Consider the following 57671-nt stretch of genomic DNA (forward strand, 5'->3'; position numbering starts at 1 on the left):
CCAGAATGTCCAGGCACTGCGCTGCCGCACGCGGGCTGCCCGGCAGCGCGAACACCAGCATGTCATCCAGCTGCACCACCTCGGCACGGCTCAACCAGGCCATCGGCGTGTGCTGCGCACTCAACGCACGCACCATCTGCGCCAGCCCGTGCACCGGCCGCGCGTTTAACGAACGCAGCGCCTCCGGGGTCAGGTCGCGCGGGCCCAGCCCGGTGCCACCGGTACACAGGCACAGGCGTACGCCCTCGCCCGCCAGCGCACGCAGGCGGCCCGCCAGCGGCTCGATGCCATCGGGCAGTACCTCGGCAGCCACCACCTCGCCACCGAGCGACTGCAGTCCGCTCACCAGCTTCGGGCCGGACTCGTCGGCATAGCTACCCTCGCTGGCGCGATCGCTCAGGGTGATCACCGCACAGGCCGCACCGTTCAGGCCCTTCGGCGGGCGCGGCCTGAAGCGCGCGTGCTCGCCCTCGTCCATGCCATCAGGATGCAGCCACAGGCCGCGCTTGCCGCCTTCCTTGAACAGCAGACGGATCCCCTCGATGCGCAGCGCCGGCTCCACCGGCTTGCTCAGGTCGTACAGGGTCAGCAGTGCGGCGTTCACCCCGGCCAGTGCTTCCATCTCCACACCGGTGCGGGCCTCGCTGGCGCACTCGCACCACACGCGGATCGACTGCCGTTCCGGCACCGGCGCGCAGTACACCTGCACCAGTTCCAGCGGCAGCGGGTGGCACAGCGGCATCAGCATCGAGGCCATCTTCGCCCCCTGCAACCCGGCAATCTCGGCCATCACCAGCGCATCGCCCTTGGGCAGGCGGCGCTCGACGATCAGCGGATAGGCCACTGGACCCGCGTGCAGCTCGCCCACCGCCACCGCGCGGCGGCGGGTAACGCGCTTGTCGCGCACATCGGCCATGTGGAAGGCCGCAGTCAATTCACCCCTCATCGCGCTCCTCATCCTCCGATCGAGGCCAGATGCGGGGTCAACCCGGTCTGGCCCTGGTGCAATCCGTGCCCGGCTGCTTTCAGGCCAAGCTGTGTGGTGATGCGTGCCAGCAGCGCGTCCTGGTCATCGTCGCTCTGCAGCAGCGGGCGCAGCGGCACGCCGAATTCGCCGAACAGGCACAGCCGCAGATCGCCCTTGGCGGTCACCCGCAGGCGATTGCAGCCCTTGCAGAAGTCACGCGAGTACGGCGCGATGATGCCCACCGTGCCGCGATGCTGCGGGTGGCTGAATTCACGCGCCGGGCCGGCATCGGCCGCGCTCGGGCGCTCGTGCCAACCGGCGGCCAGCAGCTGCTCGATCATCACGTCGGCACGCAGGTGGTGCCGCTGGAAATAGGCTTCGTTGTCGCCGGTGCGCATCAGTTCGATGAAGCGCACGCTGAAAGGACGGTCGCGCAGGAAGTCCATCCACTGCGGCAGCTCGTCGTCGTTCAGGCCGCGCAGCAGCACCGCGTTGAGCTTGATGGCCGGCAGACCCAGTGCCTGCGCCATCGCCAGCCCCTGCTGGATTTCCGGCAGGCGGTCGTGGCCGGTGATGGTGCTGAAGCGCTCGCGCTGCAGGCTGTCCATGCTCACGTTAAGCGCGGTCAGGCCGGCCCGGTGCCAGCCCGGCAGGCGCCGCGGCAGCAACGTGCCATTGGTGGTGATGGCCACCTTGCGGATGCCCGGCACGGCCGCCACCGTGGCGATGATCTCATCCAGGTCCTTGCGCAGGCTGGGCTCGCCACCGGTAAGGCGGATCTTGGTCATCCCCAACATGGCAAACGCGCGCACCAGGCGCGCGATCTCGTCCACCGCCAGGAAGCGCGGGCGGCCATCGGCCTGATAACCGTTGGGCAGGCAGTAACTGCAACGGAAGTTGCAGGCCTCGGTCAACGACAGGCGCAGATAGGGAAAGCTGCGCCCGAATCCGTCGGTGAGTTGGCTCATGGCTGTTTCACCTCCTGACTCCACCGTGCCGCTGGGCGCCTGAACGGGTTGTCGACCCGAGCACTCAGAGTGCGCCGGGGCGCTGAAAGCGTCAACCCGCGGCCCCGACTGCGAATGCACCGATTGGTAGGGCCGCCAGCCCTGTCGTTTTCGAACCGCCTGCCGTCCCCCACTCCTTCACCCAACCACGACGCCTGTCGCAGATTGCCTGGTCGCAGTGGACCAACGCGGCAGCCAGCGCTGCCAGTACTTAACAGCGTGGTTCAATGCCGAAAGCGTCTCCAATCGTGAGCTATTTGCAACTCTTCTGATTGGCATTGCACAGCGACGCGGGCTCAGATGGCGTGCCACCGAAAACGGGTGGCCGGGTTTCGAATCCCGTGTTGGCGTTGAGTGATTGCGCTTGCCAGCCGGCGTCCACATTCCGTGGCGCCGGCTGGCAATCCGTCTGCCGGCTATGGCGGGCGGTGCGTGGGGGCGTTCGCGCCCACCGGCTTGACGTCAACCCGGATTCGAACCACGTACCGTCCGCCACCTCTGTGTGGCGGCTACCGATTGCCTTGCACGGAGCCTCGCCATGAACGGATCTGACCTTCCCCACCTGCACGCCTACCGTGACCCGGCCAATGACGATGACCTGGCAGAGGCTGTGCCCTGCGCGGATGCGAATACCCTGATTGCCAACCTGAAGCGCATCGGCAAAGGCGCTGCGGCCGACGGGCGGCCCTGGCCGGAGCGGCATCAATTGCCCGGGCGCTGCATGGCGCTTGCCGATGCCGATTGCGCACTGGCCGGGTTGCGGGTGGTACAGGAGGTGCTGCTGGCGGCAGAGCGAACCCGGCAGAACGGCGAGCCCGAGGACTATGTGGGCGACCGGGTGATGGAAGGGCTGATGCTGGCGTGCCTGGCGTTGAGTGCGCAGGCTGTGGGGCGGTTGCAGGTGGAGGGGTGAACGCGGCCCGTGTGGAATGCATTCTTCTCGCGCTGCCAGCGCAGGCCAGCAGGCCCAAGCTGGAATGCCGGGACAGCAAAGCTAGCGCTCCACTGCACCTCGGGAGGCGAACAACCAGGAAGAAGCAAAACTTCCCAGCAGGCATCCTGCGGCAATGGCAGCAAACAATCGCCACCCTTGGCCTCCACCTGTAACCAAGGTGTAACCGATCGCGCCCAATGCCATTGCACAGAGAATCAAGCCTGACATGAAGCACTGCTGGACAAATTAGCCAAATTCAAACAAAGGGGCATCAATCGTCGACCTATGCATTGGCTGCCGCATCAGTATCGATAGAAATCCTGAAACAAATACAATAAGCGCGACGAAAACCAGCGTGAGGATCAGCCCATCCGCGAACGACCCGGCCACCTCGTGCTCCCCGACCATCGGGCCGGCAGCCAAGCCAGCGACGATCAATCCGACGTTCGCGATTCTCGGTGCATTAAATTTTTTCATCGGCCAGTCATCGGCGTTACCAGTTGCGCCCTTGTTACACGTGATGAAACGATTCACTACTGCTCGCAAACTCCAGAACTGTCACCGATTAATCGAGCCGTCTGAGCAGACCAGCTCTCCAGAAGATGCTGTGCGCCTGATCCGCCACCGCTCTTCAGTACAGAAAGAATTGCATCCAATCTACGTTGAACCGCATTGGACATTGGCAAATTCAAAAGCCTCTTCAGCGTGGCATCTGCCGCAACGAAATCGCCAAGCCGGATGGCGGATATGTATTTTATCCACTCCGAGTACTCGCTAGTGAAGTCAAGGCCGTCGACATAGATCAACAGATCTGCCGCCGTCTTCACCGCCTCAAGTTTTTTGGCGTGCGTCTTATGCATCCCACAGAAAAAATCTTTATCCACTTCCGCGCTTGCAATCCTCTGACCTAGAGACATGTGCAGGAAGGACAAATCATCATAGGTCGGAACTACGAAGGTCCATATATAGGTAGAGGATGGAGCAGGATCCAACGTGAAGCCTGAGATAACATCCCGCGTATGAAATGCAATCAAAAAGTTGCCAACGGCGCGCAGACCACTACTCTTGGCCCGGCGCTTCATTCTCCAAAGTGCTATGGATTTCATGCCAGGGCACTCACCTTTCCAGAACGCCGCAAAGTATAGTACCTCTAGGGAGATGCTTGTGGTAATTGCTAATTTCCGCTGCAGCCAGACCAGCGACTCCCGACTTCAAGCCCATTACATAATCAAGTCAAGCCGTTGGATGTCGGTCACGCTTATCGATATCGGCAACGACCCTGCCCTGGTGATCAAAGTACTCCCCCCCAAACTGCTTCCAGTCTTCATTAGTGCTAGCGTGCACCGTCAAGCCAGTGATGCAAGGATGCGCTGCAGGATCGTCTATGACCCCGACATTACCTCCATTTTCAGACCGCATGAGGCTGCCCCTCCTCTTCGCACTCTGCTTGATACTCACCTCCTGCGATCTGGTGATGGACAGTTCCTACGCCACGAAGCAGGAAGCCGTCGACGCCGAGATGATTGCCAAGGGCTGGATTCCCGCGTGGGTGCCCGATGAGGCTACCGACCTGCGCGAGGTGCACGACCTCGATTCAAACGTGAGCGCGCTTGCCTTCAGCAAACCACGCAGCAAGCAGTTGTTGTTGCCGCCCGGTTGCCGGCCCGTCGACCACAGCGCTACGCAGCCGGCGCTGTTCAATCGAAGCTGGTGGCCGAGTGAGACCGCTCTGAAGCGCTCCTATACCTTCTTTCGTTGCGAGCCCGAATTCGGCAAGTCGATCTTCGTCGCAACAAGCGGCACGGGCAATCGCGTGCTCTTCTGGCGCACGTACGCTCGCTGATGCGCATGCCCGCCCTCCTCTTCAACCCGAAATTACAGATGCGCATTCCAGGAACGGTCCTTACCACCCTCGCCCTGTGCCTGTTGCCCAGCCTTCCAGCTTGGGCAGAGCAAAGCACGCCTGCCGATGTGGAAGCGATTAAACAGGTGATCGAGTCCTTCCGCACCTCGCTGATCAACAAGGACAAACCGACCTACATGAGCTTGTTCTTCTCGGATAGACCGGAAGACATCGGCTGGCAGTTCGTGTCCGAAGACCGGCGATTGGCGGACATCCGCACGGCCAAGCCCGATGCGGTCAAGGCACGAAAGATCCCATCGAACAACTTCATTTCGCTCATCGATGAGGCCGTGGCCACTGCAGAGCGACGAGAGGAGAAGTTCTTCAACACGAAGATCGACACAGACGTCGATGCGGCATCTGTGTCGTTCGATTACAGCTTCCACGCCAACGGTGCGAAACAAAACTGGGGCCGGGAAATGTGGCAGCTGATCCGCACCGAACGGGGCTGGAAGATCTTTTCAGTGATCTATTCGATACGCGACAAACGCAGTCCTGGGGAGAGCTGATACTCCGTTTCAGCCAGTCAACGTCAACCGCCACGAGCAGCAGAATCCTGATTCCGCAGCCGCTTCGCAAAATACCGCGTAGGCGACTGCCCCAGCGCTTTCTTGAACATCGTGATGAACGCTGTCACCGACTCGTAGCCCAGGGTTTCAGAAACCCGCTGCACCGCCGCGCCGCCGGCAAGCTCCCGAATCGCAACCAGCAGGTGCAGTTGCTGCCGCCAGCGCCCGAACGACAGACCGGTTTCCCGATCAATCAGGCGCGTCAACGTGCGCTCGCCCAGTGCCAGGCGTTTGGCCCATTCACTGATGGTGCTGCGGTCGGCCGGATCGGCCGACAGCGCCGCAGCCAGCGCACGGATCTTGGGGTGATCGCTCACCGGCAGGTACAACCGCTCGGCCGGCATCTGCACCAGTTCGTCCAGCAGCACCCGCGCCAGCCGCTCGACATGCCCGCCGCGCGGGTAGTCCTGCGGCACATCGGCCAGGTGCAGGATCATCTCGCGCACCATCGGTGAGAGCGCTGAACGAGACTCGCTTGGAATGCACCTTGCGCCTCCAGGCTCACCAGCGAACGGGAAAAGGCCCACCGGTACTGCAGCCCCCCCCCTTTGTCTCGCGTTTTACTCCGTCTCATCAACAGCATTGCCCCTCGCTCACTCGCCTGCCGCCCTCTTTCCGGATAGAGCAACCAGGAAGATCAGAACAAGGGCGATGCACACTGCCACGTTGAACAAGAGGATGGGGCGTATGGCGAGGTAGAGCTCCCCGACTCCCAAGGAATAAGAACCATGATTGGACTGCGAGCCCAGCGCTCTGGCAATGATCTGAATCCACACAAGCGAAGCTATCTGGACCGCAATGATTCCAATCGCGGAGAAGAGCCTTCTGGTGGGAGTTCTACCAACCATTGCGAAATACGCGAGCACCAAGAGGGCCGCATAGAAAACAACCAACATCCAAGTCATCCATCCTCCCCTGCGGAAACTTCAGCGCTCACGCACCCCGTGCTCGCCGACTTTGATCAGACCTTCCCTGGCGCGATGAAACCGTTTGCTGTGCCTTGGCAAGCCACGGTCAACACCCCTTCCATCTCCGGCATGAATCCATGCACGCCGCCTCGCAGCTGGGAACGCCCAATCCGTCAGCCTTGGGGGGCTTGGTCATCTCCGGGATCGACAGCTGAGCCGGCCGCATGATGAGCAGTGCTGCTCGTACTCCTTGATGCACGATGGCTTGCAGCACTACGCCGGCGTCCGTGGAACTGAAAAGTCTTCATCGTTGACGCCGTTTCTTTCCTGAATGGGCTGATGGACTGTCGCGCAGCCCTTGTCGGATCGCGATATCCAACGCTACTGCCGCCGCGACGAAGCACATCGCCGCGACGGCCCTCTCATAGGCCAATTGGCCAAAGTACTGCTGAATCGCAAATCCAAAACCACAAAGTCGACCGCACAGCGTGCCGCTATTGTTGATTCCAAACTTCAGAACCAAGACGCCCATGAAGGCAGCCAGACTGCAGAATACCAAGCCCGGAAAGAAAACGAGGGGGCGCCAAGCTCGCTTGGGTTTCGACATCAACGGCTCCAATACTGATGGAATATCTCAAAACAGACACTACTTGCGGGAACGCCATACCTTGAAAATTTCGATCCCCCAGCCATAAGGCTTCGGATCCACCGGTCCAAATGGGGGCGAGCCCTCATTGCAGTACGGTTCCAGGCACTGATATCCGCGCGAATTGACCTGTGCAACCGTCGGGTTCGAGGGCATCCAATTCGTCTGAACGTCATCATTGAGAGAACAGGCGAGGAGGCTGGCACGCTTTATAGCTTTCCTGCAGTACTGAGTGTAATCGAACTCTGACATAAGACTCGCCATATTCTCGGCTGAAGCCACGGACTCAGGTGAGAGACCGTTCGTGTAGATGGGTGTCGTGTGGCTGTTACTTTTGATCTCTCTTCTGATTGCCGAGTTCCACATCGCACGTTGGCGCGAATTCCCACCACCGGGTCGACCACGCTGCTGGCCTTCAGAGTCGATAAATGAGATTGGATCGGAGTCCACATAAGCGAAAGTGGTGATTCCTCCAAGAAGACCAATCCGATCGCTCTGTGAATATCGACCAATCGCCGGCTCATACTCGCGCTGGTAGTTGTAGAACAACCCACTCGCATCCGTCGCCTGCTGCCCAGGGAATCGCAACGCCAGCTCAAACGCCACTCCATCCCCATCGGGGTCGTCGTCCGGTGCTTGATCACCGAACACTTCGCTCTTGTTGCTCCACTCCCAGATCGCAACATCGCGCACGGAGTCGATCACCACGCGCGGCGTACCCAGGTGGTCCGGCTGGATGTAGGCCAGCTCCGGCACGCCGGTGCCCGGCACATTGATCAGTGCCACCGGATAGTTGTCCAGCCAGATCGCCTGTTGCTGCGCCTGCCCCGTGGCCGAATAGTTGCCCAGCCACTGCCCTGCCTCGCCATACAGCGTGAGCTGTGCTGCACCACCGGCTGGGGTGCGCAGCACGCGCTCGCCGCGATGGTTGTACGCATAGCTCTCCAGCACGGCGCTACCCTGCTTCACCGCGTTCATCCGGTTGGCATCGTTATAGGTGAACACCTTGCTGCCAATGCTGGTGGTGTTGCCCGATGCGTCGTGATTCCGCACCTCGCCATCCACCGCAGTCAGCCGGTGGCTGGTTGCCGGATAGGTATAGGCGGCCGTTCCAGCCGACGTAGTCAGCGAGGTCCGGTTGCCGGTGGCGTCGTAGCCGTAGGTTTCAATCGGCGTGCCGGTCGTACCGTCCTGGGTCTGGGTCAGGCGGCCGAGCGCGTCATAAGCGTACTTGGCCAGCACTTCGGACCCTGCGCCGTTCTTCAGCTCGGTGATCGAACCCACCGGATCATAGCCATAGCTCAGCGACAGGCCCCCTGCCGCCGGGTCATGCACGGCCTGCGGGCGGTAGTCCAGGTCCAGCGGCCGCTGCAATTGACGGCCGTTGCCATAGGTCCAACCGGTCGCCGGGCCGAAGGCTGCATAGCTCACGTTGTTCACCACGATCTGGCGCGCTTGGCCAGGCCGGGTCAGTCCGATCTGGCTAATGCGCCCTTGGGTATCGCGCAAGTAGTCAGCCACGCTGCCGTCCGGGTAGGTCAACGCCGTCAGGCGGCCCGAGTTGCTGTAGGCATATCGCAACGTGCTGACGACACCGTTGACGGTCTGCACCTTGCGGGTGATCTCGCCGAAGCGGTTGTGGCAGTACTGCGTGCTGCCACTGGCGTGCAGCACCTGCCCCAGGCGCCCCTTGGCGAATCGCTCATCAGCCACGCAGACGGCCGGCGCCACATCATAGCTGTAGCCCACGTCCAGATTGGGGTCCGGATAGGCAATACCAGTCAGGCGGTTGAGTGCATCGTACTGATAGGTGGCAGTGACACCGCGCGCGTCGGTGGCGGTCTTGCGGTTGCCAGCCACATCAACAGTGAAGCTGCTGGCGCCACTGTCCGGACTGATCTGGCCGGTCAGGTCACCAAAGCCGTTGTACGCGTAGGTGGTGTGCAGGCCCTTCGGGTCGGTCACCTGGGTGACCTGGTCCAGCGCGTTGTACTGGCTGCGGATTTCCGCCGCAACACCGCCGACGTCCTGCAGGGTCCGCGCCAGCCGGTTCAGCGGATCGTACTGCTGGCTGGTGACGCGCTGCAGGGCGTCGGTCACCGTCTGCGGGTTGCCGTTTGCATCGTAGGTGAAGCTGGTGGCGTGGTTGCCGGCGTCCTTCAGCGCCGTAAGCTGGCCAATCGTGTTGAAGGTGCGTGCCAGGGTGCGGCGCAGGGTGCCGCTCGCATCCAGGGTATCCTCCTTCAGGCGATTGCCGGCATTGTCCAGCGTGTAGTGGACGGTGTTGCCGGCGTTGTCCTCGATGTCGGTCAGTCGTTGTGCCGCGTCATACACGTAGGTCACGCTGCTGCCATCGGGCTCGGTGACCTGTTGAACCTGGCCGGTGGGCCAGTAGCTGATCTGGGTGGATCGATCCTCGGCGGTGGTGGCGCCGCGTACGGTCACCGAGTTGGGCCAGCCACGAGCATGGTAGGCGTAGTCGGTGACCACGCCATTGGCATCCTTCACCGACAACGGTCGCCCGTAGGCGTCGCCTGCCGGGAGTCCCAAGGACGCACTTGCATCGGGCGTGCAGCGCGGCGACGATGCGGTTCGGTTTAGGGGAACCCTGCATGGAATTGCTGACGCTCGACCATTTCGCCCGCCACGTTGACCAGACCTTCTTGGCAGTCATCAACGACGGCGAGGTTCCGTTCGTGCTGGTGGAGGCGCGCGCGCTGAATCCATCGCAACTGCCGCCAGGCGCGGCGCGTGTGCCGTTCTCGCTGTTGTTCCGCAACGGCTCGGCCTTCCTGTTTCCGCAGCAGATCTATCAGATGCGCCACGCCGACGTCGGTGAGGTAGGCATTTTCCTGGTGCCGGTGGCGCGTGAGCAGGCGGGATTCCTGTATCAGGCGATCTTCAACTGAGAATGTGCCCCGCGGACAGGCAGGCGGCGGCGTGTCGCCGGCTCAGTCCCGTGCCCAACGCAGCAACAGATGCGAGCCCTGGTCGTGGATAACGGCGAATCCCGCGCGCCGGTACAGGCGCTGCGCGGCAACGTTGTCAGCCTGCACGTGCAGGGTCATGCCGCAGCCCAGCACGGCGGCCTCGCCTTGGCTGTGGCTGATCAGCGCCGCAGCCAGGCCACGTCCGCGCTCACCGGGAAACAGGCAGACATCGACGATCAGGTGATCTGATGTTCCGCGCTGCAGGTAATAGCGGCCAACCGGCACACCGCCACGCTCTATGGCAAGAAAATCCGAATCGCCGTAGTGCGCCTGGTAGTGCTGGTGCTGCAGCGCGAACTGGCTGTCGACAAACGCGCGCTTGGCCGCCGCGGGCCAAGGCACCGGAGCCAGTTCCTCGGCGCGGGTGCTGGCGTAGAGATCGCGCAGCCACGGCAGGTCCTCATCGCGCAGCGGGCGCAGGACATACCCGCGCTCGCGCAGCCACGCAGGGGTACGCAGGCGGTCGTCGCGGCCCGCCGGAAATGAGGTGAGCTGCGACGAAGCCTGCATATCTTCAGCTGAAGCTGGGGAACACACCCTGCAACGCGATGCAGAAATTCGTCGCGAGGTAGGGCTGGCGGTTTTCATGCGGCTGGCCGCCACCGGACGGACCGATCATGCTGGGACTGAACTGTGCGTTGGCGGTGGCGTTGGCCACGAACGGCGCCCCTGAGGTCGGCAGGCCCAGGTAGTTGCCGGCCACCGGAGTGCTGGTGCGCTTGGACTGGTCGGGCTGGTTGTAGATCGTCAGGGAGTGGCTGTGCGACGGCATTTCCATCTGCGTCAATGCCACCGAATTGCTGCCATAGGCTTCACCGATGCTGCGTGGGGACAGCCCCGCACCCTGGCCCTGCTCGGTGGCCGCGCGGTTGACGAAGTTGGGCAGCTGGAACGTCGTTCGTCCGTCGCCACCGTACTGGGTGCCCAGCAGCGAAAACAGCGCAGTGTTCTGCTGGATCGGCAGGGTCACGCCATTGCAGCTTGCCCAGCCACGCGGCGGGAAGTTGAAGCCGAAGATCTGGATTTCGCCGATGAAAGGTTCGGTCATGGTCGTGTCCTGGAATCGAGTATGCGCAGGTGGCGGCTCAGCCTTGCGAAGGGAAGACGCCAGCCCAGGCGATGCAGAACTGCACCGTGAGCGTGGGCATCTCGTTGTCGTGCGGCTGGTTGCCACCCATGCTGACAACGGCATTGGCCGCCAGGGTCGCGCCGTTGGCCCCGGTGATATCGGTGACGTACATGGTCTCGCCTGACAACGCTGCCGGCACTACGGTAGCGCCAACCGCACCGGTGGTTGCCAGGCCGGTGGTGGCCATCAGCGATGGGGTATGTTGCGGCAACTGCGTCTGCAGCAGAGTGACACTTTCGCTGCCCGCTTTCTGCCCGATCACGTAGGTACTCAATCCCTGTCCGCGGCCCTGGTGGATCGGCACGCGGCCACGCAGGTCAGGCACACCGAAGGTATTGATGCCGTCGCCGCCGTAAGTGGTGCCGATCACGGTGTACAGCATTTCGTACTCGGCAATCGATTGAAGCGAACCGTCGCATGCGAACCAGCCGTCGGGCACGCGCGCAAAGCCGAACATGCGGATTTCTCCGATGTAAGGGGTGCTCATGGGGAACTCCTGTAATGGGCGTCGGAAGAATCAGTTGCGCGACGGGAAAATGCCGTTCAGCGCGATCACGAAATTGATCACGGTGTAGGGCTGCAGGTTCGGATGCGGTTGGCTGCCGCCGCCCGGCCCCACGCCCTGCAGTGGAACCAGGGTGCCGTTGGCCGGTCCGAAGATGGCGCTGCCGCTGGTGCCGTACAGGCCCCCGGTAGGGTTGCGGGCCGTACCTGCAGTGGTGGTGCCGTTGACCACCGGGCTGTGGGCCGGAACCTGAGTGGGCAGCAGGGTGACGCTCTCCACACCGCCCACTTCCCCTTGGACGTAAGCCGCAGGGTTCCAGCCCCCATCCGCCGAAGGACCGGCGCCCACCGGGGTACGCGATTGCAGGTTGGGCAAGGCGAACGTGGTTCTGCCGTCACCGCCGTACATGGTTCCCAGCAGAGAAAACAGCGCCTGATTCTGGGCGATGGAAAGCAGCTGTCCGTTGCAAAGGGCGAATCCCTTGGGCGCGAACGCGAACCCCGTGAGCATTATCTGCCCGAGGAAGACTTCGGTCATACCTTTTCCCCCGAAAGGTTGGTGGCATGGACGTCATGTCCGCTGCCGCCGCTACTCTCGCTCACACTCCGTATGCCGTACAAGCAAAATCTATGTGCGGGCGCAACATTAATAATTCATGAATATACGGGCTCTTTCTTTTTCACACTGAATCCTGCTTGAATGCTTGCCAGCAGTTCGCAAGGGGTGCGGTACCGGGTCCAGCCCGGTGTCCGCGGACAGGGGTAAGGTCTCGCCGTTCTGGCTCGATGTCCTTGGGACGGTCGAGCCGGTGCGGTGCCAACAGGGGCAGAACATGCATCAGTCATCAGCGCACCGCGTGGGGACGCCGCGTGCGCGTTCGCACACTCTCTTTTCCTCGTTCTGCTCACGGATTGCTGTCGTGCTGTTGTGCGCGGGAAGCCTGTGGCCGCAAGTGGCGATGGCAGTGCCATCGGCCTTCTGCCCGACGCTGAGCATGTCGGTCGCCAACAGTGGCTCGCAGACCATCAACATCAACAGTTGCCACGGCGGCTTCGGCATCTCCGCAGGTACTGCGGCAACCGCACACGGCAGCCGCACTGTCGGTGTGCAGTCGGGTGCCAACCTGCCGCTGACCTACACCCACAACGGCGACAGCGCCACCAGCGATACCTTCGTCATCCAGGACGACTCGAACGGTGATATCACCGTCACCGTAACCATCGCTCCGGCATCAGCCATCACCCTCGCCGCCTCGCCTGCGGTCAACCTGACGGTAGGCGTGCCTTTCAGCACCAGCCTCAGTGCCAGCGGCGGCACCGGACCGTACACCTACAGCCTGGACACCGGTTCCATTCCGCCAGGCCTGAGCCTGAGCGGAAACACCATCAGCGGTACACCCACCCAGCGCGGCGCCTACGCCTTCACCATCCGCGCCACCGACAGCACCGCTGCCAGCGGCGTGCGCTCCTTCAGCGGTTCGGCAGCCAACCCGACCCTTACCATCGCGCCGTCGTCTCCGTCTGCCGCGCAGAACCTTGCCTATTCGGTGACCTTTACTGCCAGCGGTGGCGTGCCCGGCTACACGTTCGCGTATGAAAACGGCACCCTGCCGCCCGGCCTGAGCCTGAGCGGCGCGACCCTGAGCGGCACGCCCACCACCCAGGGCAGCTATACCTTCGGTATCCGCGTCACCGACAGCAGCACCGGCACCGGCAGCTATGCGGAGGTCAAGTCAGTGACCCTGCAGGTGATTCCGCCACCGACCATCTCGATCAGCCCGGCCACCGTTCCGAGCGCAACCGTCGCCGTGGCCTACAGCCAGACCCTCAGCGCCAACGGCGGCACCGCGCCCTACACCTTCGCCATCACCGCAGGCTCGCTGCCCGCCGGGTTGAGCCTCAACACCAGCACTGGCGCACTGGCCGGCACGCCGACCGCAGCCGGCACCTTCAACTTCACCGTGACTGCAACAGACGCCAATACGTTCACCGGTTCACGCGCCTATTCCCTGGCGGTGGCACCGCCGGTGATCGCCATCACGCCGACCACGCTGCCCGATGGCACGGTCGCCACGACGTACAGCCAGTCGGTCAGCGCCGGTGGCGGCATCGCCCCGTACACCTATGCGATCACTTCAGGCGCGTTGCCGGCCGGCGTGACGCTCAATGTCAGCAGCGGCGCCATCAGCGGTACGCCAACTGCGGGCGGCACCTTCAACTTCACCGTTACCGCCACCAGCAGCAGCACCGGCACCGGCGCGCCGCACACCGGCTCCCGCGGCTATTCGCTGATCATTGCTGCGCCGACCGTGACCCTGCCAGCGACCACCCTGGCCGACGGCACCCAGGGCGTGGCGTACAACGCAGCGCTCAATGCTGCCAGCGGCGGCACCCCGTCATACACCTATGCAGTCACCGCCGGCAGCTTGCCACCAGGGATCACGCTCTCCGGCGCGGGTACCCTGTCGGGCACGCCTACATCAGCGGGCACATCCAGTTTCTCCGTAACTGCCACCGACAGCAGCACTGGCAGCGGGCCCTACACCTCGACACCGCGCGGCTATACGCTGCAGATCATCGACAGCCCACCGGTTGCCAATCCGGTGTCAGCGACCGTGGCCTACAACAGCAGCGCCAATCCGATCACGCTGAACATCACTGGCGGCATGCCGACCTCGCTGGCCATCGGCACTGCGGCGGCTCACGGCAGTGCCGTCGCCAGCGGCACCACCATCACCTACCAGCCCACCGCCGGGTACGCGGGCCCGGACAGCTTCACCTACACCGCCACCAACGGCGCCGGCACCTCTGCACCGGCCACGGTCAGCGTCACCGTCGGCAACCCGAGCATCACCGTGACTGCGGGCGGCCCGATGAGCGCGCAGGTCGGCGCCAGCTACAGCCAGACGTTCACCTGGAATGGTGGCACCGCACCCTATAGCGGATTCACTGTCACCGGTCTGCCAGCAGGCCTTAGCGTCAGTGGCACCACCGCCACCAGCGTGACCGTAAGCGGCACGGTGAGCGCGGCGGGCAGCTTCAGCCTCGTCGCCACTGCCACCGACAGCAGCACCGGCAACGGTCCGTTCACCACCGCCCAAGGCTTCACCCTGACCACTGGCGCGCCGACCCTGGGCATGACCCCGGCGGCGGGCAACCTGCCGATGAACTACGGCGTGGCCACCACCATCAACTTCGCCAGTAATGGCGGCACCGCGCCGTACAGCTACGCGCTCGTCAGCGGCGCACTGCCGGTGGGCGTCAACCTGACGTCGGCCGGTGTGCTCAGCGGGACGCCGACCGTGCCGGGCAACTACAGCATCGCCGTGCGCACCACCGACGCCAGCACCGGCGCGGGTGCGCCGTTCTCGCTGCAGCAGAACTACACCATCGTCGTAGGCCTCCCGACGATCAACATCGATCCGCCCAGTCTGCCCAACGGCAGCGCAGGCGTGGCCTACAACGCGCAGTTGAGCTCCAGCGGCGGCATAGCACCCTACAGCTACGCGTTGCTCAGCGGTGCGCTGCCGATCGGCATGTCCTTCTCCTCCGCTGGCGCGCTGACCGGCATCCCTCGTTCGGATGGAAGCTTCAGCGTCACGGTGGGGTCCACCGATTCCAACGGCCAGACCGCCAGCCGCGTGTACACCTTCACGATCGCTCCGGCGACCGTGGTGCTGGCCCCAGCCACCCTGCCCGGCGGCGCAGTGGGCACGGCCTATTCGCAGAGCCTGAGCAGCAGCGGAGGCATCGCGCCGTATACCTATGCGATCGCCTCCGGTGCCCTGCCCCCCGGCATTGCCTTCAGTTCGGCGGGTGTGTTCAGCGGTACGCCGGCCACGGCCGGCAGCTATACCGCAGTGGTGCGTTCCACCGATGACGCCGGCTACAACGCCACCCAGAGCTACAGCATCGTCATCGCTGACGCCGTGCCGGTGGCTGTGGACGACAGCGCCACCACGCCGTCGCAGCAACCGGTGACGATTCCGGTAACGGCGAACGACGGCGGCGTGATCACCTCGATCGCCGTGGTCAGCGCGCCGACGCACGGTACCGCAACGGCCAGCGGCATGAGCATTGTCTACACGCCAGCAGGCACCTACTTCGGCGCGGACAGCTTCACCTACACCGCTACCGGCCCGGGCGGTACCTCGGCCCCGGCCACGGTGTCTATCACCGTCAACGCATTGCCCGTGCCTGCGGGGCAGCCGCGCGCGGCCATCGCTGGCGTGGCCGGCCAACCGGTGACCATCGACACCACGGCGGGTGCCACCGGCGGTCCGTTCACCGGTGTGACACTGGTAGCGCAGCCGGCCACCGGCACCACGGCCGTGACCGGTACCGACATCACCTACACCCCGCTGGCCACCGCCTCGGGCACCGCAAGCATCGTCTACACCTTGAACAACGCCTACGGCGCTTCGGCTCCGATCACCGCCACGATCACCATCAACCAGGTGCCGGTGGCGGTCTCGCGCCGGGTCAGTGCCAATGCGGGTGTTGCGGCGGTGGTCGAGTTGACGACTGACGCCACCGGCGGCCCGTTCACCGCAGCCGCCCTGGTGTCGCTGTCGCCGGCCACTGCCGGCACTGCTACCATCGCACCGTCCGGCAGCGGTGCCAGCGCGGGCTATAGCCTGACCTTCACCCCGGTGGCCACGTTCGCCGGTACCGCCACGGCCACCTTCACGTTGGCCAACACCTTCGCGACCTCGGCGCCGGCGACCATCGAGTTTGATGTGATCGGCCGACCGGACCCGACGCTGGACGCGGAAGTGATGGGCCTGCTGGGCGCACAGACCGCCTCCACCCGTCGCTTCGCCACTGCGCAGATCGGCAATTTCCAGCGCCGCATGGAAGGCCTGCATGGTGCTGGCAGAGGGGAGCGCTTCGAGAACGGGCTGAGCTTCGGCGTCGACCGCGATCGTCGCTGCCAGGATGAGGTGCGACGCATGCCCGGCGGCGATTGCCGCCAGGTGACCGCGCTGGACGAATCTGTTCTGAGGGACGACGTTGCTGTCGCGCCCGTCGGCGGGGATCGCGGCGAACGTAGCGGCAATGGCGATAACGGCGCCCTGACCCTGTGGACCGGCGGTTCGATCAACAGCGGTGATCGCGATGGTCGCTCGGGCAGCGCCGGCTTCGACTTCCAGACCAGCGGCATCAGCGCCGGCGCCGATACCCGCGTGAACCAGTCGTTCGCCTTCGGCGCCGGTATCGGCTACGGCCGCGACACTACCGACGTCGGTCACAACGACACCCGCAGCCACGGCGAGAGCTACACCCTGGCTGCGTACGCCAGCTATCACCCGGGCCAGTACTTCTTCGTTGATGGCCTGCTGGGTTATCAGATGCTGTCGTTCGATTCGCGGCGCTACGTGACTGCCAATGGCGCGATGGTGCAAGGCGACCGCGACGGCAAGCAGTGGTTCGCCTCGCTGTCGGTCGGTGGCGACTACCAGCGCGACCGGGTGTCGGTGAGCCCCTACGCGCGCCTGGATCTGGCCCGTGCCACATTGAACGGCTATACCGAACGCGGCGACGCGATCCATGCGCTGCGCTACCAGGACCAGGATGTGGACACCACCACCGCCAGCCTGGGCGTGCACATGGACTATCGCTTCCCGGTGCGCTTCGGCACGCTCTCGCCACAGTTGCGGTTGGAGTACCAGCACGACTTCCAGGACGCCAGCCCGGTGACGATGGGCTACGCCGATCTGCCGGGCGGTCCGTTCTACCGCGGCGAAATCGACGGGCTCAGGCGCAACCGGTTCGTGTTCGGTCTGGGTGCGGTGCTGCAGACCGAGCGCGACCTCAGCCTGCGGATCGAATACCGCGGCCTGTTCGGCAGCAGCGAAGACACCGACCACGGTGTGCAGCTGAACCTGGAAAAGAAATACTGACCACGTGGGGCGCGGCGACGCGCCCCACCCTCCCGGCAACGCCGGCCGTGCATGTCTCAAACACGGAGAATGGCCTGCAGCCGGTTGCCCATCGAAACCGACCACCTTCGCGCGCAGGCCGAAAGCATCGGCTGATCCTGAAGCCGACCGCAGCAGCCGGGCATGGGCCCGGCGCTACGACGCAGCCTTCAATTGGCCAGGGCGAAATCCAACCCCGCACACACCGCCGCCACCTGGGCGTCGTTGCATTCCTGCGGGCTGGTGCGCGGGCTGTCCGGGTACACCTCGGTGGTGGTGGCATACAGCGCATCGGTGAAGCCGGCACATGCACCAATGGAACGCGACTCGCCCCACACCACACCCAGCGACTGCAGCGGCATGCCCACCAGATTGCCTTCGGCGTCGGCCGGGGCAATGTGGGTGATCGGGGCCACGGCGGCGATCAGCGCCTTCTGGAATTCGTGCTGCGGGTCTTCGCTGTTGCCGATCACGTAGAAGCCATCGGGAACGGTGTCGCGCTCGAACGGCTTGCCGTCGCGGGCGCAACGGGCCGGGTCGAACTCGTGCAGGTCGCTGTCGGTGGTTTCGTGCAGGTCCAGGTGGACTCGGATGTTGGCCTTGCGTTCGGCCACCCAGCGCATCAGCGAGGCGGCTTCTTCGATCAGGCCGCCGTCACGGAAACTACGGTTGGGGTCGATGGCATTGGGATTCCAGCGCTGGATGCGCTCGTAGCCCCACGGGCTCACGCACGGGGCTACGATCAGGTTGAAGCGGCCCAGGTAACGCTCGGCGTGCTGTTCCAGGAACTGCAGGGCACCATGCACACCGCTGGTTTCGTAGCCGTGCACGCCGCCGGTAACCAGCGCGGTGGGCAGGGCCGGGTTCCAGTCGTGGTTCACCACCGCAAACAGCGGGTAGTGGTCCGGGGCGTAGTCGAGCTGGCCGTACTGGACCACGTCGAAGCGCTCGTCCAGCCGCTCCAACGCGGTCACCACGTCTTCGTGGTAGCTGCGCTGCCGCTGCTGGCGGGCCCGCCACTGCGCGCGTTCGGCGTCGCCCCAGGGCTGTCCGGGGGTGCCGATCGGGTAGAACTGCGCAACGGTCATCTCAAGCTCCAGAAGTCGGGGTGCGGTGGTACAGCCGACCATTTTAAGCCCTGTGGCCCGATCGTTGCTGTCCCCGCGCCCCGCCTTCATACGGCCGCCCTCATCTGGTTGTAAAATCAACGGTTTTTGGCCCCCACCCCCTTGATGGCGAACGCAGCGCAGCCGGTCCTGGGTGGACCGGACTTCCTCCGTCTGCTCGCCCGTCTCAGCGACGGCGCGATGCCGGCCTCCAGTCCCGCCCTGACCGATCGCCTCGGCCAGTGGGTGGACTGGAGCCGTGCCGTGGCCCTGGCCGGGGCGCTGGATGGCCGCCTGGCTGAACCGGCCGAGGCCGCAGAAGCGCTGGATGATCTGCTGGCCGACTGCGCCCAGGCCGAGGCGAGCCTGTTGGCCTCGCTGAGCGAGGATGCCGAGGCCGAGCGCCTGCTGGACCTGGCCGAGGCCGCTGCGGCACCCAACTTCGCTTCGCTGCGGCAGCGCTACCGCGTGCTGCAGCAGGCCATCCAGACCGCCACCGGCCGCCTGCGCGGCCGCCTGCGCGACCAGCTGGTGCTGGCCTCGCCGGAGCTGGCGCGGCTGGCCGAGGTCGATGCGGTGATGGAACAGACCTTGAGCCCGCGCGAGCACAGCCTGCTTGCCACCGCCCCAGCAGTGCTGGGTGCCCGATTCGAACGCGTGCACGGCCAGCCCGGCTGGCGCGCATCCTTCCGCCACGACATGCGCACGCTGCTGCTTGCCGAGCTGCAACTGCGCTTCCACCCGATCCAGGGGCTGCTTGCCGCCCTGCGCTCACACTGACCGGAACACCATGTCCAGAACTGTTTTCCACGTCCTTGTTTTCCTTGCTGGCCTGCTGGCCGTGTGCTGGATCGGTGTCGGCTATGTCTCGGTGCACCCGCTGGGTGCGGCGGTGGCCGCGATCATTGCGGCCTGCTACATCGCCGGTGGCGTGGAGCTGTACCGCTACCGGCAGGCCAGCAATGGCCTGCGTGCCGCGCTGAGTGACGTTTCGCTGGCCAAGGACAGCCTGGCAGCGTGGCTGGAGCGTGTGCCGCTGGGCCTGCGCAATGCCGTGCGCTTGCGCGTGGAAGGCGAGCGCACCGCCCTGCCCTCACCGGTGCTGACCCCCTATCTGGTGGGCCTGCTGGTGCTGCTGGGCATGCTCGGCACGCTGCTGGGCATGATGGACACCCTGCGCGGCACGGGCCTGGCCCTGCAGAGCGCCACCGACATGGCGGCCATCCGCGGCTCGCTGGCCTCGCCGGTGCAGGGCCTGGCGGTGGCCTTCGGCACGTCCATCGCCGGTGTCGCCAGCTCGGCCATGCTGGGCTTGCTGTCGGCACTGCTGCGCCGCGACCGCCTGCAGGTGGTGCAGCAGCTGGACCGCGCCATCGCCACTGACCTGCATCCGTATTCGCAGACCTGGCAGCGTGCCGAGTCGCTGCGCCTGCTGCAGTCGCAGTCCGCGGCGCTGCCTGCGCTGGTTGATCGCCTGCAGGCGATGACCAGCGCCTTCGAACAGCACAGTGCGGCCGCCAATGAGCGCCTGCTGGCCGGTCAGGCCGAATTCCTTACGCAGAGCCAGGCGCTGCAGGAACGCCTGGCGGTCTCGCTGCAGCAGTCGCTGCGCGAAGGTGCCGAAGCCAGTGCCGCCGCCATCGGGGGCGCGCTGCAGCCGATGGCCGAAACCACGCTGGCTGGTCTGGCCAGCCACGGCCAGGCGCTGCATTCGCGTATCGAGCAGGCTGTGCAGCAACAGTTGAACGGCCTCACTGAAGGCTTCGAGCGCAGCCGCGTGGCAACTGAGGCCAGCTGGGCCAAAGTCGTGGCAGAACAGACCGGCGCGCAGCAAGCACTGGTGTCTGAACTGCGCCGGCATCTGCAGTCCTTCAGCGAGGGCCAGAGCGCGCAGGGTGAAGCGCTGGTGGTGCGCATCGGCGAGCGCCTGCAGGCCGACGCCAGCGGCAACGCCGACGCCTGGCGTGCCGCTGCCGAACAGCAGCATGCGTTGAACAGTGAACTGGTCGAGCGCCAGCAGCAGGCACTGCAGCGTGCCAGCAGCCATCTGGACGAACGTGCGCAGGCGCTGCTGCAGGCGCTGGATGAGCGCCACACCGCCGGCCAGTCGCTGCTGCAGCAACACGAACAGCAGCGCCTGCGGGACTGGCAGGCTGCACAGGCCGCCACCGCCACGGCGCACGCCGAACTGCAGGCGGGCCTGGATGCACGCGAACAGCAGCGTCAGGCACGCTGGGACGCGGTGAGTACCGAGCTGCAGCAGGCGCATGCCGCATTGCAGGCTCAGCTGTTGGCCGCTGACGAACAGCGCCTGCAGCGCTGGAGCGACGCTCTGCAGAACGTTTCGACCGACCTTGCCGCGCGCCTGCAGGCCGATGGCGAACGCTTGTCCACGCAGCAGCAACAGGTGTGCGACACGCTGGCGCAGACCGCACAGCAGATCGGCGAGAACGGCCGTGCCCAGGCCAGCGCCACGCTGGCCGAAGTGTCCACCCTGCTGCAGACCGCAGCCGAGGCGCCGAAGGCCGCCGCCGAGGTCATCAACGAACTGCGCAGCACCCTGTCTGAAAGCCTGGTGCGCGACAACGCGATGTTGGAGGAGCGTGGCCACCTGCTGGCCACCGTGCAGACCCTGCTGGAGGCGATCAACCACGCTTCGCACGAGCAGCGCACGGCGGTGGACGCGCTGGTCGGTGGTTCGGCTGAACTGCTGGAACGCGTCGGCAACCGCTTCACCGACCACATCGCCGCCGAGACCGGCAAGCTCGATGGCATCGCCACCCTGCTCAACGGCAGTGCCGGTGAGGTAGGTCAGCTGGCCGGCACCTTCGGGTCTGCGGTCGAGCGGTTCGGCACCGCCTCGGTGGAGTTGTCGGGACGCCTGGAGCAGATCGGCGGTGCATTGGATGCCTCGCTGGCGCGCAGCGATGAGCAGCTGGCGTACTACGTGGCACAGGCGCGCGAGGTGGTCGACCTCAGCCTGCTGTCACAGAAGCAGGTGATGGAAGAACTGCAGCAGCTCGCCGCGCGCCGCGGCAAGGCCGGCAGCGCATGAGCGACGAGCTGGAGGTCGACGGCGGCTCGCACGCCCCGATCTGGGCGGCATTCGGCGATCTGATGTCGGTGCTGCTGGGCGCGTTCGTGCTGATCCTGGTCGGCGTGGTTGCGGTGCAGCTGGAGCTGTCGCAGCGGCTGGACCAGGAGGTCAAGCAGCGCCAGGCCGAGGCCAAGCGCCTGCAGACGCTGGAACAGGCGCTGGCTGGCCCGCTTGCCGCCGGCCGGGTGACGCTGGTGGATGGCCGCATCGGCATCAGCGGCAACGTATTGTTCGCACTGAACTCCGACCAGCTGCAGCCGGAAGGCCAGGAGCTGCTGCGCAGCCTTGCCGCGCCGCTGGCGGCGTACCTGGGTTCGCGCGAGGAAATCCTGATGGTCAGCGGCTTCACCGATGACGCGCCGGTGCGCGAAGGCAACCGCCGCTTCGCCGACAACTGGGAGCTGTCCGCACAGCGCTCGCTGACGGTGACCCGTACCCTGATCGCCGACGGCGTACCGGCTGATGCGGTGTTCGCCGCTGCGTTCGGCAGCGAGCAGCCGGTCAGCTCCAATGCCAACGAAGACGGCCGCGCGCGCAACCGCCGCGTGGAGATCGCGCCGATTCCCAAGCCCAAGGCGGCTGCGCCGGGCGAAAAGAGCGGCGATGGCAGCTGAGTCCTCGCCATTGGATGGATTGCGTGCGCTGGTGCGCGATCTGGATGCCGGCTCGCGTGCACTTGCGCACTATCCGCAGGTGCCGATGCTGGACGATGTGCGCCGCGAGTGGTCCGAACTGCGCAGTGAACTGCAGGTGCGCCGCTCGCTGCGCACCGAGGCCCCTGTCGACGGCGGCCCACTGAACTCGGCAGTGCTGGTGCAGCGCATGCTGGACACGATGCAGGCCACCAGCCCCGGGTATCTGCGCCACTTCATCGACTATGTCGATACGCTGTCGTGGCTGCAGGCATTGCAGGATGGAGCGGCCAGCAGCGGTGACTCAGCAAAGCCGAAGCGCACGCGCAAGCCTCGCAAAGCGGATTGAGCGCGCATTGACGCCGATCTCGATCGGCGATTCTGGTAGAGGCCAACCTTGGTTGGCGCTTCCCCATCAATGCGACGCATTGACAATTCGGCGCCGCGCATGCCGACCAAGGTCGGCATCTACCTTGCCCCTGAAGCTCCTTGTAGAGCCGAGCCCATGCTCGGCTGCACCCGAAAGCAGCCGAGCATGGGCTCGGCTCTACAGGTCCGCGCCTCACAACAACTGAACATGTCACCAGACAGTCATCTGTCTAGCGCACCATTTTCACGTTGATCGAACGGCGCCTCCGGCGCCTGTGATCGCATCGCGTGTTCCCCTTTCATCTACCTGAGCTCCGCTTCCATGCGGCGGCTCGCGCCTGCCTGAGTGCCTGCTCCATGACCAAGACCCTGTTGGCTGCTGCGTTGTCCCTTGCCCTTGCGCCGACCGCATGGGCACAGCAGGCGCCGTCAGCCACCGACCTCGATGCCGTTTCAGTCATCGGCAGTGGCGAGGCGCGCCAGGTGCAGCGCATCACCCGCGAGAACCTGGACATCCTGCCGCCAGGCACCAGCCTGCAGAAAACGCTGAACCTGCTGCCGGGCGTCAACGCGCAGTCGGCCGACGCGCTGGGTACCAACGAACAGTCGATGACCCTGAGCCTGCGCGGCTTCAACTCCACCCGGCTGGGCTACACACTGGACGGCGTGCCGCTGGGCGATGGCGCGTACAACAACTACAACGGCCTGACCATCAACCGTGCGTTGATCAGCGAGAACATGGCGGGCGCCGAGCTGGCGGTGGGCATCGGCAGCCTCGGCACGCCGTCCACCAGCAACCTCGGCGGCACCATTTCCTATACCTCCGACCGTCCGGCGCAGGAACTGGGCGGCCGCGTGGTGCAGACCTTCGGCAGCGATGCCAACCGCCGCACCTTCGTGCGCGTGGACAGCGGCGAGTACAACGGCTTCTCCGGCTACGTCTCCGGCATGAATGCCGTCTCCGATCTGTGGAACGACCAGACTGCCTACAACAAATCCACCACCAGGCAGTTCAACGCCAAGGGCGTGTGGAATTTCGGCAGCGGCCAGATCACCGGCTTCGTCGACACCTCGCGCACCAGCCAGGCCGACTACTTCTACCTGTCCAAGGACGAGATGTCCCGCGGCCTGGGCTGGGACTGGGGCGGCTACGCACCGGACTGGAACAAGGCCGTGGCCAAGGCCTACTGCAACACCACCAGCCTCAACGCTAAGAAGTGCGACAACAGCGGTCCGGACAAGGACGCCGACGGCGCATTCACCGCCGGGCAGATCCTGCGCGATGACAACCTGTACTACCTGGCCGGTGATTTCTTCTTCGCTGATGGCTTCAGCCTGCGGGCACTGGCCTACCACCACGATGACCGCGGCGAAGGCCACAACTGGAACAGCGGTGCGTGGTCCAACAAAGGCACCGCGCAGGAAATCCCGATCATCTTCCGCAACACCATCTACACCATCGACCGCGATGGCGGCACGCTGTCCTTCGATTGGGAGCTGGGTGCACACCGCATCGAAGGTGGCCTCTGGTACGAACACAACACCAGCAGCGCCGAACGCTACCAGACGGCGGTGGACGGCCCACGCGACCTGAGCGGCATGAACACCCTGCCCTCGGATGTGGGTGTGTTCGCCCAGCGTACGCGCTGGAAAACCCACCAGTTCTTCCTGAAGGACACCTGGCGCCTGCTCGATGACCGCCTGACCCTGGAGTTCGGCGCCAAGAGCCCGCATGCCACCTCCGATGCGCAGGCGCTGCCGGGTGATGCGAAGACACCGATCCTGCCGAGCTCGAACAACCAGTTCGCCACCGGTTCGCTGAAGGCCAGCAAGAACTTCCTGCCCAGCGTGGGTGCGAACTTCCGCCTCAGCGAGCATCACGAAGTGTTCGCCAGCTATGCGGAGAACATCGCCATGTTCCAGGGCGGCTTCAAGCTGGGCCCACAGGCGGTCAGCCAGGCCACCTGGAACGCGCAGGGCAACCTGAAGCCGGAAGAATCACGCTCGCTGGAGGCGGGCTATCGCTTCGTCACCGATACGTTGCAGGCATCGGTCGCTGCCTACAGCGTGCGCTTCGACAACCGCCTGCTGCAGTACAACCCCTGCGACTCGCGGCAGCCGGTCGGACCGACCTGCGGTAATCGCTTCTACAACGTCGGCGGCGTCGACAGCCGCGGTGCCGAACTGACCGTGTTGTGGACACCGAACGAGCACTTCAGCTGGTACACCTCGGCGTCGCTGAACCGCTCGACGTATGCCTCCAACTACATCCAGGCTGGCGTCGAGCAGCAGATCAAGGGCAGGATCCAGACCGACACGCCCAAGCAGCTGCTGGCCACCGAGATCACCTGGCGCGACAACGGCTGGTTTGCCAGCCTGCGCGGCAAGTACACCGGCGAGCGCTTCTACACCTATACCAACGACCAGGGCTTCGGCGGCTTCACCGTGTTCGACCTGGCCGGTGGCTACGATTTCGGCCAGGTTGGCTTCGCCAAGGGCATGCGCCTGTCGCTGAATGTCACCAACCTGGGCGACAAGCGCTACGCCAGCAACCTGGATTCGAGCGTGTTCGCACCCAGCGACCCGTCGGGCAAGCTGTACGTGTTCCATGCGTCGGCACCGCGCCAGGTGTTCGGTACCATCGACATCCGCTTCTGATCACCGGCCGAGGAGTCACCATGTCCGCTACTGCCTTGCTGTTGGCCGCGCTCTCGGTCAGCGGCTACAACGCACCGCATGAAGCCCGCGGCATGCCACCACGCGCGGTGGACGTAGGCAGCTTCACCTACGTGGACAAGGGATTGGTCGCCGCCGGGCGATTGCCGGCAGGCACCGTGGACTTCCTCGGCGATACGCTGGGCTCGTTCTCGTCGTTGGCGATACAGCCGGGCACGTGGCGGCGCACCGCGCGGGGTTACGAGGGGGTGCTGTGGACGTTGCCGGACCGCGGCCGCAACGATCCGGAGGCCGGCCTGTTCTACGACTACGCCGGCCGCCTGGAGCGCATGAAGCTGCGCATCGACTGGCCGCAGGGGACGTCCAAGGGCTTCGGCGTGGTGACGATGGCGCCCGACAAGGGGCTGGTACTGAAGGACTACAACGGCCAGCCCTTCACCGGTGCCGACCCGGGTGAGCACACGATCAACCAGCGTGGCGTGGTGCTGCCCTCGCCCGCCGTGGGCCCGGGGGCCGGCAAGGTCGCGCTCGATGCGGAATCCCTGCAGTTCACTGCCGACGGCCACTTCTACATCGGCGACGAGTACACCGCCAACGTCTACTACTTCGATGCACAGGGCCAGCTGCAGGGAGTGATCGTGCCGCCGCTGGCGATCCGGCCACAACGTGATGGCATGCCTGCCTTTGGATCGTTGGCCGCGCCGCAGACCGGGCGCCGCAACAACCAGGGCGTGGAAGGCATGAGCCTGTCGCCCGACGGCACACGGCTGTTCGTTGCCCTGCAGAGCGCACTCATCCAGGACAGTGCGGCGGGCAATGCCGCCGGCCGCATCAATACCCGCGTGCTGGTCTACGACGTGTCTGCCAACCCGACGCCGACGCAACCAGTGGGCCACCATGTGATGATCCTGCCCGCCTACGCCCATGACGGCAAAGGCAAGCTCGACCGTACCGCTGCACAGAGCGAGCTGCGAGCGCTGGACAACGAGCGTTTCCTGATGCTGGCGCGCGATGGCAATGGACTGGGCAAGGATGGCAACGACCCGATCGTCTACAAATCGGTGCTGCTGGTGAACGTGGCGCAGGCGTCCAATCTGGTGGATACGGAATATGAGACCGGCACGGCATCGGTGCTGGCCGATCCGGCTGATGCGATCTTGAAGACCGGCGTCGTACCCGCCCACGTCAAAGAGGTGCTGAACCTGCTCGACCGGCCACAACTGGCCCGGGCCGGGCTGGATCTGGATACAGGGCGCGGCCCGCACTTGGGACTGCTGTCGGAGAAATGGGAGGCGATGGACGTGCTGCCGGCGCTTGATCCAGGGCATCCGAACGACGTACTGCTGCTGATTGGCAACGACAACGACTTCATCGCCCGCAGCTGCCGCATGCAGGGCGAGCACTGCGACAGCGCGTACGACAACGACAACCGGGTGCTGGTGTATCGGCTCACCCTGCCGCAGCCACTACCCGTCACGCCCCGATAGATTCTGTAGGGCCGAGCCCATGCTCGGCTGCTCTGCACGGAATGTTCCCGCATTGAGTAATAAGCCGAGCATGGGCTCGGCTCTACAGAGTGCATTCCTACCCGCGCAGCGTGGCGCCACCATCCACGTACAGGTCACTCATCGCCACGTGTCCTGCCTGATCGGACAACAGGAACATCACCGCTTGTGCGATGTCCTCCGGCGTGGCCAGCTTGCGCAACGGAATGCCGGCCTTGTAGGTGGCCGGATTGCCAGCAATCACCCGCGCCGCGCCCTGCTCGTCTTCCCACATGCCGGTCTGCATCGGGGTCAGCGTGGAGCCCGGCGCAACGATGTTGCAGCGGATGCCCAGCGGCGCCAGCTCCAGGCCCAGGCAGCGGGTGAACATCGTCGCCGCCGCCTTCGAGGCCGCATAGGCAGCCATGCCATGCCGTGGCACACCCGCCGCGTTGGAGCTGACGGTCACGATGGCACCTTGTCGGCGCGGCGACATTACCCTCGCCAGTGCGCGACCGACATGGAACACACCGTCGGCATTGACCGCGAACACCCTGCGCCAATCCGCGTCACTGGTGTCCACGACCTCGCCGACATGCAACACACCAGCCACGCTGGCCGCCAACATGATCGGTCCCACCGTGGCTTCCACCTGGTCAACCAGGGCGTCCACGGCCGCGCCGTCGGTGACGTCCAGTGCGAAGGCCTGCACGCGCCCATCGTCGGTTGCCAGCGCAGGCCGCTCACGATCGGTTGCCACGACCCGGCATCCTGCGTCCAGCAGCTGCCCCACCAGCGCCGCGCCGATACCGCCGGCTGCGCCGGTCACCAGCGCGACGTTTCCTTCAAAACCGGTCAACCGCACGTTGCATTCTCCTGTTGCCTGTCCCATTGCTGCAGACGCGCCGACAACCACGGTGCCAGCTGCGCCACCGCATCGCGCCCGGTCAGTTCGGCGTGCAGGAACGGCAGCTCGATGGCATCCACCTGCAGCGCATGAGCCTTCCACAGGGCGGACTGCAGCTGCGGCCGTGCCTGATGATCGCGTCCGGCGCGCACATGCGCCAGCGTTCCCACGAAGGGCCGGTGCTGGTGCTCGCGGATCAGTCGATTGGTTCCGGTCACCGCCCGCACTACGCCGTCGAGCACCACCTCGGGCAGGCTGCCCAGCGCGCTGCCGCCGCGCCGCAGGAAGGCGAGGATGCGCGCGCGGTCGTCCAGCTCAGGATGCGCGTCAGGATCGTGCCCGGCGATGGCCAACAGCGCCCGCAGCGCCGCAATCGGGTCGGGTTCCGGTTCGGCGCGCCAGCACTCGCTGGGATAGGCATCGAGCAGTACCAGTTCGCCGACCTCGCGGCCGATGTCGTGCAGGCGCACCGCCATCGCCTGCGCGAGGATGCCGCCCACCGACCAGCCGAGCAGATGGATCGGCCCCTGCGGCTGCAGCGTGATCACCCGCTGCACATAGTCATTGGCCATCGCCTCGATGCTGCCTGGCAGGGGTTGCGTGGGATCGAGTGCAGGTGATTGCAGCCCGTACACCGCGCGCGTTGGCCGCAACGCCCGGGCAAGCGCGCGGTAGTTCCATGCAATGCCGCCGGCCGGGTGCAGCACGAACAAGGGCGCCACGGTTGACTCGTCGGACGCAGACAGCGCGATCACCGGGCCCAACGCGTGATCGGCACGTGCTGGCGGCTCGGCGATGCGTGCCGCCAGCGCGGCAACGGTCGGCTGCGCGAACAGCGCGCCGAGACCCAGCTCGCTACGCCAGCGCTGCTCGATGGCCAGCAGCAGGTGCACGGCCGAAAGCGAGTCGCCACCGAGACTGAAGAAATCCACATCGACGGCTACCGGCGCTTCACGTCCCAGCACCTGCGCGAACAGCCCGGCCAGTTCCTGCTCCAGCGGCGTGCGCGGCGCCTGCCCCGCGATCTCCTGCTGCGGCGGCTTCGGCAGCGCAGCCCGATCCAGCTTGCCATTGGCAGTCACCGGCCACTGATCCACGCCTACGAACGCAAACGGCACCATGTAGTCCGGCACCCGCGTCAGCAGATGACTGCGCAGCGCTGCTGCGTCCGCCTGAGTCGACGGCACATAGGCGACCAGCCTCGCCTCACCGGGCAGATCATCGCGCAACAGCACTTCCACCCGGCCCATGCCAGGCAGCTCGCGCAACGCCGCTTCGATCTCACCAAGCTCGATGCGCAGGCCGCGCAGTTTCACCTGGTGGTCGCTGCGCCCCAGGTATTCGACAGCACCGCCGGCCCGCCAGCGCGCCACGTCGCCAGTACGATAGACGCGTTCACCCGGCAGGAACGGATCGGCCAGGAAGCGCTCGGCGGTCAGGTCGTCGCGGCCGAGATAACCGCGCGCCAACTGCACACCACCGAGGTAGAGGTCACCTGCCACGTCCACCGGAACCGGCTGCATCCGTGCGTCAAGCACATACAGGCGGGTGTTCCAGACCGGGAAACCGATCGGCACCGGGCGCGAGCAATCATCGGCCGACGCCGGCCACCAGCTCACATCCACAGCAGCTTCGGTCGGCCCGTACAGGTTGTGCAGTTCGGAGTGCATTCTCGCGTGGAAGCGGTCACGCAGGGCGGCATCCAACGCCTCGCCACTGGTGAACACGCGCCGTAGCTGAAGGTCCTGTGAGGCCGGTGCAGCGAGGAACGCATCCAGCATCGACGGTACGAAATGCGCAGTGGTGATGCCATGCACGCGGATCAATCGCGCCAGCTCGGTCGGGTCGCGGTGTGCGTCCGGCCCCGCCAGCACCAGCGTCGCGCCGCACAGCAGTGGCAGGAAGAACTCCCACACCGATACGTCGAAGGTTGCCGGGGTCTTCTGCAGAATCCGGTCGTCGGCGCCGATGCCGTAGTGCTCGCGCATCCACAGCAGGCGATTGACGATGGCGCGGTGCTCGATCACCACGCCCTTGGGCTCGCCGGTCGAACCGGAGGTATAGATCACATAGGCCGCATCGTCGCCCATCGGGCCCGGCCAGGGTGCGGCGAAGCTCACATCGGTCCACTGCTCCGGCGACAGCACCGATACGTCTGCCAACCGGGATTGCACGCTGGCCTCTGCGAGTACACAGACCGGTTGCGCCGATGCCAGGATGCGCGCCAGGCGCTCAACCGGATGCGCAAGGTCCAATGGCAGGTAGGCGCCACCTGCGCGCAGTACCGCCAGCAGCGCAACCACCAGTTCCAGCGAGCGCGGCAGTGCTACGGCGACGACGGTACCCGGCCCCACGCCCAGCGAACGCAGCTGCGCGGCCAGTGCGAAGCTGCGCGCCTCCAGCGTGGCATGGTCCAGCGTCGTATCGCCGAACACCAGCGCCGGTGCCGACGGATCACGGTCCATGCCCTGCTGCAGCAGTTCGACCAGGGTGGTGTCAGGCAGCGGATGCGTGGTGGCATTGAAGCCATGCACGACCTGCTTGGATTCTTCCGGCGTGGCCAGCGGCACCGCCGCGATGTCTTCGGCCTGCAGCGCCGCCGACACGAAATGCAGCAGTCGCCGGGCATGCGCCTTCACCTCGTGAAGGTCGTACAGGGCGGGGTTCGCTTCAATCTCCAGATCCAGCAGGGTCTGTCCATCGCCACGGAAGCCCAGCGTCAGGTCGTCCACCGGCCCGGTGCTGAGCACCTCCAGCGAGGCCTGCACACCTGGCAGCGTCAGCGGCTTGTAGAAGGGCTGCACGTTGATCAACGGCCCATGCAGGCGGTGCTGTGCGCCGACCAGCCCGAGGTCACGGCGCAGCTGCTCGCCACGGTAGCGGCCATGCTTGCGGCCCTGGCTGAGCTGGCGCCCGATGCGCCGGCAGAATTCCTCGACGCTGTCCTCGCCGCCCGCCACCCGCAGCGGCAGTACGTTCATCACCATCGCCGGCACCCGCGCCGCAACGCTGCCCAGCCGCGCCATGTAGGGCACGCCGAGCACGACTTCCTCGGACGCGCTCATGCGGCGCACATACTCGGCGGCCAATGCAGCGAGCACATCCGGCCACGGCTGCAGCCACGATGCCGAAACCTGCATCAGGCGCTCGCGGAAAGCGGGGTCCACCGGCTGCACCCAACGCACGGCATCGTCACTGGCAGCGGCGGTTCCGGCCAGACCGGTGGAGGCCGGCGCGCCCTGCAGTGCCTGCAGCCACCACTGCCTGTCCGCGTCGCGGCGCGCATCGTTGCGGTAGCTGGCATCGTCGGCCAGCACGCCCGCCAGCGCCGGCAACGCGCTACCGGTGCGGCCCGCATACAGTGCGCAGACACGGTCAGTAAACAACGCCATGCCATAGCCATCGGTGGCCAGGTGATGCACGCGCAGGTACCACGCCCAGCGCTGGCCGCCCAGGTTGAACAGCACCTGCTGGCTCAGTCGGTCGCGGGTCGGATCCACCGCGCTGGAACGATCGGCCAGCATCGCGGCGCGCGCCGCCTGCTGCGGATCGGCCGCAGCAGCGACATCGCGCAGCTGCAGTAATGGCACCCGCGTGGATTCGTGCCATTGCACGGGCTGGCCGTCCTCGGCCTCGGCGAAACGCAAGGCCAGCGCCTCGGCCTCGGCGGCGGCCTGATTGGCGGCGGCAGTGAACGCCGCCACATCCAACGGACCCTCAATCCACACCGCATGCGCGGTATTGAATGCAGGGTTTTCCGGTGCCAGCCGCTGGGCAAACCATAGCCCGGCCTGCGCCTCGGTCAGCGGCAGCGGCGCTCCGTTCATGCTGTCTGCGCGGCCTGCAGCTGCTGCACCACTGCCCACCACTGGCGCAGCGTGGTGTGTTCGGCCAGCTGCGAAAATTCCAGTGGCAGCCCGGTGTTGCCCCAGGCCAGCACCAGCCCCAGCATGCGCATCGAATCCAGGTCCAGGTCGATCAGGTTGTCATCGTCGCCGATGTCAGCCGCTTGGCAATCCAGTACGCGGGCGACGTCGGCGCGCATGCGCTCCAGGGTCAAGGCTTCGGTCGTCGCGTTCATTACAGTGCCTCCAGCAGCTGGTCGGTGGTCATCGGTACGCCGCAGGTGCGGGCGATCCAGTGCAGCGCCTGATCGTGGTCGGCACGCGAGAAATCGGCCACGCCATCGGCAGCGATGAAGGTCTCGATGTCGCGCTGGAACGCCTCCACCGCCGTGGCGGTGCATCCGATGTGCGCGTACACGCCGGTGATCAGCAGCTGGTCGCGGCCACGCACGCGCATCAGCGTTTCCAGGTTGCTGCGCTGGAATGCGCTGTAGCGGTGCTTGACCAGCACATGCTCGCCCGGTGCCGGTGCCAGCGCGTCGATGATCGGCTCGTGGTCGGCACGACGGCCCATGCCAGGACCCCACAGGTCTGCCTGCAGGCCGCGGTCACGGCGGTCCTGGTCGCCATGCTGGGCGGTGTAGAACACCGGAATGCCGTGCGTGCGGCAATGTCCCAGCAGTCGCGCGATGTTGTCCACTGCCGGCCGCAGCGGCGCGTTTCCCGCATCAAAGGCGGCGAGGAAATAGCGCTGCATGTCGTGCACCAGCAAGGCAACACGCTCACGCTGGGGGCGCCAGGCGCCACGTGCCTGCGGCAGTTCCGCGGCGGTCGGCAGGGAATACGGGGCAATACGGGGCAGCGCCATCAGCGCGTTCCTCCTGTCTGTTGCAGATGACGCGCACGCAGCTGCGCGCGCAGTTCACGGCGGCTGATCTTGCCAACCGCTGTGGTATCGAAACTGTCCACGAAGACAATCTGATCAGGCACCTTGAACGCGGCAAGGCCACGTCCACGCATCCACGCCTTCAGCGCCGGCGCCTTGATTGGCTCGCCCTGCTGGATCACGAAGGCACAGCTGCGCTCCCCCAGGTAGTCGTCCGGAATGGAGACCACAGCGGCATCGAACACACTGGCATGGGCCAGCAGATGGTCTTCGATCTCCTCGGCGGAGATCTTCTCGCCGGCCCGGTTGATGTGGTCGCCGGCACGGCCCTGCACCACCAGGTAGCCGCCGGGCAGCTGCTGCACGCGGTCGCCGGTGCGATAGAAACCATCGTCGGTGAACGAGCGTGCATTCGCCGCCGCATCATTGTGGTAAACGCGGATGGTGTACGGACCCCGCGTGAGCAGATGGCCAACCTCGCCTTCGGCAACAGGCTGGTCATGGTCATCGACCACGCGTACTTCGTCATCGGCGCTGATCGGCCGGCCCTGGCACGCAACGATCAGTTCCTGCGGATCATCCAGCCGGGTGTAGTTGACCAGGCCTTCGGCCATCCCGAACACCTGCTGCAATGTGCATCCAAGGCCATCAATGACCCGCCGTGCGGCTTCCGGCACCAGCTTCGCGCCACCGACCTGCAGTACCTGCAGGCTGGACAGATCGTACTTGCTGGTCGCCGCCGCCTGCGCCCACAGCAGCGCCAGCGGCGGTACCAGACCACAGCAGGTCACCTTCTCGCGCGCGATCAACGGGAATGCCGCATCCGGGCCGGGGCCCGGGCTGAGCACCACGCGGGCACCGGCGTACAGCGCGCCGAAGAAGCCGGGCGAACTCATCGGGAAGTTGTGCGCCGCCGGCAGCGCGACCAGGTACACGCTGTCGCGGTCGATGCCGCAGATTTCGTTGCTGGCGCGGAACGAGTAGATGTAATCGTCGTGCGTGCGCGGAATCAGCTTTGATAGCCCGGTGCTGCCACCGGAGATCTGCAGGAACGCCACCGACTGCGGAAGAGGATCGGCGGGCAGCTGGCTGCGATCGCCCTGCAGCGATTCCAGCGCAACAAATTCAGCTGCGTCGCCATCGATCAACACGTGGCGTACCGCCGGCACGTCCAGCTGCAGCGCGCGCGCCAGGCCACGATGATCGAAACCCTCATGTACATCGGTACTGATGTAGGCACTGGCCTCGGCCTTGCGGGCGAAGTGGGCCAGCTCGGTGATGCGATGCGCCGGCAGTGCGTATACCGGCACCAGCCCGGCGCGGAACAACCCGCAGACGGTACTGATGAAACTGGCGGTGTTGCCCAGTTGCACCAGCACGCGCTCACCGGGTTGCAGGCCCAGCGCCAGCAGGCCGGCGCCGATGCGTCCGGCCTCATGCCAGAGCTGCGCATAGCTCAGGCGCACATCGCCCGCCACCACCGCGATGTCATCGGCATGGCGCTCGGCGCGTTCGCGCAGGAAACCGGGGAAGGTTTCGCCACGCCAATGGCCGGCAGCCCGATAGCGCGCGACCAGCGCTTCGGGCCATTGCTGCTGCAGCGGCAGGCGGGAGTCAACGGCGGACGGCGTCATGCGGATTCCTCGATCAGGGGCAGCGGGTCCTGCACGCCCAGTGCGTTCAACAGCGCAGCGAATTTGGCGGCGGTCTCGGCGACCTCGGCGTCAGGCTGCGAGTCGGCGACGATGCCGGCGCCGGCATACAGGCGCAGCTGGGTGCCCTGCAGGCGCGCGCAGCGGATCGCCACATACCAGTCGCCGTCACCCTGTGCATCCAGCCAGCCTACGGCGCCGGCATAGAAGCCGCGCGGTACCGGTTCCAGCGCACGGATGCGCTGCAGTGCTTCCAGCCGCGGGGTACCGCAGACGGCCGGGGTGGGATGCAGCTCGGCCAGCAGGGTCGCCGCCGGTGTGGCAGCGTCCTTCAGCGTGGCGTGGATGCGTGTTCCCAGATGCCACATGCTGGCGGTCGCGTGCAGCACCGGGCGCGGCTGCGCCTCGATGTGGCTGCACCACGGCGACAGGCCATCGACGATGGCTTCCACCACATGGCGGTGTTCGTCGTGATCCTTCGCCGATGCCAGCAACGCCTGCGCGGCGCGCTCGTCGGCCGCCGGATCGGCACTGCGCCGCGCCGAACCGGCAAGCGGATGCGACAGTACCTGCGCACCGCGCTTGTGCAGCAGCAGCTCCGGCGTCGCCCCCACCAGCCACGCCGGCGCCTGGCCGACGTCCACCGGCAGCGGCACGGCGTAGGTCGCCACCGAAGGATCGGTGCCCAGGCGGGCCAGCAGCATTTCCGGCGAAAGTGCCTGCTGCGTGTGCGCCAACAGGCTGCGCGCCAGTACCACCTTGTGCAGTGGCGGGTTGGGCCTGCGCATCACGCTGACCGCGTCGGCCACCGCCGCTGCATAGTCCTGCGCGGATGGCTCGGCGGTCAGCGCTCCGGACAGCGCTGGCGCTGCCTGCGACTGCACGGGCAGCGCCGGCAGCAGGCGCTCGGGCTGGTACAACGCATCATCGGCACGCGGCTCGAACGGCACCGCGCCGACCAGCAGGCCCGGCCCACCGCGCTGCTGCGCGAAGAACGTCGCCACGCGCTCGGCCAGCGTGGCCAGCGCGCCCGCCGGCAAGGGTGCGCGGCAGCCCCGCGCGTGCATCTGCTGATCGGCCTGCCGCAGCAGGAACAGCGATGCTTCGGCGGTGGGCTCCGGCAGCATCGGCGCAGCCTCCGGCCACGCGCACTGCATCAGGGAATCGTTCATGTCATCTCCTTCATCCGATACGCTGCGGCCAGCACGCACAGCACCAGCAGCAACACGCCGACCAGCAGGTAAGGCAGGCTGGCGCCGCCGCGATACAACAAGGTGCCGAGCATCGGCCCGGCCACCATGCCCAGCCCCTGCGCCGCCGCGACGGTGCCGGCCGCCGCCCCTTGTTCGTGCGCCTGCACCGCATCGGCGGCCAACGCCTGGAACGAGGGAAACACGAAGCCCATGCCGAACGCCGCGAGGGCGTAGGCCGCCGGCAACTGCCAGGTCTGCTGCACAGCGGACACCGAAGCGAAGCCGATGCCGGCGATCAGTGCGCCGAGGATGATCCAGCGCCGGGGATGCACATCCAGCTTCATCACCAGTCCCTGCGCAAGGATCAGGCCCACACCCACTGCAGTCAGGGCGATGCCGGCCATCCGCGCGCCTTCGGCTGCATCCAGGCCGAAGCGATCGATGGCGAAGAAGCCCACGGTGACCTGCGCGATGGTGACCGACACCATCGCCACGAACGCGGCCATCTGCGGCAGGCGAAGGCGCGGGTCGAGGCGCGACAGTGGTACGCGCTTGCGGTCCTGTGCGGCAGCCACCGGTGGCGTGGCCGGCAGGCGCCAGGCCAGCAGGCCCAGCGCGAGCAGCGGCAACAGCGCCGCCACATACAGCGCCAACGGCAGGTTCCTGTAGGCAAGCCATCCGGCAGCAGCCGGGCCCAGCACCATGCCCAGCGCATTGGCGCTGCCAAGGCGGGCGAGGAATTTCGCACGTTGGCCGCTGGGTGCCTTGTCGGCGATCAGCGCAGCGGCGGTTGGCGGCACGGCCGCGTAGAACAGGCCGATCAGGCCACGCGCACCTACCAGCACCAGCACCGAGACCAGCACCGGCGGTATCGTCTGCAGCGCGACATCGATGAACACCGCCAGCGCGATGTAGACCACGGTGTAGGCACTCATCGCCAGCATCAGCACGCGCTTGCGGCCGATGCGGTCGCTGAGCTGGCCCCACGGGCGCGCGGCCAGCATCCACAACACACCCGCGGCCGTGACCGATAGACCGGCATGCCATTCGGACAGACCCAGCAGGCGGACCACCGGGCCGATGACGGCGACGAAGGACATCATCGCCATGGTGCCGATCAGGGCAGCCAACACCAGCGCCGGCAAGCCGGGAACCACGGGACGTGCATGCATGGAACACCAACCGTAACCAAGGAGGGAACGCCGGGCGCATCCGCACCCCGCGCGACGTCGCCCTGTCAGGCGGCGACGCCATCCTTAAATGATAACGGCTCGCATTTGCATTTGATACCCATTCGCTTAACGGGCATGCACCCGCAGGTGCATCACTGCCCTGCGCGTACCGACAGCAGGCCGCGACGCTTGAACCACCACTCCAGCGGCAGGGTCACCAGCGGCGGAATCGCGGCCAGCAACGCCAGCCCCGTTGCCCACCACGGCCAGCGCAGGCGCAGCGCCGCAAACAGGGTCACCGCCACGTAGACCAGGAAGGCCACGCCATGCAGCGGCCCGAACAACTTCACCAGCGCCACGTTGGCCTGCGGGCCGTACTTGAGCCACATGCCGGCCAGCAGACCGGCCCAGGTGATGGCTTCGATGAAGGCGACGATCGCGAACAGGCGTCCGGTGGGGTGCAGCGGGTTACGGTGGGTCACGCAGGGCTCCAGCAGTGGATATCAAATGCGAATGATACGCAGATGCGAACATTCCGGACACCGAGGGTAGCGCCGGGCCATGCCCGGCGAACGGGACAGCTGTGTCCACCAAGGGGGACACCTACCGAAGCGTGTCGGGGAGGATCTGCTCGCCAATCTCACGCAGCACCTCGTCCATCGGCCGGCCGTTGTCGACCAGGTTGAACATCACATGCGCCACGCCCTGCGCGTGCACCCGCAGCAGGTAGTCGCGCAGGCCATCGCGGCCCACCTTCAGGCCCAGCGGCAGTGGCTCTGCCGGCGCAGCCGGGTCGGCCTGCAGGTCCAGCAGCATCGACTGCACGAACGGTTTGGGCGCGCCGCCGCGCTGGGCCTGCTGCCACAACCCGATGCGCCCTTCCTGCGCGGTTTCTTCGCGGTGATAGGTCGCCCAGCCTTCGGCTTCGCGCGCGATCCACTGCAGGCTCTGCCGTGCAGTACCGACCACCAGCATCGGAATGCGCCTGGCCGGCGCGGGAAGTACGTCGTACCCACCGGTTGCCTGCAACGCCGGCGCACGCTCGGACGGTTCGGACGACAGCGCCGCACGCAGCAGCGACCAGCGTTCGCGGAAGGTCGCTGCCCTGCTTTGCAGATCCTCGCCGAATGCCGCGAACTCCTCAGGTCGATCACCCGAGCCCAGACCCAGCACGAAACGCCCACCGCTGATCCGGTCCAGCGTCAGCGCCGACTTTGCCACGTGCAGCGGTTGCCGCAACGGCAGCACGATGGCCGCCGTGCCGACCACGATGCGTTCGGTCGCCGCGGCCAGCATGCCCAGCCACAGGAACGGATCATCCAGCGCGCTGGCAGTCGCATCCGGCCCCTGCGGCACCATCAACGGCACATCGCGGGTCCACAGCGCGGCGAAACCGAGATCGTCGGCCAGCCGCGCGATGCGTCGCGCCTCATGTGGGTCGGCCAGGCCGTGTGCGGCCACCGGCGTCATCAGGCCAAGGCTGAGGCCCTGCGTTGGAAACAGGCGGGCATGGGCGGTATTGAAATCAGTCATGCCGCCAGCTTAGCGTGGGGCATTGATGCCGTCCCGCCACAGGAAGTACCGCGCATGCCCAGGATCCGCCCCGCCCACGTCGATGACCTGCCCGCGATCAGCGCGGTGTGCATGGCGGCGTTCACTGCCGCCGTTGCGCCCATGCTCTCCGCCGACGGCATCGCCACGTTCGGCACTGTGGCCGCAGCCTCTGCGTTCGCCGAACGCCTGCAGGGCGACAACCACATCCTTGTGGCCGAACAGGAAGGCCAGGTGGTCGGCGTCGTGGAACTGAAGGCCGGCCAGCATCTGGCAATGCTGTTCGTCGCGCCGGAACTGCAGGGGCAAGGCATCGGTCGCGCCCTGCTGCAGGCGGTGCTGCCGCAGGTGCGTGGCCCGCAGATGACCGTGCGCGCCTCGCTCAACGCGGTGCCCGCCTACGAACACTATGGATTCGTGCTGGATGGTGACGTCGGCCAGTTCAACGGCCTGATCTACCAACCGCTGGTGTTGACGGTGCCCGCTTCGGCGGGTGCGGACCTTGGTCCGCACTGAGGTCCAGCCCATCGGTGGGTGCGGACCCTGGTCCGCACTGAGGTTCAGCCCACATGCCGTGCTGCGCGTGCGACATGAGCAAACTGCATCAGCCAGCACCCTGACCGTTCCTACAATGGCTCCATCACCCTGTCCTTCGAGATGCCGCCGATGCGCGTCGCGCTTTCCATGTTGCTGCTGGCCTCGGCACTGAGCGCCTGCTCACCCGCTTCCGCTCCGGTGCCGACGGCGCAGGCGGCCTCCACCGCCCCGGCCTCCGCCATCGCCTGGCGCCAGGGCGATGTGGATGATGCCTTCAACGAAGCCGCCGAGAGTGGCAAGCCAGTGCTGCTGTACTGGGGCGCGGTGTGGTGCCCGCCGTGCAACCAGCTCAAGGCCGGGCTGTTCAAGGATCCGGCCTTCATCGCATTGACCGGCAAATTCGTGCCGGTGTACCTGGACGGCGACGAGGAAGGCGCGCAGGCGTGGGGCGAACGCTTCGGCGTGCGCGGCTATCCGACCCTGATCGTGCTCGACCCGCAGCGCAACGAAATCACCCGCGTGGCCGGCGGCAACGACGCGGCCGAACTGACCCGGGCACTGACCGTCGCCGCCAGCCGCCGCAGCGCCGTTGCTGAAACGCTCGCGACCGCGCTGGCGACGCCGGCCACGCTCGGCGCCGAGGACTGGCAGGTGCTGGGCGACTACGGCTGGGAGGTGGATGCCAACCGCCTGGCCGGCAAGCGCAGCACGCAGGACGTGCTGCAGCAACTTGCCAAGGCCGCACCCGAACCTGCGCTGCAGCGTCGCTTCGCGTTGCTCGCCTTGGCTACAGCCGAGAAGCCGACGACAGCGCCCACCCAGGTACGCGAACTGCTGCAGGCCGTGCTGGCGCAGTCGGCGGAAGTACGTCGCAACCGCGAGCTGCTGGGCTATGCCGGCGCCGGGCTGGTCAAGCAGGCCAGCGCCGGTCCGGCCAGCAGCAATGCCCTCGGCCAGCAGTTGCTGGTCGCGCTGGAACGTGCCGATGCCGCACGTGGCGATCGCGCTGACGACGCCTTGTCACGCGCGCTGACCGAGCTGGCGCTGGCCCGCCATCAGCAGCCCGAAGGCGCGCTGCCGGCAGCCCTGGTTGAGCGGGTGAAGCAGCGCGTGACCGCCGCTGATGCCGCCGCCACGGACACGCATGCGCGCCAGGCCACCATCAGCAGTGCGGTCTACGCGCTGCGTCAGGTCGATGACGATGCGGGCGCCGAGGCCTTGCTGCTGGCAGAGCTGAAGCGCAGCGAGCAGCCTTACTACTACATGCCGGAGCTGGCCGAACTGGCCGAGCAGCGCGGTGATACCGCCGGCGCCCTGGAGTGGTTGAAGCGTGCCTACGAGGGCGCGCAGGGGCCTGCCACGCGCGTGCAGTGGGGCGTGCTGTACGTGGAAGGCCTGCTGCGGCTGGCGCCCGATGATGCACCGCGCATCGAGCAGGCCACCGAGGCGTTGATCGCCGAGCTGGACAAGCAGCCATCCGGCTACCACCAGCGCACGCGTCAGCGCTTCGAACGGCTGGCCGGACAGCTGCAGGCGTGGAGCGCGAAGCACAAGGGTGCGGAGACGCTGGCACGGTTGCAGCAGCGGATGCAGACCGCCTGTGGTGATCAGGTTGATAGCGCGTGCAAGGATTGGTTGAGCTGACGCCAGACGCAGGATTCGACGGATACCGGTAGTGCCGGTGAGGGTTCCAAAAGCGGGTTCAGTAGTGCCAGCCCATGGCTGGCAGCTCGGAATGTATGAAGCTGCCAGCCATGGGCTGGCACTACTGAAGCTTCGTTGCCGCTTGACCTCAACCAATGTTGAGGTGCGATAACAGTCTCCCCACGGCCACACCCCTGGCCTTCCCCACGGAGACTGTCTCGATGTCGTACTCGCTTCCCGCCCTCCCCTATGCCTACGACGCCCTCGAGCCGCACTTCGATGCGCGCACGATGGAAATCCACCACGGCAAGCACCACCAGGCTTACGTCAACAACCTCAATGCCGCGCTGGAACAGGCGGGTGTGCCGGCGCAGCCGGTGGAGACCCTGATCGCCGATCTGGATGCCCTGCCCGAATCGATCCGCGGCGCGGTGCGCAACAACGGCGGCGGCCACGCCAACCACAGCTTGTTCTGGACCATCCTCAGTGCCAACGGCGGCACGCCCGATGACCAGCTTGCCGCGGCCATCGATCGCGACCTCGGTGGCTACGACGCCTTCAAAGAGACCTTCAGCAAGGCCGCGCAGACCCGGTTCGGCAGTGGCTGGGCGTGGTTGACCGTCGATCGCGATGGCCGCCTGCAGGTCGAAAGCAGCGCCAACCAGGACAGCCCCCTGATGGGCGCAGCGGCGGGCGCCTCCGGCAACATCCCGATCCTTGCCCTGGACGTCTGGGAGCACGCCTACTACCTGCATTACCAGAACCGCCGCCCCGACTACATCGGCGCGTTCTTCAACCTCATCAACTGGGCCGAAGTCGGCCGGCGCTACCGCCAGGCCAGGGCCGCATGAACGCGGACTCCGGTGCATACGCCGGGCCGTGGGCAGGGGTCTTCCCCGCTCCGGCTCCGGTGCCGTCGGTCAGCCTGCCGCCGCGTGCGCTGCGGCGGTTGCTCGGCCATTTCCCTACCGGTGTGGCGATCGTCTGCGCTCGTGATGCACAGGGAAAGCCGCAGGGCCTGACCATCAACTCGTTCGTGCCGATCTCGCTGCAGCCGCCACTGGTGCTGTGGAACCTGGCCCTGCATGCGCAGAGCCTGTCCACGTTCCAGCGCGCCCCCCAGTTCGCGATCAGCGTGCTCGGCGCCGGACAGGAAGCCCTGGCGCGCCGTTTCGCCGACCCGCAGGTGCGCCATCGATTCACCGATGTGCCCTTGCTGGACGACGGCGAGGACGCGCCACCGCGGATCGCCGGTGCCGTCGTCCACCTCACCTGCACGCGCCACGCGCAGTGGCCGGTCGGCGATCACCTGTTGCTGGCCGGGCGCGTCGTCGATGTGCAGGAAGAAGGCGGCGCACCGCTGCTGTTCCATCGCGGCCGCTTTCAGGCCGGTCCGGTGGAAACCCTGGTGGAGGTGCGCTGATGGACATCAACACGCTGGAAAAGATGCTCGCCGCCGGCAAGGACAGCGCGCTGCTGCGCTTCGGCCTGGGCAAGAGCTGGCTGGACGCCGGCGATCCGGTGCGCGCAGCCACCCATCTGGGCCGCTGCGTGGTGCTGGACCCGGACTATTCGGCGGCGTGGAAGCTGCTGGGCAAGGCATGGCTGGCCGGTGGCCAGCCACAGGCGGCGCGCGAGGCGTGGCAGCGCGGGCTCAGCGTGGCCGGCAACAAGGGCGACCAGCAGGCCCGCAAGGAGATGCAGGTGTTCCTGCGCAGGCTGGACCGCCAGTCGCCTGCGCTGTTGGCGAAGGCCGGCTGAACAATCAGCCGGCGTTGGCCGACGCCGGTGCCGGCATGATGTCCGGCATCGGCACGCGGCGCGGCTTGCTCGGGAACGCGTGGCGCAGGATGCGCCAGACCACCTGGGTGAACTGCCGTGGCAGCGAACCGTTGTTGTAGTGCTGGCCATAACGACGGCAGATATCCTTCACTTCCTTGGCGATGGCCGCGTAGCGGTTGGCCGGCAGATCCGGATAGAAGTGGTGCTCGATCTGGTGGCTGAGGTTGCCCGACAGCACGTTGATCACGAAACCGCCGCTGATGTTGGACGAACCGCGCAGCTGGCGCAGGTACCAGTGGCCGCGCGATTCATTGCGCAGGCATTCCTTCGGGAACGTTTCCGATTCGGCGGTGAAGTGCCCACAGAAGATGATCACGTAGGTCCAGATGTTGCGCAGGCCGTTGGCCACCAGGTTGCCCAGCATCACCGGCAGGAAGAACGGACCGGCCAGCAGCGGGAAGAACACGTAGTCCTTAAGCACCTGGCGGATCATCTTGCGTGCCACCGGACGGGTCTGCAGCCACATCGCACGGCTGCTGATGCGGCCCTTGAACCAGCGCCCCAGGCGCAGGTCCTGCGCCGCCACGCCCCACTGGAACAGCAGCGCGAAGATCGGTGCGATGATCGGCTGCAGCAGGTAGAACGGCTTCCAGCGCTGTTCCGGGAAGATGCGCAGCAGGCCATAGCCGATGTCATCGTCCATGCCACGCACGTTGGTGTAGGTGTGGTGGCGGAAATTATGGGTCTTGCGCCAGTTGTCGGCGGTGGCAACGATGTCCCATTCGTAGGCGTTGCCGTTGAGCTTGGGATCGCCGGTCCAGTCGTACTGGCCGTGCATCACGTTGTGGCCCAGCTCCATGTTCTCCAGGATCTTGGCCAGCGCCAGCAGCAGGGTGCCGGCGATACAGGCCGGCCACAGCAGCGGCGCCCAGAACAACGGCGAGAACGCGCCAAGGAACAGCAGGCTGCGGCCAAGCACGCCGGACCAGCGCACAGCCGCTGCGACGCGGCGGATGTAGCGGGTGTCGGACGCGCCGAGGCTGCCGATCACACGGTCGCGGATCGCATCGAGTTCCTCACCAAACGCCTGCATCTCGGCAGGGCTCAGGGCACGGTCGGTAGCGCGGGTCATGGCAGCGGGGTCCTCAGAGATCCAGGGTCAGGTCGGTGGTCGGCGCGCTCACGCAGATCCGCACCGGCACGGCCGTTTCGGACTGGGTATCGCCGGTGCGCAGGTGGCGGGTGGTGCCACTGACGCGTTCACAGGTGCAGCTGTTGCAGATGCCCATGCGGCAGCCGTGCTTGGGCGCGATGCCCTGCGCCTCCAGGCTTTCCAGCAGCGAGCGGCCACGCGGCACGGTCAGCCGCCGGCCGCTGCGGGCCAGGGTCAATGCGACCTCACCCAGGCTGTCGGCATCACTGAGTGCTGCGGGTGGAGTAAAGGCTTCAGCCTGGAAACCGGCCACCTGCTGGGCCAGCCGCGCGCGCGCGGCTGCAACGAAGCCGTCCGGACCGCAGGCCAGTACATGGCGCTGCGCCAGCGGAGTGTCGTCACCGGCCACGGCCAGCGTGTGGCTGTCGATACGCGCAGCCGGCACGTTGCCTTCGCGGGTGGTCAGCAGGTGCACGCGCAGGTTCGGATGCGCCGCAGCCAGCGCCAGCAGTTCATCGCGGAACTGGAACGCTGCGGTGCTGCGCTCCCAGTAGAACAGATCGACCGGCGCAGCCAGCGGGCGCTGGCAGGCGTCGCGCAGCAGGCTGCGCATGGGCGTGATGCCACTACCAGCTGCCAGCAGCAATACCGGCGCTGCGGCAGGCATGTGGAAATCACCGAAGGCCGCGTCCAGCCGGAACAGGTCGCCCGGCTTGGCATGTGCGACCAGATGCTGGCTGACCTTGCCGCCTTCCACCGCCTTGACGGTAATGGCCAGCTCGCGTCGGCCCAGGCGGGTCGGGCTGTAGCTGCGGCGCAATACACGCCCCTCAAGCTCAACGCCGAGGGTGACGTGCTGGCCGGCACGCATCCCGGCCCAGTGCCGGTTGCAGCGCAGGACCAGGGTCGCGGCGCCCTCGCCGGCCGGCTCGCGCCGTACCAGGCGGGCCATCGGCTCCCGCAGGGTCCACAACGGATTCAGCTGGCCCGCCCAGAAGTCGAACAGCGACGGCGACAGCCAGCGGTACGGAGAAAGCAGGGAAGGTCGGACGACAGCGCTCATGGGCGCACTATACGGCCGCACACACAGCTGTGTATACATGTGTATATTGCACCGGATTGGGTATGATTCAGCCTTGCCCCTCCGGAAGTGCCATGGCCGCCGCCACCGTTCTGTCTCCGCCTGAAGATGCCAACAGCCCGGCCCGCCGTACGGTGAGCCGCGAGGATCTGTTGGCCGCCGCGTTGAAACTGATCGGCCCGCATCGCAGCCTGTCCACCCTCAGCCTGCGCGAAGTCGCGCGCGAGGCCGGCATCGCACCCAACAGCTTCTACCGACAGTTCCGCGACATGGACGAACTGGCCGTCGCCCTGATCGACGTCGCTGGCCGCTCACTGCGCACCATCATCGGCGAAGCCCGCCAGCGCGCTACGTCCAGCGCCACCAGCGTGGTGCGCGTGTCGGTGGAAACCTTCATGGAACAGCTGCGCGCCGACGACAAGCTGCTGCACGTGCTGTTGCGCGAAGGCGCGGTCGGCTCGGACGATTTCAAGCACGCGGTCGAACGCGAACTGCATTACTTCGAAGAAGAGCTGCAGCACGACCTGGTGCGCTTGGCCGCATTGGACGGCGCGGTGCTGTACAAGCCGGAACTGGTGTCGATGGCGATCACCCGGCTGGTGTTTGCAATGGGCGCTTCGGCCATGGACCAGCCCCCGGAGAACGACCCGGAACTGGTCGAACAGATCTCCACGATGATCCGCATGATCATCGTCGGCGCGCGCACTCCCGCCGCCTTCCGCCGCGGCTGACCCCTTCCGGTGCATGACCACCGGCACGCTCCCGTGCGTATTACGTAATGTTATAACATTCGTATTCGAGTAAAGACCACGGTTCCGCCGCGAGCTGAAACGACGATATAGCAATTGCTATATTGATGAGCTTCTGCTTTCATGTGCGCCAGCCAGGTCGCCCTCGCCGCCCTCCCTCCCCAAGGACGACGCCCTCATGCGCATTGCTGCCCCCCTTCTCCGCCGGCTGCCACTGGCTGCTGGTATCGCCACCGCCCTGCCACTGGCCGCAGTCGCTGCACCGCCCTCGCCTACCGAGCTGGACCGGGTGCAGGTGAAAGTCAGCACCGCCACGCGCAGCGAACGCCTGCTGTCGGACGTGCCGATCCGCACCGAAGTACTGCGCAAGGAAGACATCGCCCTGCGCGCGGCCACCGACTTCTCCCGCGCGGTGGAGCTGATCAACGGCCTGCGGGTGGAAAGCAATTGCCAGAACTGCAACACCAGCGAAGTACAGCTGCTGGGCCTTCCCGGTGCCTACAACCAGCTGCTGTTCGATGGCATTCCACTGCTGTCCACGCTGGGCAGCGTGTACGGGCTTGAACAGATTCCCGCCGGCTTCGTCGACCGCATCGAAGTGGTCAAGGGCGGTGGGTCGTCGCTGTATGGCCCGGGCGCGGTGGCCGGTGTCATCAACCTGATTCCTCCGCTGCCTGCACGCAGCGGAGGCCATGTGCAGGCCGGCGTGGATGTGATGAAGGGCACGCCGCAGAAGAACGCCGACGTGCGTCTGGATCTGGTCGCCAGCGAAGCCGATGCCGGACTGTCGGTGATCGCCCAGCGCAACTGGAACAGCGGTATCGACTACAACGGCGACGGCTACACCGAAATCACCCGCAAGAATCTCAAGGTCGGTGGCCTGCAGGCCTGGTATGCACCGAATCCGGGCACGCGCCTGCGGCTGGACCTGCAGGTGACCGATGAGAGCCGCCGCGGGGGCAATCGCCTCGACCAGCCCGAACACCTGGCCAACATCGCCGAATCTCTGGATACGAACTACCGTCGCGGCAGCCTGTCATGGGACCAGGAAGTGAACAGCGACGTCGACTTCCGTCTGGCCTACGCCTTCGCCGACATCGACCGCGACAGCTTCTATGGCGGTCTTGGCGATGTGGTCACCGATCCATCGGCGCCCGGCTACGATCCTTCGCAGCTGGACCCGAACGTGCCCGGCAGTGCCGCATCACGCTCGTGGCGCCAGTACGGGCGCACCCACAACCCGCTGCACTACATCGACAGCCAGTTGAACTGGCGGCTGGGTGCACACACGCTTGCGTTCGGCGTGCAGTACAAGCATGAGGGCCTGCGTGACGACAACCGCGATGGCGCCGGCCAGCGCCTGGCCGTGCTCGAGGACGCTACGTTCCACAACCTCGGCGCGTTCGTGCAGGACGAATGGAGCGTACGCGATGATGTCGACCTGGTGCTGGGTGCGCGCGTGGACAAGAGTTCGGAACTGGACAACGCCGTGTTCTCACCGCGTATCGCCCTCGCCTGGCAGGCGACACCCCGGCTGAAATGGCGTGCGGGCATCGCCACCGGCTTCCGTGCGCCGGAGATCTTCGTCGAGGATGTCCACGTCGATACACTCGGTGGCGAGCAGGTGCGCGTGCGCAATACCCGTGGCCTGAAGGAGGAGCGCGCGCTGACCACCCTGTTCGGGTTCGACTGGCGCTCCGACCCGGCCGACCCGGTATGGAGCTGGGATGCCACCGCGTCCTACGCACGCATCCGTGACACCTTCGCGCTGGGCGAGATCCAGCGCGGCGATGATGGCCAGCTGACACAACTGCGCTACAACGCGTCCGGGTCGAACGTACTGGGCATGGAAACCAACATCGGCTGGCAGCCCTCTGCGCAATGGCGGCTGACGGCCGGTGCGTCGTGGTACCGCTCGCAGTTCCGCGCGCCGCAACGCATCTTCGATGACACCGCCGACGGCGGCGATACGGTGCTCGACAGCCGCGACTACCTGAAGACGCCGCGCTGGACCGGCGTGGCCCAGTTCAGCTGGATGCCGGCCGAACCCTGGGAGACGTTCCTGGCGCTGCGCCACACCGGATCGATGCCGGTGCTCAACAACCGGCTGGGCGAACTGCACCGCACCCGAGCCTTCCTGGTCACCGATCTCGGCACGCGCTGGCATCGCCACCTGGGCGCGCAGGCACAGCAGGAAGTGTCGGTGGCGGCCGGGGTAAAGAACGTGTTCGACCAGCGGCAGAAGGATCTGGAAAGCGGCGCGCTGCGCGACAGCGACTACGTGTACGGTCCGCGTTTCGCCCGCTCGTGGTACGTGAACCTGCGTTATGCGTTCTAGGTGGCTGCCCGCACTGCTGTTGGCACTGGCATCGCCGGCGGCGGCGGCCGACCTGCACGCGCAGGTCTCCGCGTCGCTGATGCGGCCCGAGCCACGTTCCCTGCGGCCGGTGCAGTGGTCGCCACCGCCAAAGCTGATCGCGCTGTACTTCGGTGCCGACTGGTGCGCGCCCTGCCAAGCCTTCGTGCCGACCCTGCGCAGCGTGCGCGACGCGCTGCGCGAGGCCGGCGCCGATACCGAAGTGGTGTATGTCAGCCTGGATGAAAGCGAGGCGGCGTTGCGGCGCTACATGCAGCTGCAGGACATGCCGTGGCCGGTGCTGGACCCGCGTCGGGCGAAGCGCATGCCGGCGCTGCAGGCGTTGGCCGGCCCGGCCCCGCCCAACCTGGTGCTGATCGATGCGCAGGGCACGGTGCTGGCCAATGGTTGGCAGGGGCGCCACTACGGCGGGCTGCAACCGGTATTGCAGGAATGGAGGAAGCGGGCGTGTGCGCAGGAACAGGCGCGCTGCCCGCCTGAATTGCAGAGTCGAGCCATGCCCGACTCATTTCATCACCGCGCGAACAGCAGCCGAGCATGGCTCGGCTCTACAGAAAGCAGATTCCGCGAGTAGATCCACGCCATGCGTGGATGCACTCATTCCATACCGCGCGAACAGCAGTACAGAAACCGCGACTCAACCTCCCTCGGCCTTGCGTACGAATGCGTCGAACAAGGCCAGTGTCTGTTCACTGACGTGATGCTCGATGCCCTCGGCATCACGCCGCGCGGTATCCGGGTCCACGCCCAGCGCCAGCAGGAAGCGCTCCACCGTCTGGTGGCGCTGGCGGCTGGCATGGGCCAACGCCTCGCCCTCGGGGGTCAGGAACACGCCGCGGTACGGGCGCTGCACCACCCAACCGTCACGGGCCAGCCGTCGCAGCATTTTCGCCACCGTCGGCTGGGCCACGCCCAGGCGGGTAGCGATGTCGACCTGGCGGGCCTCACCGCCATCGGCCAACAGGTCGGAGATCAGCTCGACATAGTCCTCCACCAGCTCCATCCGGTGTGCCTCGCGCACTTGCCGGAAGCTCTCGACCTGGCGCTCGGCCTCGATCAAGGGGGTGCTTTTCAGCGATGTCGAATCGTCCGTCTTGCCCACGCGTGTGCCTGTCCTGCAGTTGTCATCGGGTGCGAACCTGAATTCTGGACCAGTGACGCAGTAAAGACGATTGTTTCACATTGCTATGCGATATAGCAGTGGCTATATTGACAGCCATGAACACCGTTGCACCCACCGATTCTGCCGCCTCCACTCCGGCCAGCCTGGGTGCGCTCAACGCCTCGATTGCCGTACCCGACAAAGGCCATTGGTGGTTCCGGCTGCTGGCCTTCCTTGGCCCAGGCTACATGGTGTCGGTCGGTTACATGGACCCGGGCAACTGGGCCACCGATCTGGCAGGCGGCTCGCGCTTCGGCTATCTGCTGCTGTCGGTCATCCTGATCTCCAACCTGATGGCGGTGATCCTGCAGGCGTTGTCGGCACGGCTGGGCATCGCCACCGGCATGGACCTGGCACAGGCCTGCCGTGCGCGCTACCCCAAGCCGGTGAACCTGGCGCTGTGGGCGCTGTGCGAAGCGGCGATCATCGCCTGCGACCTGGCCGAAGTGATCGGCACGGCCATTGCCCTGAAACTGTTGTTCGACCTGCCATTGCTGTGGGGCGCGGTGATCACCGCGCTGGACACGCTGCTGGTGCTGCTGTTGATGAACCGCGGTTTCCGCGCACTGGAAGCCTTCGTGATCGCACTGCTGATGGTGATCTTCGGCTGCTTCATGGTGCAGATCGCGCTGGCCGCGCCGCCGGTGATGCAGGTGCTGGGTGGTTTCGTTCCGCGCGCCCAGGTGGTCACCGATCCGCATGCGCTGTACATCGCCATCGGCATCATCGGTGCCACGGTGATGCCGCACAACCTGTACCTGCATTCGTCCATCGTGCAGACCCGTGCTTATCCACGCACAAATGAAGGCCGTCGCAGCGCGCTGCGCTGGGCGGTGGCCGACAGCACCGTCGCCTTGACCCTGGCACTGTTCATCAACGCCAGCATCCTGATCCTGGCGGCGTCGGTATTCCATGCCAATGGCCGCTTCGATGTGGAAGACATCGAGCAGGCGCACCAGTTGCTGGCACCGATGCTGGGCGTGGGCCTCGCCTCGACATTGTTTGCCGTGGCGCTGCTCGCGTCCGGCCTGAACTCCACGGTGACGGCGACACTGGCCGGGCAGATCGTGATGGAAGGGTTCCTGCGCCTGCGCCTGCCGCCATGGTTGCGGCGCTTGATCACCCGCGCGCTGGCCATCATCCCGGTGGTGGTGGTCATCATGCTGTTCGGCGACCAGGGCGCGGTGAAGCTGCTGGTGCTGAGCCAGGTGGTGCTGTCGATGCAGCTGCCGTTCGCGATCATTCCGCTGGTACGGATCGTGACCGACAAGATGACGATGGGCGCGCTGGTGGCACCGCGCTGGCTGGGAAGCATCGCCTGGGTGATCGCGCTGGTGATCGTGGTGCTGAACGTGAAGCTGCTGGTGGATACGTTCGCTGGCGGTTGATCCGCGCGCTGGAAGTCCGCCAGGCGTGGCCCGGCGCTACCGATGGCGACGTGCAGTAGATCCACGCCATGCGTGGATGTGGCATGACCGGGGCTACAGGAACTCCGCAATCGCCGCTTCGATCTGCTGCGGCGACTGGAAACCCGGCATGCGCATGCGTTCGTCACCGTCCAGGAACAGCGACAGCGTGGGGGTCTGCCGCAGCCCCAGCTCGCGGAAGAACGCCTCACCCACCACTTCCAGCTGCACCCGCAGCAGGGTCGTGCCCTGCCCTGCAGTGCCGCTGGCCACCCGCTGCAGCGACATGTCCAGCATCCGGCACCCCGGGCACTGGTCCTTGTGGAAGTCCACCAGCACGCGTGGATGGTCGGCCAGCAACTGCTGGAACTGCTCAGGCGTGGTGGCGTCGATGATCTGCATCGGTGGTACTCCAGTAATGATCCAGGACCGCATCGGTCCAGCGGTTGATGGTCGTGGCATGCCGCCGGCCATGGGGCATCTGTTCGATCTCCAGCGGCGGGTAGCCGCTGTGGAAATAGCGGATCAGCCGGTGCACCGCACCGCAGTAATACTCCTGCCCCCACTGCGTTTCGCCGGTACCGAACACCGCCACCTGGCGTGGTCGCTGGCCGCGTTCGGCGATGCCTGCCACCCAGGCCTTCATCTCCGACGGCGTGCGCCCGGCGTTGTCGGTCCAGCAACCGAGCAGCACCAGGTCGGCCTCGTCCACCGGCAGCGGCGGGCACTGTCGCGGGTCGTCGGCGTCCTGCCAGTGCACGGCGTGGCCTGCGGCCCGGCAACGCTCGGCGATGTGGCGGCCGAGCTCACGGGTGTTGCCACTGAGCGACGCCACCACGATCAGGATGCGCAGCGCCGGGCCGTGCTCAGAGGTCGTCGAAGCCATTGTCGACGTTGGTCTTCTTGTAGCTTGCATTGCGCATCTCGAAGAAGTCGGTCTTGGTCTCGGTGAAGTTGTCGGCGTAGGCCTTGATCCACGGCATCACGTTGTCGGTGGTATCGCTGTACAGGCGCTCGATGCCGAGCATGCCGGCCATCTTGTTGGCGCGGTACTTCACGTAGCGCACCATCTCGTCCACGTCGATGCCATCGATGCCATCCAGCACCTCCGCCGACCATTGGGTTTCCAGCTCGATGGCATGTTCGAACGACTGGTGCACGTAGGCGGTCAGTTCGTTGGTCTGCAACTCCGGGTTCTCGCCGATGATGGCGCGGATCAGCTCGCTGATGAACTTGGTGTGGGCCAGTTCGTCACGGTTGATGAAGCTGATGATCTTTCCGGTGCCGTTCATGCGGTTCTGCCGCACCATGTTGTAGAAGTACGCGAAGCCGGAATAGAAGTTGATGCCTTCCAGGATCGAGGACTGGATCAGCGACTTCAGCAGGGTTTCGGCGGTCTTCTCGCGCATGAAGTCGTCGTAGGCCCCCATGATCGGCGCGTTGCGCTTGATGATGGTCGGGTGGGTACGGGCGATCTCGAAGATGCGGTTCTGGTTCGGCAGGTCAGTGATCGAGGCCAGCACGTAGCTGTAGCTTTCGTTGTGGATCACTTCCTGCTGGCCGATGATCGCCGCGTTGGCGTGCGCGGCCGGGTCGGTGATGTACTCGGCGACGTTGTAGATGAAACGCGTCTGCGGCGAATCAAGTGTAGCCAGCAGGCCGATGATGGAATCGTAGGCGTTCTTCTCGCGCGCGTTGAGCTCGCCGTACTGGCGTGCATCCACCTTCATGTCCACCTCGTCGGGGATCCAGAAGTTGGTCGACAGTTCCTTGTAGGCGCGATAGAACGACGGGTAGGGAATGTCGTTCCAGTTCAGGATGCCGCTGGTGCGGCCGTTGATGATGCCGGTGCTGCGGTTGGGGTGGCGCGGTTCGAGGATCCTGATGCGGTCGAGCGGGGTTGCCATGGTCTTCTGCCTTCGTATTGCATGCGTTGCGGATGTAGAGCCGAGCCCATGCTCGGCTGCTCTTCGCGCCTGAGCCGAGCGTAGGCTCGGCTCTACAGGGGGCGCAGCGATCAGCTCGAGCACCACTCGCATTCGCTGATGTCGATGTCGTTGGAGCGCACGTAGTAGGTGGTCTTCAACCCTGCCCGCCAGGCACTGATGTGCAGCGCCAGCAACGTGCTGGCGCGGATCGTGCTCGGCACATAGAGGTTGAAGCTGATCGACTGGTCGACATGGCGCTGGCGGCGCGCGTTCTGGCGCACGCTGGCGAACTGGTCGACCTTGTAGGCGCCCTTTTCGTAATACGGCCAGGTTTCCAGCGACAGCCCGGGCGCAGCCACCGGCCGCCGGAAGTCTTTCTTTTCCTCGTAATAGAACGCGCTGTAGATCGGATCGATCGACGCGGTGGAACCGGCGATCTGTGCAGTGCTCATGTTCGGTGCCACTGCCAGCAGCCAGCCGTTGCGCAGGCCGTTGCTCGCCACCTCGCGCGCAAGACTGTCCCAGGCAGCGCCGCTGTAATCGCGGTCACGGAAATAGTTGCCGTTGTGCCAGTCGCTGCCGGCGAACATCGGGTAGCTGCCCTTCTCCCTGGCCAGCTGCGCGCTGGCCTGGATGGTCAGGAAGTTGATGCGCTCGAACAGGCGATCGGACAGTTCCTCGGCCTCGGGCGATTCCCAGTGGATCGCCTGCTGTGCCAGCAGGTGGTGCCAGCCGAACGTGCCCAGGCCGATGGCGCGGTACTTGTGGTTGGTGATGGTGGCCTGCGGCACCGGCAGTGCATTGAGGTCGATCACGTTGTCGAGCATGCGCACCTGGATCGGAATCAACCGCTCCAGCACGTCCGTGGCCAGCAGATCCTCGGGGGCGGTGATGGCACGGCCGAGGTTGATCGATGACAGGTTGCAGACCACGAAGTCACCGGCACGACGGGTGGTGACGATCTGGTCGCCGCTGACGATCTCCTGGATCATCCGCGTCGGGCTCATGTTCTGCAGGATCTCGGTGCACAGGTTGCTGGAATAGACCATGCCCGCGTGCTTGTTCGGGTTCTTCCGGTTCACTTCGTCGCGGTAGAACAGGAACGGATTGCCGGTTTCCAGCTGGCTGAGCATGATCCGCTTGAACAGGTCGATCGCCTTCACCGTGCGACGGCTGATGCGTTCGTCGGCCACCAGTTCGGCGTAGCGGTCGCGGAAGCTGCCCTGGCCACGCTTCTCGTCGTAGAAATCCTGCAGGTACCAGCCCTTGGCCTGCTTCACCTCGTGCGGATCGAACAGGTACCAGTCGGCACGGCGCTCCACTGCTTCCATGAACAGGTCGGGCACGCAGACGGCGGTGAACACATCGTGCGCGCGCAGGCGCTGGTCGCCGTTGTTCAGGCGCAGGTCCATGAAGGCTTCGATGTCGCGGTGCCAGATGTCCAGGTACACCGCCACTGCACCCTTGCGCTGGCCGAGCTGGTCGACCGACACCGCAGTGTTGTTGAGCTGCTTGATCCACGGCACGACGCCGCCGGACGAGTTGGGTACGCCGCGGATCGGCGCGCCACTGCTGCGCACGTATCCCAGGTACGCACCCACACCGCCGCCGTGCTTGGACACGCGGGCGATATCGGTGTTGGAGTCATAGATGCCCTGCAGGCTGTCATCGACGGTATCGATGAAGCAGCTCGACAGCTGCCCGCCGACCTTGCCGGCGTTGGCCAGGGTCGGCGTGGCCACCGTCATGTACAGGTTGGATAATGCCCAGTACGCCTCGCCCACCAGCTGCATGCGGCGCACGCGGCCGCTCTCACCCGGCCCGCCCTCGTTCTGCATCAGGTACAGGGCGATGGTCAGCCAGCGTTCCTGCGGCAGCTCATACACCTCGCGGCTGCGGTCGGTGGCCAGATAGCGCGTGGCCAGCAGGTACAGGCCGTTGTAGGCGAACAGACGATCGCGCTCGGGGTCGATCATCTCACCGGCCTGCTGCAGCTCTTCCTTCGAATAGCAGCGCAGGATGTCGTTGCTGTAGATACCGCGGTCGGCCAGGCTTTCCTGCAGGCCCACGTAGGAGCCGTATTTCAGGCTGACATCGTAGAAGCGGTTGCGGCTGGCGCGCTTGTACAGCCGGCGCAGGTACAGGCGTGCGGCGAACTGTTCCCATTCGGGCGCGACAAGATCGACGCGCGATTCCGCTTCGCGGATCAGCAGGTCCACCAGATCATCGGCACTGATGCTGGGCTTGCGCTCGACCATCGCCAGCACAACGCGGCGGTAATCGGCCACGTCCAGCTCTGGCAGCTCGGCATGGATGGTGTCGATGCTGCGCAACAGGCGTGCCGCATCGTAGGGCAGGCGACGATTGCCGGCCTCCTTGGTGATCCAGGTCGGCACGCGCTCGCCGCTGGCGCGCATGGCGTCGCCGGCGCCGGCCAGGTCGGCCACGCGGAAGGTACTGTCGGTCACGGTGGTGGAACTCCAGGCTCGTACGCGCGTCGGCGCCCGATGCCATGGCGGCCCTGCACGCGATACCGGCGCGCGGGGCGAACGGGTGAAGTGCCAGGGTGCAGGAACGTAGGTCGTCGGCATCTGCCTGCGCCTGCGGCCGGTATCCGGGCCGTGGGGGCGACCTGCGTCCGCACGATGGCGGCCGCGTCGACACGGCAAGCCTTCAGGGGCGGGCCGCGGGACGTTTGCTGCATGTCCGGCGGCGGCGGCTGACCGGGAGTGACGGCCACAACATAGTGGGGATGCCTTGGGTCGTCAACACAAGATGCAGTAATCATGTCATGCCGCGACCATCGGTCGCAGGATGCCGTGTTGCACCGCCATCACCTTGTTGACGGCGTACACGTCCCCAATTCGGTATCACATCAACTTTTCCGGAACACCGCTCATGCGCGCTGCCCAGTACTTCTCCTTCGGCGACCCGGCCGACGTCCTTGCGGTTGCCGACGCCGCACTGCCCGAACCCGGCCCCGGCGAGGTGCGCATCCGCACCGTGCTGGCCTCGATCCACAACCACGACCTGCTGACCGTGCGTGGCCTGTACGGCTACAAGCCGACGTTGCCGGCGATCGGTGGCAGCGAAGCACTGGGCGTGGTCGATGCACTCGGCGACGGCGTCGATGGCCTGCAGATCGGCCAGCGCGTTGCCGCCGCCTCGGTGCATGGCACCTGGGCCGAAGCGTTCATCGCGCCGGTGCGGATGGTGATCCCGATGCCGGAGTCGATCCCCGACGAGATGGCCGCACAGCTGATCGCGATGCCGCTGAGCGCGCTGATGCTGCTGGAATTCCTGCACGTTGAGCAGGGCCAGTGGATCGTGCAGAACACCGCCAACGGTGCCGTCGGCAAATCGCTGGCGATGCTGGCAAAGGCGCGCGGTGTGCACGTGGCAAACCTGGTGCGTAATGCGGATGCGGTGGCACAGTTGCAGGCGCTCGGCATCGATCACGTGTTCGATACGTCGGTGGACGGCTGGAAGGATCGCGTGCGCGAAGCCACCGGCGAAGCACAGGCTGCGGCCGCAGTCGATTCCATCGGTGGCGATGCCAGCGGCGACCTGGTCGACCTGCTCGGCCACCACGGCACCCTGGTATCGTTCGGCGTGATGAGCGGCGAGCCGATGCGCATTCCCGCCGGCGGCCTGATCTACAAGGAAGCCACGGTAAAGGGCTTCTGGGGCAGCAAGGTCAGCCAGGCGATGGCGGTGGAAGACAAGCGCCGGCTGGTTGGCGAGTTGTTGAAGCGTGCGGCTGGTGGTGAACTGACCCTGCCGGTGGAGCGGATCTTCGCCCTGGACGACGTCGCCCAGGCCGCAAAGGCCGGTGCTGGCTCGGGTCGCAATGGCAAGGTGCTTCTGCGGCCTTGATGGTCTCCGGGTCGGATCCCTTTCCACAAGGAAAGGGCTCTGACCCGTCAGTAGCGTGCGGACCAATGGTCCGCACCCACCGGAGCACAGGCCACTCCACCAAGGGCGATGACTTTCGTTACGAACCTGTGATGTATAACTGAATGCGCTTTCGGCATTGGAAGGCGCACAGACCCGCGTGCGGTACTGACGACCCCTCCCCCGTTTGGCGCAGTCGCTTCCATGTATCGCACCACCCTGCTTTCCAGCGCGGTCGCGCTGGCTCTCGTCGCCGGCACTATCAACATCATCCGGCGCCGTGATTTCCAGGGCGTGGAGGTCGGCGGTGGCTTCGGCACCGCCACCCAGGACGGTTTGAACGAGCGCAAAGCCAACCTGCTGGCCGGCTTCGGTGACCTCGCACAGCAGGGCTGGAACGTGCTGTCCGGGCTGGATCTGCTCAAGCGCGACCGCCTCGATGCCGACCAGCGCGTGCACACCCGCGACGGCGATTTCCGCGACACGCCCGGTGGCCGCCTGGCCGGCTGGTCCACGGCCGGTGGCAACTGGCTATCCAATCCACGTGCGCCGCAGCGGTTCTCGCCCTGCCCCGATGGCAGCGAGCTGCGCGCCTACAGTGACTTCGGCAGCACGCTGCCCGGCCAGGCCTGCGCCTTCAACGCGCAGCCGTTCACAAGACCCTGCAGCCCGGCGCCGAGCGCCTGCAGGCGTCGCTGAGCGCGACCTACCGCCTGGACCTGTACGTGACCTACGAGGGCATTGCAAAGACCACGCTGTCACTGTCGGTGCTGAACCTGACCGACACAAGGACCCGCCGTTCGATCCGGCCGGCGGCTCCAGCGGCTTCGACATCAGCCAGTACAACCTGCGCGGCCAGTTCGTTGCGCTGGGCGCGCGTTACCGGTTCTGATCGGACCGCAGGGGCGGCGGTGATGCGCCGCCCCGTTCGCGTTGCCGGCCAGCGGCCGGCACTACCACCAACCGCCGGGCCATGCCCGGCCTCGCTGCATCAACGGCTCAGGTGCAGGAACTGCAGGTGGCGTTCGTACTGGCTGATGATGTCATTGATGATCTGCTTGCGGCTGTAGCCGACCAGATCGTAGTCCTGGCTGCCCTCGTACAGATGCACTTCGGCGCGGTAGTAGCGCTGGTTGCGCAGCTGCTGCGCGGCGAAGGACGGGGTCAGGTAGCCACTGAGGATCACCCGGTACAGGAAATCCTGCTGCTCGCCGTGGTTGACCGATAGTTCCATGTCGCCCGCTTCGAAGCGCGTCTGCACATCCCAGCCCTGCTCACGCAGCTGCTCGGCCACCGCCTCCATCGCCGGTTTCACCGTGTCGTCCATGAAGCGGTACACCTGGTCGCGCACCGGGAAGTGCATGGCCTGGGTCAAGCGCTGGCGCCAGCCCTGATGGTGGCGATCATCGCCGATCAGCGGCGATGGCCTGAACTGCTGCGCACGCTTGCGGTGCGACTCGTCACTGAAGGCACGGGTCAAGCCCCACATCATCAACAGCAGCACCGCAGAGAAGGGCAACGAGGCCAGCACCACCGCTGATTTCAGCGCATCGATGCTGCCGGCCAGCAACAGGCCTGCGGTCAGCACCGCGATCACCGTGCCCCAGAACACGCGCAGCCAGCGCGGGCCATCGTCCTCCGGCGCGCCGCCATGCGAGGACAGCGTGGACAGCACCACCGCCCCGGAATCGGCGGACGTCACGAAGAAGATGAAGCTGACCAGCACGGTCACCCCGATCACCGCCTTGCTCCACGGGTAGCCATCCAGCAACGCATACAACACCGTCGGTGGATCATCCACCGCCAGCTGCGCCAACTGCTGCTGGCCATGATGCAGCACTTGGTCCAGCGCGCTGTTGCCGAAGATCGACAGCCACGCCAGGGTGAAACCCAGCGGAATCAGCAGCACG

50 protein-coding genes and 2 pseudogenes (1 of these 52 running past the window's edge) are annotated in these 57671 nt (G+C 66.0%); 22 read left to right on the plus strand and 30 right to left on the minus strand.

The genetic code is table 11. The features are described from left to right. Positions 1–946: bifunctional molybdenum cofactor biosynthesis protein MoaC/MoaB (gene moaCB / locus WKB25_RS17060; RefSeq protein WP_340571891.1), on the minus strand; the 946-nt coding region annotated here is incomplete at its 3' end. An 8-nt stretch (positions 947–954) separates the two neighbouring features. Further along, positions 955–1935 carry a GTP 3',8-cyclase MoaA gene (moaA, locus tag WKB25_RS17065; RefSeq protein WP_340571892.1) on the minus strand — a complete coding sequence of 327 codons (981 nt, stop codon included), beginning with the start codon at positions 1933–1935 and terminating at the stop codon, positions 955–957. Between the two features lie 577 nt (positions 1936–2512). On the opposite strand from moaA, the gene WKB25_RS17070 reads away from it, so the two are divergent. Then, positions 2513–2887, plus strand: coding sequence for a hypothetical protein (locus WKB25_RS17070; RefSeq protein ID WP_340571893.1), 375 nt, complete (start codon positions 2513–2515; stop codon positions 2885–2887). A 267-nt stretch (positions 2888–3154) separates the two neighbouring features. Here WKB25_RS17070 and WKB25_RS17075 read toward each other — a convergent pair whose 3' ends face one another. Both WKB25_RS17075 and WKB25_RS17080 read right to left on the minus strand, forming a co-directional pair. Next, on the minus strand, positions 3155–3442 hold the full coding sequence (locus WKB25_RS17075; protein WP_340571894.1) for a hypothetical protein: 288 nt from the start codon (positions 3440–3442) through the stop codon (positions 3155–3157). Continuing rightward, the gene (locus WKB25_RS17080) at positions 3442–4014 is read right to left on the minus strand and encodes a hypothetical protein (protein WP_340571895.1); all 573 of its coding nucleotides are present in this window, start codon (positions 4012–4014) and stop codon (positions 3442–3444) included. Before WKB25_RS17080 ends, WKB25_RS17075 begins: the two co-directional genes overlap by 1 nt. Positions 4015–4382: 368 nt before the next feature. Here WKB25_RS17080 and WKB25_RS17085 point away from each other — a divergent pair, with 368 nt between their 5' ends. Both WKB25_RS17085 and WKB25_RS17090 read left to right on the plus strand, forming a co-directional pair. Then, positions 4383–4751, plus strand: a complete 369-nt coding sequence (locus tag WKB25_RS17085; protein WP_340571896.1) for a hypothetical protein — start codon at positions 4383–4385, stop codon at positions 4749–4751. A gap of 38 nt (positions 4752–4789) precedes the next feature. After that, positions 4790–5320: a nuclear transport factor 2 family protein gene (locus WKB25_RS17090; RefSeq protein WP_340571943.1), complete on the plus strand. Its 531-nt coding sequence runs from the start codon at positions 4790–4792 to the stop codon at positions 5318–5320. 23 nt (positions 5321–5343) lie between these two features. Here WKB25_RS17090 and WKB25_RS17095 read toward each other — a convergent pair whose 3' ends face one another. The 4 genes and pseudogenes from WKB25_RS17095 to WKB25_RS17110 all read right to left on the minus strand — a co-directional run. Further along, complete coding sequence (locus tag WKB25_RS17095) at positions 5344–5817, minus strand: AraC family transcriptional regulator (protein WP_340571897.1); 474 nt, start codon at positions 5815–5817, stop codon at positions 5344–5346. Positions 5818–5973: 156 nt separating this feature from the next. Beyond that, a complete protein-coding gene (locus tag WKB25_RS17100; RefSeq protein WP_340571898.1) occupies positions 5974–6276 on the minus strand; it encodes a hypothetical protein in 303 nt (100 codons plus the stop codon). A 316-nt stretch (positions 6277–6592) separates the two neighbouring features. Beyond that, positions 6593–6895 carry a hypothetical protein gene (locus WKB25_RS17105; RefSeq protein WP_340571899.1) on the minus strand — a complete coding sequence of 101 codons (303 nt, stop codon included), beginning with the start codon at positions 6893–6895 and terminating at the stop codon, positions 6593–6595. A 39-nt stretch (positions 6896–6934) separates the two neighbouring features. After that, positions 6935–9466 (minus strand): annotated as a pseudogene (locus WKB25_RS17110) (RHS repeat-associated core domain-containing protein); the annotation flags it as partial. A gap of 80 nt (positions 9467–9546) precedes the next feature. Here WKB25_RS17110 and WKB25_RS17115 point away from each other — a divergent pair. Beyond that, entirely contained in the window at positions 9547–9843 is a 297-nt protein-coding gene (locus tag WKB25_RS17115; RefSeq protein WP_340571900.1) for a hypothetical protein, read from the plus strand. 42 nt (positions 9844–9885) lie between these two features. Here the strand turns inward: WKB25_RS17115 and WKB25_RS17120 are convergent, their stop codons facing one another. From WKB25_RS17120 to WKB25_RS17135, 4 genes are read right to left on the minus strand one after another with little or no spacing between them, the layout of a single operon-like run. Further along, on the minus strand, positions 9886–10434 hold the full coding sequence (locus WKB25_RS17120) for a GNAT family N-acetyltransferase (RefSeq protein WP_340571901.1): 549 nt from the start codon (positions 10432–10434) through the stop codon (positions 9886–9888). A gap of 4 nt (positions 10435–10438) precedes the next feature. After that, positions 10439–10972 carry a tail fiber protein gene (locus WKB25_RS17125; protein WP_340571902.1) on the minus strand — a complete coding sequence of 178 codons (534 nt, stop codon included), beginning with the start codon at positions 10970–10972 and terminating at the stop codon, positions 10439–10441. Between the two features lie 37 nt (positions 10973–11009). Beyond that, entirely contained in the window at positions 11010–11540 is a 531-nt protein-coding gene (locus WKB25_RS17130; protein WP_340571903.1) for a tail fiber protein, read from the minus strand. 30 nt (positions 11541–11570) lie between these two features. Continuing rightward, positions 11571–12095 carry a tail fiber protein gene (locus tag WKB25_RS17135; RefSeq protein ID WP_340571904.1) on the minus strand — a complete coding sequence of 175 codons (525 nt, stop codon included), beginning with the start codon at positions 12093–12095 and terminating at the stop codon, positions 11571–11573. 421 nt (positions 12096–12516) lie between these two features. Between WKB25_RS17135 and WKB25_RS17140 the strand changes: the two genes are divergently transcribed. Beyond that, positions 12517–17460 carry a putative Ig domain-containing protein gene (locus tag WKB25_RS17140; RefSeq protein WP_340571905.1) on the plus strand — a complete coding sequence of 1648 codons (4944 nt, stop codon included), beginning with the start codon at positions 12517–12519 and terminating at the stop codon, positions 17458–17460. 188 nt (positions 17461–17648) lie between these two features. Here the strand turns inward: WKB25_RS17140 and WKB25_RS17145 are convergent, their stop codons facing one another. Next, positions 17649–18566, minus strand: coding sequence for a M14 family metallocarboxypeptidase (locus tag WKB25_RS17145; protein ID WP_340571906.1), 918 nt, complete (start codon positions 18564–18566; stop codon positions 17649–17651). Between the two features lie 144 nt (positions 18567–18710). On the opposite strand from WKB25_RS17145, the gene WKB25_RS17150 reads away from it, so the two are divergent. The 6 genes from WKB25_RS17150 (at position 18711) to WKB25_RS17175 (ending at position 26845) form a co-directional block, all read left to right on the plus strand. Further along, on the plus strand, positions 18711–19364 hold the full coding sequence (locus WKB25_RS17150; RefSeq protein ID WP_180167276.1) for a DUF3348 family protein: 654 nt from the start codon (positions 18711–18713) through the stop codon (positions 19362–19364). 10 nt (positions 19365–19374) lie between these two features. Continuing rightward, complete coding sequence (locus WKB25_RS17155; protein ID WP_340571907.1) at positions 19375–21639, plus strand: DUF802 domain-containing protein; 2265 nt, start codon at positions 19375–19377, stop codon at positions 21637–21639. Next, on the plus strand, positions 21636–22295 hold the full coding sequence (locus WKB25_RS17160; protein ID WP_089235873.1) for an OmpA family protein: 660 nt from the start codon (positions 21636–21638) through the stop codon (positions 22293–22295). Before WKB25_RS17155 ends, WKB25_RS17160 begins: the two co-directional genes overlap by 4 nt. Further along, complete coding sequence (locus WKB25_RS17165) at positions 22285–22662, plus strand: DUF2894 domain-containing protein (protein WP_340571908.1); 378 nt, start codon at positions 22285–22287, stop codon at positions 22660–22662. The genes WKB25_RS17160 and WKB25_RS17165 overlap by 11 nt, the downstream gene beginning before the upstream one ends. A 377-nt stretch (positions 22663–23039) precedes the next feature. Continuing rightward, positions 23040–25340: a TonB-dependent receptor gene (locus tag WKB25_RS17170; RefSeq protein ID WP_340571909.1), complete on the plus strand. Its 2301-nt coding sequence runs from the start codon at positions 23040–23042 to the stop codon at positions 25338–25340. A 20-nt stretch (positions 25341–25360) separates the two neighbouring features. Next, the gene (locus WKB25_RS17175; protein WP_340571910.1) at positions 25361–26845 is read left to right on the plus strand and encodes an esterase-like activity of phytase family protein; all 1485 of its coding nucleotides are present in this window, start codon (positions 25361–25363) and stop codon (positions 26843–26845) included. A 97-nt stretch (positions 26846–26942) separates the two neighbouring features. Here WKB25_RS17175 and WKB25_RS17180 read toward each other — a convergent pair whose 3' ends face one another. From WKB25_RS17180 to WKB25_RS17220, 9 genes are all read right to left on the minus strand, one after another. Beyond that, positions 26943–27707 carry a 2,3-dihydro-2,3-dihydroxybenzoate dehydrogenase gene (locus WKB25_RS17180; RefSeq protein WP_340571911.1) on the minus strand — a complete coding sequence of 255 codons (765 nt, stop codon included), beginning with the start codon at positions 27705–27707 and terminating at the stop codon, positions 26943–26945. Next, positions 27698–31576: an amino acid adenylation domain-containing protein gene (locus WKB25_RS17185; protein WP_340571912.1), complete on the minus strand. Its 3879-nt coding sequence runs from the start codon at positions 31574–31576 to the stop codon at positions 27698–27700. The genes WKB25_RS17180 and WKB25_RS17185 overlap by 10 nt, the downstream gene beginning before the upstream one ends. Then, entirely contained in the window at positions 31573–31830 is a 258-nt protein-coding gene (locus tag WKB25_RS17190) for a phosphopantetheine-binding protein (protein ID WP_265953244.1), read from the minus strand. Before WKB25_RS17190 ends, WKB25_RS17185 begins: the two co-directional genes overlap by 4 nt. Beyond that, complete coding sequence (locus tag WKB25_RS17195) at positions 31830–32462, minus strand: isochorismatase family protein (RefSeq protein WP_340571913.1); 633 nt, start codon at positions 32460–32462, stop codon at positions 31830–31832. The genes WKB25_RS17190 and WKB25_RS17195 overlap by 1 nt, the downstream gene beginning before the upstream one ends. Continuing rightward, complete coding sequence (locus WKB25_RS17200) at positions 32462–34114, minus strand: AMP-binding protein (RefSeq protein WP_340571914.1); 1653 nt, start codon at positions 34112–34114, stop codon at positions 32462–32464. The genes WKB25_RS17195 and WKB25_RS17200 overlap by 1 nt, the downstream gene beginning before the upstream one ends. After that, entirely contained in the window at positions 34111–35304 is a 1194-nt protein-coding gene (locus tag WKB25_RS17205; protein ID WP_340571915.1) for an isochorismate synthase, read from the minus strand. The genes WKB25_RS17200 and WKB25_RS17205 overlap by 4 nt, the downstream gene beginning before the upstream one ends. Continuing rightward, complete coding sequence (locus WKB25_RS17210) at positions 35301–36497, minus strand: MFS transporter (protein WP_340571916.1); 1197 nt, start codon at positions 36495–36497, stop codon at positions 35301–35303. The genes WKB25_RS17205 and WKB25_RS17210 overlap by 4 nt, the downstream gene beginning before the upstream one ends. A gap of 152 nt (positions 36498–36649) precedes the next feature. Continuing rightward, positions 36650–36979: a DUF3817 domain-containing protein gene (locus WKB25_RS17215; RefSeq protein ID WP_340571917.1), complete on the minus strand. Its 330-nt coding sequence runs from the start codon at positions 36977–36979 to the stop codon at positions 36650–36652. A gap of 121 nt (positions 36980–37100) precedes the next feature. After that, entirely contained in the window at positions 37101–38030 is a 930-nt protein-coding gene (locus WKB25_RS17220) for a TIGR03571 family LLM class oxidoreductase (RefSeq protein ID WP_340571918.1), read from the minus strand. Between the two features lie 54 nt (positions 38031–38084). On the opposite strand from WKB25_RS17220, the gene WKB25_RS17225 reads away from it, so the two are divergent. From WKB25_RS17225 to WKB25_RS17245, 5 genes are all read left to right on the plus strand, one after another. After that, positions 38085–38564: a GNAT family N-acetyltransferase gene (locus WKB25_RS17225; RefSeq protein ID WP_340571919.1), complete on the plus strand. Its 480-nt coding sequence runs from the start codon at positions 38085–38087 to the stop codon at positions 38562–38564. A gap of 141 nt (positions 38565–38705) precedes the next feature. Beyond that, positions 38706–40229, plus strand: coding sequence for a thioredoxin family protein (locus WKB25_RS17230; protein ID WP_340571920.1), 1524 nt, complete (start codon positions 38706–38708; stop codon positions 40227–40229). A gap of 221 nt (positions 40230–40450) precedes the next feature. Next, a complete protein-coding gene (locus WKB25_RS17235) occupies positions 40451–41080 on the plus strand; it encodes a superoxide dismutase (protein ID WP_340571921.1) in 630 nt (209 codons plus the stop codon). Next, complete coding sequence (locus WKB25_RS17240) at positions 41077–41652, plus strand: flavin reductase family protein (protein WP_340571922.1); 576 nt, start codon at positions 41077–41079, stop codon at positions 41650–41652. Before WKB25_RS17235 ends, WKB25_RS17240 begins: the two co-directional genes overlap by 4 nt. Continuing rightward, positions 41652–41990, plus strand: a complete 339-nt coding sequence (locus tag WKB25_RS17245) for a tetratricopeptide repeat protein (RefSeq protein ID WP_340571923.1) — start codon at positions 41652–41654, stop codon at positions 41988–41990. The genes WKB25_RS17240 and WKB25_RS17245 overlap by 1 nt, the downstream gene beginning before the upstream one ends. Positions 41991–41994: 4 nt before the next feature. On the opposite strand, the gene WKB25_RS17250 is transcribed toward WKB25_RS17245, so the two are convergent. Both WKB25_RS17250 and WKB25_RS17255 read right to left on the minus strand, forming a co-directional pair. After that, positions 41995–43143: an acyl-CoA desaturase gene (locus tag WKB25_RS17250; protein ID WP_340571924.1), complete on the minus strand. Its 1149-nt coding sequence runs from the start codon at positions 43141–43143 to the stop codon at positions 41995–41997. 13 nt (positions 43144–43156) lie between these two features. Then, positions 43157–44266, minus strand: coding sequence for a ferredoxin reductase (locus WKB25_RS17255; protein WP_340571925.1), 1110 nt, complete (start codon positions 44264–44266; stop codon positions 43157–43159). A gap of 53 nt (positions 44267–44319) precedes the next feature. Between WKB25_RS17255 and fabR the strand changes: the two genes are divergently transcribed. The 3 genes and pseudogenes from fabR to WKB25_RS17270 all read left to right on the plus strand — a co-directional run. Then, positions 44320–44976 carry an HTH-type transcriptional repressor FabR gene (gene fabR / locus WKB25_RS17260; protein WP_033831321.1) on the plus strand — a complete coding sequence of 219 codons (657 nt, stop codon included), beginning with the start codon at positions 44320–44322 and terminating at the stop codon, positions 44974–44976. Positions 44977–45172: 196 nt separating this feature from the next. Next, the gene (locus WKB25_RS17265; protein WP_340571926.1) at positions 45173–47332 is read left to right on the plus strand and encodes a TonB-dependent receptor; all 2160 of its coding nucleotides are present in this window, start codon (positions 45173–45175) and stop codon (positions 47330–47332) included. Further along, positions 47322–47855: pseudogene (locus WKB25_RS17270) on the plus strand (thioredoxin-like domain-containing protein); the annotation flags it as partial. The gene WKB25_RS17265 and the pseudogene WKB25_RS17270, both read left to right, overlap by 11 nt. Positions 47856–48008: 153 nt before the next feature. Here WKB25_RS17270 and mntR read toward each other — a convergent pair. Beyond that, positions 48009–48473: a manganese-binding transcriptional regulator MntR gene (gene mntR, locus WKB25_RS17275; protein WP_099818714.1), complete on the minus strand. Its 465-nt coding sequence runs from the start codon at positions 48471–48473 to the stop codon at positions 48009–48011. 116 nt (positions 48474–48589) lie between these two features. Between mntR and WKB25_RS17280 the strand changes: the two genes are divergently transcribed. Next, positions 48590–49921, plus strand: coding sequence for an Nramp family divalent metal transporter (locus WKB25_RS17280; protein WP_340571927.1), 1332 nt, complete (start codon positions 48590–48592; stop codon positions 49919–49921). A gap of 93 nt (positions 49922–50014) precedes the next feature. Here the strand turns inward: WKB25_RS17280 and WKB25_RS17285 are convergent, their stop codons facing one another. From WKB25_RS17285 to WKB25_RS17300, 4 genes are all read right to left on the minus strand, one after another. Continuing rightward, on the minus strand, positions 50015–50341 hold the full coding sequence (locus WKB25_RS17285; protein ID WP_032975313.1) for a thioredoxin family protein: 327 nt from the start codon (positions 50339–50341) through the stop codon (positions 50015–50017). Continuing rightward, positions 50313–50825, minus strand: a complete 513-nt coding sequence (locus WKB25_RS17290; RefSeq protein WP_340571928.1) for a flavodoxin — start codon at positions 50823–50825, stop codon at positions 50313–50315. The genes WKB25_RS17285 and WKB25_RS17290 overlap by 29 nt, the downstream gene beginning before the upstream one ends. Further along, complete coding sequence (locus WKB25_RS17295) at positions 50806–51846, minus strand: ribonucleotide-diphosphate reductase subunit beta (protein WP_340571929.1); 1041 nt, start codon at positions 51844–51846, stop codon at positions 50806–50808. The genes WKB25_RS17290 and WKB25_RS17295 overlap by 20 nt, the downstream gene beginning before the upstream one ends. A 110-nt stretch (positions 51847–51956) precedes the next feature. Then, positions 51957–54284, minus strand: a complete 2328-nt coding sequence (locus WKB25_RS17300) for a ribonucleoside-diphosphate reductase subunit alpha (RefSeq protein ID WP_340571944.1) — start codon at positions 54282–54284, stop codon at positions 51957–51959. Positions 54285–54765: 481 nt separating this feature from the next. Between WKB25_RS17300 and WKB25_RS17305 the strand changes: the two genes are divergently transcribed. Both WKB25_RS17305 and WKB25_RS17310 read left to right on the plus strand, forming a co-directional pair. Further along, complete coding sequence (locus tag WKB25_RS17305; RefSeq protein ID WP_340571930.1) at positions 54766–55743, plus strand: zinc-binding dehydrogenase; 978 nt, start codon at positions 54766–54768, stop codon at positions 55741–55743. A gap of 222 nt (positions 55744–55965) precedes the next feature. Beyond that, entirely contained in the window at positions 55966–56460 is a 495-nt protein-coding gene (locus WKB25_RS17310) for a hypothetical protein (protein WP_340571931.1), read from the plus strand. A gap of 292 nt (positions 56461–56752) precedes the next feature. On the opposite strand, the gene betT is transcribed toward WKB25_RS17310, so the two are convergent. Then, positions 56753–57671 carry the 3' portion of a choline BCCT transporter BetT gene (gene betT / locus WKB25_RS17315; RefSeq protein ID WP_340571932.1) on the minus strand. The gene runs 1061 nt beyond the window's last position, so only the last 919 of its 1980 coding nucleotides appear in the window; its start codon lies off the right edge, out of view; its stop codon occupies positions 56753–56755.

Source organism: Stenotrophomonas sp. G106K1, assembly GCF_037969685.1.
Classification (GTDB): Bacteria; Pseudomonadota; Gammaproteobacteria; order Xanthomonadales; family Xanthomonadaceae; genus Stenotrophomonas; species Stenotrophomonas lactitubi.

Coding starts and splice junctions, on each gene's coding strand:
- moaA (WP_340571892.1), bottom strand. CDS start 1,935: ATGAGCCAACTCACCGACGGATTCGGGCGCAGCTTTCCCTATCTGCGC.
- WKB25_RS17300 (WP_340571944.1), bottom strand. CDS start 54,284: ATGCGCGCCAGCGGCGAGCGCGTGCCGACCTGGATCACCAAGGAGGCC.
- WKB25_RS17095 (WP_340571897.1), bottom strand. CDS start 5,817: ATGATCCTGCACCTGGCCGATGTGCCGCAGGACTACCCGCGCGGCGGG.
- WKB25_RS17220 (WP_340571918.1), bottom strand. CDS start 38,030: ATGACTGATTTCAATACCGCCCATGCCCGCCTGTTTCCAACGCAGGGC.
- WKB25_RS17280 (WP_340571927.1), top strand. CDS start 48,590: ATGAACACCGTTGCACCCACCGATTCTGCCGCCTCCACTCCGGCCAGC.
- WKB25_RS17135 (WP_340571904.1), bottom strand. CDS start 12,095: ATGACCGAAGTCTTCCTCGGGCAGATAATGCTCACGGGGTTCGCGTTC.
- WKB25_RS17130 (WP_340571903.1), bottom strand. CDS start 11,540: ATGAGCACCCCTTACATCGGAGAAATCCGCATGTTCGGCTTTGCGCGC.
- WKB25_RS17100 (WP_340571898.1), bottom strand. CDS start 6,276: ATGTTGGTTGTTTTCTATGCGGCCCTCTTGGTGCTCGCGTATTTCGCA.
- WKB25_RS17115 (WP_340571900.1), top strand. CDS start 9,547: ATGGAATTGCTGACGCTCGACCATTTCGCCCGCCACGTTGACCAGACC.
- WKB25_RS17170 (WP_340571909.1), top strand. CDS start 23,040: ATGACCAAGACCCTGTTGGCTGCTGCGTTGTCCCTTGCCCTTGCGCCG.
- WKB25_RS17125 (WP_340571902.1), bottom strand. CDS start 10,972: ATGACCGAACCTTTCATCGGCGAAATCCAGATCTTCGGCTTCAACTTC.
- WKB25_RS17310 (WP_340571931.1), top strand. CDS start 55,966: ATGTATCGCACCACCCTGCTTTCCAGCGCGGTCGCGCTGGCTCTCGTC.
- WKB25_RS17140 (WP_340571905.1), top strand. CDS start 12,517: ATGGCAGTGCCATCGGCCTTCTGCCCGACGCTGAGCATGTCGGTCGCC.
- WKB25_RS17250 (WP_340571924.1), bottom strand. CDS start 43,143: ATGACCCGCGCTACCGACCGTGCCCTGAGCCCTGCCGAGATGCAGGCG.
- WKB25_RS17175 (WP_340571910.1), top strand. CDS start 25,361: ATGTCCGCTACTGCCTTGCTGTTGGCCGCGCTCTCGGTCAGCGGCTAC.
- WKB25_RS17145 (WP_340571906.1), bottom strand. CDS start 18,566: ATGACCGTTGCGCAGTTCTACCCGATCGGCACCCCCGGACAGCCCTGG.
- WKB25_RS17225 (WP_340571919.1), top strand. CDS start 38,085: ATGCCCAGGATCCGCCCCGCCCACGTCGATGACCTGCCCGCGATCAGC.
- WKB25_RS17165 (WP_340571908.1), top strand. CDS start 22,285: ATGGCAGCTGAGTCCTCGCCATTGGATGGATTGCGTGCGCTGGTGCGC.
- WKB25_RS17255 (WP_340571925.1), bottom strand. CDS start 44,266: ATGTATACACAGCTGTGTGTGCGGCCGTATAGTGCGCCCATGAGCGCT.
- WKB25_RS17090 (WP_340571943.1), top strand. CDS start 4,790: ATGCGCATTCCAGGAACGGTCCTTACCACCCTCGCCCTGTGCCTGTTG.
- WKB25_RS17235 (WP_340571921.1), top strand. CDS start 40,451: ATGTCGTACTCGCTTCCCGCCCTCCCCTATGCCTACGACGCCCTCGAG.
- fabR (WP_033831321.1), top strand. CDS start 44,320: ATGGCCGCCGCCACCGTTCTGTCTCCGCCTGAAGATGCCAACAGCCCG.
- WKB25_RS17085 (WP_340571896.1), top strand. CDS start 4,383: ATGGACAGTTCCTACGCCACGAAGCAGGAAGCCGTCGACGCCGAGATG.
- WKB25_RS17305 (WP_340571930.1), top strand. CDS start 54,766: ATGCGCGCTGCCCAGTACTTCTCCTTCGGCGACCCGGCCGACGTCCTT.
- WKB25_RS17285 (WP_032975313.1), bottom strand. CDS start 50,341: ATGCAGATCATCGACGCCACCACGCCTGAGCAGTTCCAGCAGTTGCTG.
- WKB25_RS17120 (WP_340571901.1), bottom strand. CDS start 10,434: ATGCAGGCTTCGTCGCAGCTCACCTCATTTCCGGCGGGCCGCGACGAC.
- WKB25_RS17290 (WP_340571928.1), bottom strand. CDS start 50,825: ATGGCTTCGACGACCTCTGAGCACGGCCCGGCGCTGCGCATCCTGATC.
- WKB25_RS17195 (WP_340571913.1), bottom strand. CDS start 32,462: ATGGCGCTGCCCCGTATTGCCCCGTATTCCCTGCCGACCGCCGCGGAA.
- WKB25_RS17150 (WP_180167276.1), top strand. CDS start 18,711: ATGGCGAACGCAGCGCAGCCGGTCCTGGGTGGACCGGACTTCCTCCGT.
- WKB25_RS17295 (WP_340571929.1), bottom strand. CDS start 51,846: ATGGCAACCCCGCTCGACCGCATCAGGATCCTCGAACCGCGCCACCCC.
- WKB25_RS17160 (WP_089235873.1), top strand. CDS start 21,636: ATGAGCGACGAGCTGGAGGTCGACGGCGGCTCGCACGCCCCGATCTGG.
- WKB25_RS17080 (WP_340571895.1), bottom strand. CDS start 4,014: ATGAAATCCATAGCACTTTGGAGAATGAAGCGCCGGGCCAAGAGTAGT.
- WKB25_RS17070 (WP_340571893.1), top strand. CDS start 2,513: ATGAACGGATCTGACCTTCCCCACCTGCACGCCTACCGTGACCCGGCC.
- WKB25_RS17230 (WP_340571920.1), top strand. CDS start 38,706: ATGCCGCCGATGCGCGTCGCGCTTTCCATGTTGCTGCTGGCCTCGGCA.
- WKB25_RS17185 (WP_340571912.1), bottom strand. CDS start 31,576: ATGAACGGAGCGCCGCTGCCGCTGACCGAGGCGCAGGCCGGGCTATGG.
- WKB25_RS17265 (WP_340571926.1), top strand. CDS start 45,173: ATGCGCATTGCTGCCCCCCTTCTCCGCCGGCTGCCACTGGCTGCTGGT.
- WKB25_RS17245 (WP_340571923.1), top strand. CDS start 41,652: ATGGACATCAACACGCTGGAAAAGATGCTCGCCGCCGGCAAGGACAGC.
- WKB25_RS17155 (WP_340571907.1), top strand. CDS start 19,375: ATGTCCAGAACTGTTTTCCACGTCCTTGTTTTCCTTGCTGGCCTGCTG.
- WKB25_RS17105 (WP_340571899.1), bottom strand. CDS start 6,895: ATGTCGAAACCCAAGCGAGCTTGGCGCCCCCTCGTTTTCTTTCCGGGC.
- WKB25_RS17240 (WP_340571922.1), top strand. CDS start 41,077: ATGAACGCGGACTCCGGTGCATACGCCGGGCCGTGGGCAGGGGTCTTC.
- WKB25_RS17205 (WP_340571915.1), bottom strand. CDS start 35,304: ATGAACGATTCCCTGATGCAGTGCGCGTGGCCGGAGGCTGCGCCGATG.
- WKB25_RS17200 (WP_340571914.1), bottom strand. CDS start 34,114: ATGACGCCGTCCGCCGTTGACTCCCGCCTGCCGCTGCAGCAGCAATGG.
- WKB25_RS17190 (WP_265953244.1), bottom strand. CDS start 31,830: ATGAACGCGACGACCGAAGCCTTGACCCTGGAGCGCATGCGCGCCGAC.
- WKB25_RS17210 (WP_340571916.1), bottom strand. CDS start 36,497: ATGCATGCACGTCCCGTGGTTCCCGGCTTGCCGGCGCTGGTGTTGGCT.